The sequence below is a fragment of the Xanthomonas sp. WHRI 7945 genome, assembly GCF_035026585.1.
This window is the reverse complement of sequence record NZ_JAYIQP010000001.1, coordinates 345439-403109: the sequence shown is the minus strand read 5'-3', so window position 1 is coordinate 403109 and position 57671 is coordinate 345439. Positions and strand designations below refer to the sequence as shown.

Genomic DNA, 57671 nt, shown 5'->3' with positions numbered 1-57671 from the left:
CGCGCGGCAGTTTTCCGACCACGACTGGATCTCCGCCCCGGTGGTGGACGACAACAACATCCTGCTCGGCCGCATCACCATCGACGACGTGGTCGACATCATCCGCGACCAGGCCGAGCACCAGGCGATGAGCGCCGCCGGCCTGGACGAGGACGAGGACATGTTCAGCCCGGTGCGGCGCGCGTTCCGGCGCCGCCTGCTGTGGCTGACCATCAACCTCGGCACCGCGTTCATCGCCTCCAGCGTGGTCAGCCAGTTCGAAGGCACCATTTCCAAGCTGGTGGCGCTGGCCGCGCTGATGCCGATCGTCGCCGGCATGGGCGGCAACGCCGGCACCCAGGTGCTGGCGCTGATGGTGCGCGGCCTGGCGCTGGGCCAGATCGGTGCCTCCAACGTCACCGTGCTGCTGCGCAAGGAGCTGGCGGTGGCACTGATCAACGGCGTGGCGCTGGGCATCGGCCTGGGCCTGATCGTGTGGGCCTGGTTCGGCCAGCCGCTGCTGTCGCTGGTGATCGGCTCGGCGCTGACCATCAACCTGCTCACCGCCGCGCTCGGCGGCGTGCTGGTGCCGCTGACGCTCAAGCGCCTGGGCTTCGATCCGGCGCTGGCCGGCGGGGTGATCCTGACCACGCTGACCGACGTGATGGGCTTCCTCAGCTTCCTCGGCCTGGCGACGCTGGTGCTGCTGTAGGCCAAGCGCGGCCTCTGCCTCTGCATGGCCGAGAAGTCCGCTGCATCCGCCGCTCGCACACGGGTGCCGATGCGTTCGCTTGCGCTTGCCGAGTGCGCGAAGACGGCGTTGGCGCGCTCGCGAAAGAGAAGGACCACGCGGCCCGCGCCTGACTGGCGCATGTCCGAACCCGGCGCTGGCGGCACGGCGCTCTGTCGCGCAAGGGCCGGGACGCCGATACTGGGGGTTCCCACCGCCGAGGGCCGCCCATGTCCATGCGTTCGTTGCTGATCCTGCTGTGCCTGTCGATGGTCGGTTGCAGCAGCCTGCCCAGCGACCCGGCCAGCGGCCACTTCGTATCCCGCCAGCTGACCGTGGACGGGCGCCTGTACCGCTACCAGGTGTTCGTGCCGGCGCCGCCGCATCGGCAGGGCCCGGTACCGGTGGTGCTGTTCCTGCACGGGTCCGGCGAGCGCGGCAGCGATGGCAAGCAGCAGGCCGATGCGGGCGTGGGCCCGTACCTGCGCCGCCACCTGGGCGACTTCCCCGCGCTGGTGGTGATGCCGCAGGTACCGGACGACCAGGAGTGGAATGGGGTCAACGCGACCATGGCGCTGCAGGCGCTGGACGCGGCCAGCGCCGAATTCGGCGCCGATCCGCAACGCACCTACCTGACCGGCATGTCGATGGGCGGCTACGGCACCTGGGAAATCGCGCTGCAGCAGCCGCAGCGCTTCGCCGCACTGGTGCCGATCTGCGGCGCGATCCTGTCCCCGCACGAGGACCGCGAATATCTGGTGGTCACCCCGGTGGCGGAGCTGCCGGATCCCTACACCGCGCTGGCCGAACGCCTGCAGCGAATCCCGGTGTGGATCTTCCACGGCGCGCAGGACGACGTGGTGCTGCCGCACGACGACCGCAAGATCTATCGCGCGTTCAAGAACCTGGAGGCCGACGTGCGCTACACCGAATATCCGGACGGCAACCACAACGCCTGGGACGCCACCTACCGCGACCCGAAGATGTGGCAATGGCTGTTCGCGCAGAAGCGCGGCGCCGACACCGCCGACGCGGCGCCGGAAACCGCGATCGGCGGCAGCTGAGCCCGCGCCGCGAACCGGCACGGCTTCCGGTCCTTTACTCCTGTAGGAGCGGCTTCAGCCGCGACAGAAACCCACAGCACAGAGACAGCGTCCGGACAGGAATGAACCTGCCGCTGTCGGAACCGAGCCACGCGAAGGCGGGACAGCAGCGGCAGCCAGTTGCTGTGCGCCTTCGGCGGTGCGGCAGCCACCCGCACGGCAAAACCGCGTACAGTCCGCGCTCGTTTTCTTCCCGGGCCGCCCATGGCAACCGACACCGCTTTCGCGCAGGCCGACTTCCTTCAGCGGCTGCAGCGTCTGGACCCGAGCGTCGCCGAGCTTGCCGGTGCCGCGATTCCGCCGTTGCTGATCGCCACCTCCGACCCCGCCGCACCCTGGCAGCTCAGCGAGACCGGGCAATGGCTGCTGCAGGTGCTCAAGGCCAGGCAGGCGCTGGCGCAGGCCGCGCACGCCACCACGCTGTCCGCCGACGCATTGCGCCGCGACCAGAAGTTCGCGCCGCCCGGGCGGCCATCGCTGCACATCGTGCAGTTGCGCCAGCAGCAGGCGGCAGCGCAGCAGGCGACGCGGCGCGCAAAACAGGACTTCGCACAGGCCGCAGCCGGCTTCGCGCGCAGTGCGGCGCTGTCGGTGCCGGCCAAGCCGAGCCTGAGCGATGTCCTGCAGCGTTGGATCGACAGGTATGTGTCTTAGTGGCGGGGATTGCGGATTGGGGATTGGGGATTGGGGATTGGGGATTGGCAGAAGCGTGGCCGGGTCGATCGTTGCATGCACCGCGCACTCGCAGCCTAACCACAGCGCTGGTACTCACTTTTCCGGGGTAGGCGGGGTACGCCAGGCGATGGCGCGCGCAACATGCACTCGCAGCGCGTGCACAACAGTGGCACCGGCTTTTCCTGGAGTCGGCAGGAGCGGTTGCGGGAGATTGCCGCATGCAACGTATGCCGACGCACCCGCAGCCCTGACGTACGCTTTTCCGACTCCCCGGTCGCCGCTTCGCTGCTGCCTCGCTGCTGAACGCCGCCGCGCGCAAACGCCGCGCAATGCGCCGGACGCCAAGCCGGCGGCGACCGGCTTGCTATCCTTGCCGGCCCGTTCTCCCCGCGGTTGCACGCGTCGAATCGCCCCCATGTCCGTCCTTTCCCACGCGTACACCGCGGACCGCAATCCTGCCCGCGTCAGATGCCAACGGCGCAGCGTGCGTGCACTCTGCCCCGCTGCCACGGCCGCACGCGCATGCTGAGCGGGCACGCGGCGAACCTCGCCACCTGGAGTATCTGCGCGCTGGCCACGGCCGGGGTGATCGCGCGGCCGTTCAAGCTGCCCGAGGCGCTGTGGGCGGTGGGCGGGGCGTTGCTGCTGATGGTGCTCGGCCTGATGCCCGGCGCCGAAGCCTGGCATGCGGTCCTGAAGGGCTACGACGTCTACCTGTTCCTGATCGGGATGATGCTGCTGTCGGAAACCGCGCGCGCCGAAGGCCTGTTCGACTGGGTGGCGACGCATGCGGTGAACCTGGCCAAGGGCTCGCCGCGGCGCCTGTTCGCGCTGGTGTTCGGGGTCGGCATCGTGGTCACCGCGTTCCTGTCCAACGACGCCACCGCGGTGGTGCTGACCCCGGCGGTGTACGCCGCCGCGCGCAAGGCCGGGGCCAAGCCGCTGCCGCTGCTGTTCGCCTGCGCGCTGATCGCCAACGCCGCCAGCTTCGTGCTGCCGATCTCCAACCCCGCCAACCTGGTGCTGTACGGCGGCACCATGCCGACGCTGGGCGCATGGATGGCCGCCTTCGCGCTGCCGTCGCTGCTGGCGATCGGGGTCACCTTCGGCATGCTGTACTGGGCCGAGCGCAAGGACCTGCGCGGGCGCTGCGCCGAACGCGTGGACACCGCGCCGCTCAGCCGTGGCGGCGCCTTCGCGCTGGCCGGCATCCTCGCCACCGCGGCGTTGCTGGTCGGCGTCTCCGCGCTGGGCCTGGAGCTGGGCCTGCCCACTTGCCTGGCCGGCCTGGCCACGCTGGCCGCGGTGTGCCTGGGCGGCCGGCAATCGCCGCTGCCGCTGGCCAAGGCGGTGTCGTGGGCGGTGCTGCCGCTGGTGGCCGGGCTGTTCGTGCTGGTCGAGGCGCTGCAACGTACCGGGGTCATCGGCGCGCTCGCGCAGGCCTTGGCCGGCGCGAGCGCGCAGTCGCCGCTGGCCACCGCCGGCGCGGCCGGCACGCTCTTGGCGTTCGCCTCCAACCTGATGAACAACCTGCCGGCCGGGCTGATCGCCAGCACCACCATCGCCCAGGCGCATCCGCCGCAACTGGTCGTCGACGCGCTGCTGATCGGCGTGGACCTGGGCCCGAACCTGTCGATCACCGGCTCGCTGGCCACCATCCTGTGGCTGACCGCGATCCGCCGCGAGGGCGAGGACGTGGGCTTCTGGCGCTTCCTGAAGGTCGGCGCGCTGGTGATGCCGCCTGCCCTGCTGTGCGCGCTGGGCGCACGCCTGCTGCTGGGCTGAAAGCCCGCGGCTGTTCTGTAGGAGCGGCTTCAGCCGCGACGAACGCAAGCACGACGCTTTTGCGTTCCTCCAAAAATGCAGCGCTCTCTTCTGCCTACATCGCAATGTCCGGCTCAGGTCGCGGCTGAAGCCGCTCCTACAGGGAGCGCAGCGCCCTGCCCTACCCGCGCAGCCGCCGCGCCACGCCGCTGACCAGCGCGATCGCGGCGGTCAGCGCGGCCATCGACAGGAACTGCGCGCGGGTGTCGGCCGAGGCCACCAGCAGGCCGAAGATCAGCGCCAGGATCGCCAGCGCCAGCACGGTCAGCACCGGATAGCCGCGCATGCGGAACGGCAGGCGGGTGCCGGCACGGTCCGCGCGCGCGCGCAGGATCAGCTGCGACAGCAGCGAGATCGTCCACACCAGCAGGCAGGTCGCGCCGACGATGTTCAACAGCACCGGCAGCACCCGGTTCGGATACAGCAGCTCCAGCACCGCGGCGACGAAGCCGAACAGCACGCTCGCCAGCACCGCCAGCAGCGGTACCTGGTGGCGGCTGGTGAACGCCAGCGCGCGCGGCGCCTCGCCACGCTGCGCCAGCGAGAAGATCATCCGCGAGGCGCCGTACAGATTGGCATTGAGCGCCGACAGCAGCGCGATCACCGCGATCAGGGTGATGCCGGTGGCCGCGCCGGGGATCCTGGCCGCCTGCAGCACCGCGGCGAACGGCGAACTCAGCGCCTCGCTCTGCCACGGCACCACCGCGATGATCACGCTCAGCGAGCCGATGTAGAACACCAGGATGCGCCAGGCCACGGTGCGGATCGCGCGCGCGATGCTGCGCTCCGGGTCGGCGGTCTCGGCCGCCGCCACCGCCACGATTTCGGTGCCGCCGAAGGCGAACACCACCACCAGCAGCGCCGCGCCGATGCCGGCGGCGCCCTTGGGCGCGAAGCCGCCGTTGCCGGTGACGTTGGACCAGCCCGGCGAGGCCACGTTCGGCAACCAGCCGGCCAGCAGCGCCACGCCGATCAGGATGAAGGCGATGATCGCCACCACCTTGAGGATCGCGAACCAGAATTCGAATTCGCCGAAATTGCGCACGCCCAGCAGGTTGATCGCGGTGAACGCGGCCATGAACACCACCGCGACCAGCGGCACCGGCAATGCCGGCCAGACCGTGGCCAGCAGGCCGGCCGCACCCACCGCCTCGGCGGCGATCACGATCACCAGTTGCAGCCACCACAGCCAGCCCACCGTCGCCCCGGCGGTGGCGCCCATCGCATCGGCGGCATACACCGAGAACGCGCCGCTGGCCGGCTTGGCCGCGGCCATCTCGCCCAACGCGTTCATCACGATGATCACCAGCGCGCCGGCGACCAGGTAGGAAATCAGCACCGCCGGCCCGGCCGCGTGCACGCCCACGCCCGAGCCCAGGAACAGCCCGGCGCCGATCGCGCTGCCCAGGCCCATCATGATCAGTTGCCGCGGTTTCAGCGCATGGCTCAGCGCGGGCGTGGCGGACGTGGCAGCGGGACCGGGAGGCATGGACGGATGCGGCATCGGGTTGGTCGATCGGCAGGAATCCCGACACGATACCGCGTCGCGATGGCGGCGTGCTCGCTTGCGTCTGTCGAGGTGATCGGGATGGGCCATTGCCCTGGCGGTTAGGCATCGGCGGCGAGCATGTGGCGAGCGCCCGTCCGGCAACTGGTGATCGGCCACGGCCGACCGCGAGGCCGCTTGTCGCGCGAAGAGCGCACGTTGCCACCCGGACGTGGACGCGTGTCCGCTTGATCGCTCTTCCCTGCCCTGCCCCTCCCTGTCCTACCCCCTTCCCTGCGCGGCCTATGCACGAGCAAGCGCGCGCTCGGGGCAGGGGTGACACGCCAAGTTCGGAAATACAAAACCAGCGAATTTCCTCGCACATCGCGCATGTCATTGATTTTCGGTATTGACAGCGATACTAACGTCAGAAATACTGAACATGCGTCGGGTTGGGAGCCCGCCTCGACGACCGGAGTCCGCGCCGCGGATGGCGCTGCACCGGTCGCACCGCGAGGCTCCGCCCGCACGCGTGATGGCAGGCCGGGAGACGGCCTGCACCGAGCGGCCTGGCCGGAAAGGACCACGGCTGCCGCCCGGCCTCTGGCGCACCGGTCCGCTGCATCAAGACAAGGAGAGACACCCATGTTCAAACCCCTGTTGACCCTGGCCGTCCTGGCCGCCGCGTTCGCGGCGGCGCAGACCCACGCCGCCGGGCAGAAGCTCGAAGCCAACGACGTCGTCCAGGGCCTGGGCGACCGCGTCCCGGCCGGCAAGAAGAACGTCAGCCTGTCGCCGCTGTTCAAGGTCTACACGTTCGAGAAGTCCGGGCTGAAGTTCGCGCAGATCAACTCGTCGAAGGACGACGTGATCACGGTGATCGCGGTCACCCCGGGCACCGAATCGCGCCTGCCGATCGGCTCGGCCGCCGAAGAGCAGCTGATCGCCGTCAACGACGAGAAGGATCGCCCGCTCGGCATGGTCACCGCCGCCGCGAGCTGCCCGTGCAGCGCCACCGTGGTCTACCAGGACGCCAACAACACCATCGTCGTGGTCTACGGTTCCAACGGCGAATACATCACTTCGTACGTGATCCCGCGCACCAAGGCGCCGGCCGCACCGCAGTAACGCGCGCGTCCAGCATCCGCGCCGCGACCGGCAACGGCCGCGGCGTTTTCGTTGCAGGCCCAGGCGTCGGGATGCGAAAACACCGTGCGGCCGATCCATGGCCGCATGCATTCCGGACGTAAAAAAAGCGCACGCCAGCGCCACTGGCGCGGCGGACGCCATCCGCTTTGCATGCCTCCGCGTCGCGGCGCGGGCGGCGGCAACCGCTACTGGCTCAGTGCAGTTGGTTGCCCGACAAGACCTGTTGCACCACCAGCAGCGCCGGATCGCGAGCATCCACCTGCTGCAGGCGCTGCTCCAGTTCCTCGCTGCTCAATACGCCCTCGCGGTGCAGCCATTTGAAACGGTTGCGGCGCTGTTCGGGATGCTCTTCGGCGAGCATGACGTCGTACTCGCGCCGCAAGTAGCTGGCGCGGCGCTGTTCGAGCTGCGCGACGATCCGCTCGCCGTCGGCATTCTTGATGACCAGCAGGTTGCCCTTCTCGGTCGGAATGATCAGGTAGTGGGTCACGATCAAGTGATAGGCGGCATAGCAGATCATGCCGACCCACAGCCAGAACGAGGGCGTGAACGCATGCGATTTCAGCGAAGCCATCACGGTCAGCACCAGCCCCAGCACACCCCACAGCATGCCGGCATTGCGCAGCCACTGATTGCGCTCGGTCAGGGTCTGGCGGTCGCGGCCGATGTCGCCGTAGCCCACCGAGAAGCTGCGGCTGCCGGAGCTGTCCTGTACCGAATAGTGCACTTCGTCGTCGCCGAAGACATAGCCGATACGGTTCGAAAAACGGCGTTGCTGGATGTCCACGATCGTCCCTTGATCTGCGACACCGGCCCCCTGCCGGCGTCCCCGCGGCAAATATAGCCAAAATCGCCGCGCTCCGGTGCCGCGCGCGACATTCGCCTCACGCTGGCGCGGCAGCAGCGCTCAGTGTCCCCAAGCGATGTCCGCTTGCGCATCGAGGCGCTCCGCCAGGCGCACCCGCCCTGGCGAAAGGCAATGCGGCTTACACCAGGCGCAGGGGCGCGGCAAACCGCTGCACGATCGGTCGCATCGGCCATGCGCCATGCCCGCACGTCGGCGCATGGCGCCGACGCATCGCGCTACGGTCCGCTCGGCGCCGCGTACTGCGGCGGCTGGGCCTGCGGCTGCGTGCGGTGCTGCTCGTCGTACGCGCGCACCAGGTTGTGCTGGTCGGTCTGGTAGACGGTCTCGCGCATGTCCGGCGCCGGCGCGTTGGCGTCGATCTGGGCACGGAAACCGGGAGTCTTGCCGCTGACGAAGATCTGGTCGTTGTGCAGCGTCGCCGCGCCGAGTTGGTCGACCCGCTCGATGCCTTCGGACTTGGCCGCCAGCATCGCCTGCGCGACCTTGGTGTCGGACACCTCGGCCGGCAGTTGCGCGCGCAACGCGTCGAAATAGGCGCGATCCTGATGGCCGGGCGGGAATCGGTCCTGGGCCTGATCCTGCAGCCGCGAGACGTCGCGATTGATGCGGTCCACGTCGCCGGCGGTGACCAGGTCGCGCTGCGGGTCGCCCTGCGCCAGTTGCAGGCGCGGATCGTCCGGATACAGCTGGCGCAGGCGCGGATCGGACAGGCCGGTGGCCAGTTCGCCGTTGCGCAGCGCCGCGTAGGTGCGCTGGGCCAGGTCGGGCGCGTCGGCGGCGGCATCGCCCAGGCGGCGGCCGGCCTCGTTGTTCCACAGGTCCATGCGGTGTTCGTACGGATCGTTGGGATGCGCCGCGCCGATCTCCGCGTCGTTGCCGAAATGGCGTGCGACCCACTGCATGCCGCCGGCGACCTGGGTGACGCGGCCGCTGGTATAGGCATGGCGGAACGCATCGAGCTCGTCGTTGTGGCCTTGCGCGGCGAAGCTGCCGTCGGGCCGCCTGGCCAGCGGCGTGCCGCTCAACTGCTCGTAGTACCGATAAGCCTCCTGCTCGATCTCCCGCTTGGCGCCTTTCGGGTCGGTGATGTCGACCATGACTAGCCTCCCTGACGACTCTTCTGGAATTCCACCGGGCCGGTGTATCCGGGATATTTCTTCCTGACCACGATCCTGTCGCCCGGGCCGAGGCAGGCATCCTCCAGCGAATCCTGCACGTGGCCCTCGTCGACGAAGAACTCCTCGTAGGGCAGCGACAGCACGCGCTCGTCGCCGTCCACGGTGAACTTCAGCAGCAGCGCGTCGTCGCGCTCGAAGCACAGGCGCTGCCACGCGAATGTGGTGAGCGCCGAAGCCGGCACCTCCACGGCATCCCGGCCACCCAACAACGTGGTGACCTGCTGCGCGAATTGCTCTTTGGAAAGCGAAGGATCGGCCATGGTGCATCCTGCGGTCGAGACGAGAGAAAGGATCAGCAACGCGGCGCGGCGCAATCGGCGCATCGGCATTCGCAAGCCTGCAGGGCTTACGGCGCGGGAGCGCGCGCGCCGCGCAAGGGAACTGGCGTCGGACATGGGACGTGGCTCCTTCCGCCGTCGATGGCGCATTCTGGGATATCCGCGCACCCGACTCAAGCGCGGAGGCCGCGGCCCGGGAGGCGCATCCCGAATGGCGGCGGGCAGGCCCGCGCCGCGGACGCAGGCGCCCCGGTTGTCCGGGGCGCCAGGGAGGTTCGCGTTACTCGGCCAGGTTGGTGCCGGCGCCGGCCGTGGCGATGACTTTGGCCTTGACCTGCGCGGCCGGAATCGCGGTGTACAGGTAGCCCAACGGCTCGGGGAACACCTTCGACGAGATCCAGGTGGTGGCGTTGGCGTAGGGCTTGCTGGTGCTCTCGGGCACGGTCCAGGTGATGCCGCCGCCGACATGGTTGTTGACCAGGTCCCAGTAGCCGATCGCGGTGCTGTCGCGCGAGGTGACCGGGTTCTTGGCGTTCTCGAAGTAATTGGCCTCGATCAGCGCCACCCCGCCCATGCGCACGTTGATGCCGGAGGTAAGCACGTTGTTGAAGTAGTTGTTGTAGATGTGGCTCAGGCCGCGGCGTTGCAGCGGCAGCCGCGATTCGACGTTCTCGAAGCGGTTGTGGTGGTAGGTGGTGCGCGCCGCGGCGTTCTTGGTGTCGTTGTCGCTGTAGCCGTTGAGCGCGACCTTCTGGTAGTCGTGCACGTAGTTGTACGACACGGTGACGTGGTGGACGCCCTTCTTCATGTCGATGCCGCCGTCGAAGGAGGCGTCGCCGGCGCCGGCGCACTTGGTCAGCGAGGCGAACAAGGTGTTGTGGTCGACCCAGATGTTGGACGGCTCGCCAGTGGAATTGCCTTCCAGCGAGATCGAGTCGGCGTCCTCGCCGCCGCGCAGCAGGCCGATGGTCATGTTGCGGATGATGATGTTGTGCGCATTGCCCACCACCCACAGGCCGAAGTTCGCCGACGAGCCGTTGGCGCCGCGGATGGTGATGTTGCTCTTGTTCTTGATCTGCACGGTCCTGGCCGGCAGCTGCCACTGCGCGCAGACGTTGCCGATGCTGGCGAAGTCGAACTGGCCGGTGTAGTTCAGCACCAGGCCGCCGCTGCCGGAATAGTTGTTAATCGCGGCCTGCATCGCCTCCATCGTGGCGACGTTGATCGGGATCGCGTTGCCGCCGCCGGTGGTGGCGGCGCCGTAGCCGATCGGGCCGGCGATAGCGGGCGATACGCACAACAGCGAGGCAAGCGCGAGCATGCCTGTGAGGGACTGGGTGTTCATCGGACTCTCCCATCTTGCAGCGAAAAGCGCCTGGCGCCCTGCGCGGAACGCGATGGGCGATGGCACGGGGCGTGGGGGCCGGGCGCAGTCTTGGCGCGAGCCGGCGCAGGCGCAATCCCCTCAAATCGGGAAGCTAGATCCGCTCCTACGATCGGCGAGCGAGACAGGCGAAGCGGACACGAACGGACAGACGGGGACAGACAACGACAGCCGCAGACAGGCGTGCGCGGCGCGATCGCGCGCGACACTGCACATGTGCCAAACACGACGAAGAACCGCGGCGCAGCGTCGTCCGCACGCCGCTCGGCGCCACCTGCCGAGCGCGTTCGTTGCGCGGTGGAGACAATCGCGCGTCATTGCCACGCCTACCGCACATGCAGCCGATGTTGCGCGTGCAGCATGGACAGGCGCACGCGATGTCGGCCGGCCTTCGTCGCCAACGACCGCCCGAACGCTACGGGTCCGCCGGCGCCGGCGCGATCCTGCCGTGCTCGCGCACCGCCCACGCCGCGCGCTTCTGCGCGGACCCGAGCAGCGTGGTGGCGCGGCTGTTGTGCGGGCGTGCGGTGTAGAGAATCCACTTGGGCAATCCGGGCAGATCTGCATCTGCGTACGCGGCACGCCCGAGTTCGAAACGCAACAGGCGATAGACCCAGAACAGGTGCGGCTTGCGGTCGCGGGTCAGCGACGCATCGGCCCAGACCGGCACCAATTGCAGCAGTCCGCAACCGGCACGGTGCGGCAGCAGCCGGTAATCGTCGGCAGTGGGTTCGTGGGTCTCCACGTCGATCGACCGATAGCCCTTGCCGTCGGACAGCAGCACCCGGCGCCAGGCGTTGCCGCCGGCCAGGCCGACCCCGCCGCTGCCGAGAGTGACGACGAAATCCGGTCGCCGGTCGCGGTTGAGGTCCATCGTTTCCACGCCATGGAACCCCATCTGCCCGCCGCTCAAGGCGACCGGCGCGACCAGGGCGCGATCGTGCGCATCGAACAGCTGCAGCATCGGCATATCGGTGAAATCGAGCTGCAGGCGGATGCCCGCATGGCGGTAGGTCGACATCCCACCCCAGCGCACCTCGCCGCCATCGGCCGGCTCCAGCGCCTGCACCTTGCATGCCGCGCGCGGCGGCGTGCCGGCCCAGGGCGGGTACTGCGGATGCCAGGCGCCGGCCAGCGGCGCGGCGGCCAGCAGGCACGAGGCCACGGCGATGCGCCAGGCGCGCGCGGGCCATCGCGCCACCCGTGCGCGTGGCGGCGCGACCGTGCCGGATGCAACGGTCGCGGCGGCGATCCCGACACTGACTGGCAAGATCCTTCTCCCTGGGCGAACGCACGCGGGCGCGTGCGGCGCGGCACTATCGCCGCGCCGGCGGCACGGCGCAAGCGGTGCGCAGACGCCAGGCGCCGCCGATCCCGCGCGGCTCAGCTCAGCGCATCGATCTGGTTGTCGCGACGATCGGCGTCGGGCAATTTGTGCTCGGGATCCAGGGTCACGTGCAGCACCTTCTGCGTGCTCGGCACGCGGATCTGCGGCTGGGTCTGCTGGATCCAGGTTTCCACCGGCACGCGCTGGTCGAGGTGGCTGCCGTCGGCGAAGTCGATGCGCAGCGTCGCCGGCATCACCAGCTTCTGCCTGCTCTGCAAGGTCACCAGCAGGCCCTTGGCCGGGTCGTGCCCGACATAGCTGGCCGCGCGCACGCCCATGTCCAGTTGCCAGTTGTTGAGATACCAGCCGCGCCACCACCACGACAGGTCTTCGCCGGATTCGCTTTCCATCAGCCGGAAGAAATCCGACGGGGTCGGATGCTTGTACGCCCAGGTGGCGATGTACTTGCGGAACGCCGGGTCGAAGCGCGCCGGGCCGAGGATCTGTTCGCGCAGCAGCACCAGGCCCAGCGCCCCCTTGAAGTAGGTCAGCGAGTGCCGGTAGGTCTCGCTGGTGGCGTCGGCGCGGTCGAGCAGGGTCGGCGCCTGCGCGTCGGCCAGCAGCGGCAGGATCTCGTCGACCGGATTGCCGCCCTTGGGCGCGTACTCGCTGTCGCGCTTGGGCGCGAATTCGCCATGGTTGATCGCATCGGAGGCGTAGACGTCGATGAAGGTGTTGAAGCCTTCGTCCATGAACGCGTCGCGGCGCTCGTTGGAGCCGACGATCATCGGAAACCAGCCGTGGCCCAGTTCGTGCGCGGTGATCCAGAACAGGTCCTTGCCGCCGTCGTGCATGTCGTCGAAGACGATGCCCGGATACTCCATGCCGGCGCCGTGGCCGCCGAGGTTCACCGCCACCGGCCACGGATACGGATACCACTGCGAGAAGTGCTCGATCGAGGCCTTGACGAACTCGGTGGAGCGGTCCCATTTGTCGGCGCCGACGCCTTCGCGCGGATACACCGACATCGCCAGCGCGTGCTTGCCTTCGGGCAGGTCGATGCGCGCGGCGTCCCAGACGAACGCCGGCGAGGCGGCGAAGGCCACGTCGCGGGTATGCGCCATGTGGAAGCGCCAGGTCTGGGTGCCGCTGGCGGTGGGCCGGCTGGCCGCATCGCCGATCTCGGCGGCGCTGCGGATCGCCACGGTGCGGTCGCTGGCCGCGGCCTGCGCCAGGCGCTGGCGCTGCGTGGCGGTCAGCACCTGCGCCGGGTTCGTCAGTTCGCCGGAACCGGCGACCAGATAGTTCCATGGCACCGTCACCGCGTAGTCGAAGTCGCCGTATTCCAGGTAGAACTCCGCGCCCAGGTAGGGCTGGGTGTCCCAGCCGCGCTGGTCGTCGTACACCGCCATGCGCGGATACCACTGCGCGATCTCGTAGATGTCGCCATCCCCGGTCGGAGTGATCGCGGTGCGTCCGCCCCAGGCGCCGGGCACCGTGTAGGCGTAGTCGATATGCAGCTTCAGCGCCGCGCCGGCGCCGGCCAGCGGCTGTGGCAGGTCCACGCGCATGCGCGTGTCGTCGATCAAGAAGTTGGCCGGCACGCGCTTGCCGCCCTGCTCCACCTCCACCCTGGCGATGCGGTAGCCGTCGGTGGCCGGCGACGGCGCACGCTCCTCGCGCGCCGGGCGCACGTTGCGGGCGCGCGCGTCGGCGCGGTAGAGGTTCTGGTCCAGCTGCAGCCACAGCACGTCCAGCGTGTCCGGGCTGCGGTTGCGGTAGGTGATGGTTTCCTGGCCGCTGAGCGTGCGCGTGGCCGGATCGATGCTGGCGCGCAGGTCGTAGTCGGCGCGGTTCTGCCAGTACAGCGGCCCGGGCACGCCGCCGCCGCTGCGATAGGCGCTGGCCGGCTGCGGCAGCTGCAGCGGCGCGAACAGGGCGAGCGGGTCGTAGCCGCTGGCGGCAGCGGGCGCGACGGCGACCGGCGCGGCGGCGTTGGCATGGACGAGGACGAGAAGCGAGGCGCAAGCCGCGGCGAAACCGGCGCGGCGCAGGGCATGGATCATGGGGGCGTCCGTGGGAGGATCGCCCCCGATGGTAGGCCGAATCGGGGTGGCGCGGATGTGCCGGTCGCCACCCGCAGCGCCGGGGTTCCCACAAGATTCGTCGCGATCACACGCCGGCGCTCACCCCAGCAACGTCTCCAGCACCGCCATGCGCACCGCCACGCCGTTGGCGACCTGGCGCAGCACGCACGACTGCGGACCGTCGGCCACCTCGTCGGTGATCTCCACGCCGCGGTTGATCGGCCCCGGGTGCAGCACCACCGCGCCCGGCGCGGCGCGGCGCAGGCGTTCGGCGGTGAGGCCGTACTGCGCGTGATAGCCCTCCAGCGAGGACACCAGGCCTTCCTCCATGCGCTCGCGCTGCAGGCGCAGCATCATCACCGCGTCCACGCCGTCGAGCATGGCGTCGAAGTCGTCGCCGACCACGCAGCCGTCCAGGGTGCCGTCGTCGGGCAGCAGCGCCTGCGGGCCACATACGCGCACCTCGCCGGCGCCGAGCGTGCGCAGCGCGTGCAGGTCCGAGCGGGCCACGCGCGAGTGCTTGACGTCGCCGACGATGACCAGCTTGAGCTTGGAAAAATCGCCGCCCTTGGCATGGCGCAGGGTCAGCATGTCGAGCAGGCCCTGGGTGGGATGCGCGCTGCGGCCGTCGCCGGCATTGATCAGCGCGGTGCCCTCGCCTGCGGCCTCGGCCAGGCGCTCGACCGCACCATCCTCGGGGTGGCGCACGACGAAGCCGCGCACGCCCATCGCTTCCAGGTTCTTCAGCGTGTCGCGTGCGGTCTCGCCCTTGCGCGTGGACGAGGTCGAGGCGTCGAAGTTCAGCACGTCCGCGCCGAGCCGTTGCGCGGCCAGCTGGAACGAGCTGCGGGTGCGCGTGGACGGTTCGAAGAACAGCGTGCACACCGCGGTGCCGGCCAGCACGTTGCGCTTGCCGACCCGGCCGACCGCCGCGTCGCGGATCTGCCCGGCGCGGTCCAGCAGTTGCAGCAGGGTCGCGCGCGGCAGGCCTTCCAGGGTCAACAGGTGGCGCAGGCGCCCGTTGGAATCGAGTTGCGGGTCAGTCATGGCGGGTCCGGGCAGAGAATCAGGAAATGGGCGTGGCGTCGTCGGGCGCGGCCAGCCAGCGCTCGATGATCACCGCGGCGGCGACCGCGTCCAGCGCGGCGGCGTCGCGGCGGCGCTTGCGGCCTTCGGCGCGGTCCACGGCGAAGCGCTTGGCGGCCTCCACCGAGCTGGACCGCTCGTCGACCAGCACCACCGGCAACTTGTAGCGGGCGCCGAGTTCGCGGGCGAAAGCGTGCGCGCGCTTGCGGTTGGGTTGGTCGGCGCCCTCGAGGGTCAGCGGGTCGCCGACCACCAGGCCATGCGGGCGCCATTCGGCATGCAGGCGATCCAGCGCCGGCCAGTCCGGCCCCTGCGCATGCACGTCGACCACGGCCAGGGCGCGCGCGCCGCTGCCGAAACTGCTGCCGACGGCCACGCCGATGCGGCGGTTGCCGACGTCGAAGCCGAGCACGGTGCCGTCGCGGCGGATCGTGCCGGCGGCGGCGCTGTCCGCGGCGGGCGCGCCGGGCTCAGGCATGCCCGCTGTAGTCGGTGAGGCGGAACAGATCCACGCCGATGCGGCCGGCGGCGGTCTGCCAGCGCCGCTCCAGCGGCAGCTCGAACAGCAGTTCGGCATCGGCCGGCGCGGTCAGCCAGCTGTTCTCGCCCAGTTCGTATTCGAGCTGGCCGGCGCCCCAGCCGGCGCAGCCCAGCGCGACCACCGCGTTGCGCGGGCCGTCGCCGCGGGCCATCGCCTCGAGCACGTCGCGCGAGGTGGTCAGGAACAGGCCGTCGCCGAAGGCCAGGCTCGAATCCCAGGCGCGCTCGCCGTCGTGGATCACGAAGCCGCGCTCCGGATGCACCGGCCCGCCGCTGAGCACCACCTGCTCGCGCAGGCGCTCGTCGATGGTATCGATGCCCATCTGCGACAGCACTTCGCCAAGCGTGTATTCGGAGGCGCGGTTGACCAGCACGCCCATCGCGCCATTCTCGTCGTGCTGGCAGATCAGCGCCACGCCGCGTGCGAAATTGGGATCGGACAGCGCCGGCAGCGCGATCAGCAGCTGGTTGGCCAGGGGGGTAGGCAAAGCGGACATGGCCCCATTCTATCGTCCCTCCCGGGCGCGCGCTGCGCCGGGCCGGATCGGGCTGCCATAATCGCCCGATCGCGCGTCACTGCGCCGCCAAGGATGCTGAATCGTATGGACACTTCGCCCGACCTGCCGCGCCAGACCCGCGCTTTCATCGTCCTGGTGGCGCTGCTGCAGGGCGCGCTGATGTACCTGGCGCAACGCGGCGCGGAGACCGGCCTGTGGCCGTTCGAGACGCTGGGCGGCCGGGTGTGCTGGTACACCCTGGTGCTGACCGTGCCGTCGATGACCCTGCTGTCGGTGCGGCACCTGAACGAGCTGCGCCTGTGGCAGCACGTGATCGCGGTGGCGCTGCTGGTGGCGGCGCTGTCCGGCTGGGCGGCCTGGAGCGCCACCGGCGCGCCCGGGCTGCGCAGCACGCAGGTACTGGGCCCGTTCGGCGTGACGATCGCGCTGGCCATGTTCGTGCTGCTGCCGTGGCTGCAGTGCCGGCTGCAGCATGGCCAATGGCAGGCGCCGTACCGCGAGCTGTTCGAACACGCCTGGCAGAACGCGCTGACCCTGGCGCTGGCCGGGCTGTTCGTCGGCATCTGCTGGCTGGTGCTGAGCCTGTGGGGCGCGCTGTTCGCGCTGGTGAAACTGAACTTCTTCCGCGATCTGTTCCGCGAAACCGCCTTCATCTACCTCGCCACCGGCACCATGTTCGGCCTCGGCCTGCTGATCGGCCGCACCCAGCAGCGCGCGGTGCAGGTGATGCGGCAGATCCTGTTCGCGATCTGCACCGGGCTGTTGCCGCTGCTGGCGTTCGTGGCGGTGCTGTTCGCGCTGAGCCTGCCGTTCACCGGGCTGCAGCCGCTGTGGGAAACCCGCGCCGCGGCGACCATCCTGATCGCACTGGTGGCGGCGCTGGTGGTGTTCGTCAACGCGGTGTACCAGGACGGGGCGGCCACCCAGCCCTATCCGCAATGGCTGCGGCGCCTGATCGACGCCGGCCTGCTGAGCCTGCCGCTGTACGCGGTGCTGGCCCTGTACGCGCTGTGGCTGCGCATCGATCAGTACGGCTGGAGCGCGGAGCGGTTCAGTGGCGCGCTGGTGGCGGTGGTCACCTGCGGCTATGCGTTCGGCTACGCGTGGGCGGTGCTGCGTCCGGGCGGACACTGGCTGCGGCCGCTGGCGCCGGTCAACCGGATCATGTCCTGGGTGGTGATCGGCCTGGCGCTGGCCAGCGCGTCGCCGTTGCTGGATCCGTACCGCATCGTCGTCGGCAACCAACTGCAGCGCCTGGCCGACGGCCGCACCACGGCCGCGGAGATGGACCTGTCCTACCTGCGCTTCGACAGCGGTCGCCGCGGCTACCGCGCCATGCAATCGCTGCGCGACGTGCCGGCCTTCGCCAACGACCCGGTACAAAGCGAGCGCCTGCAGCGCACCCTGCAACGCACGCAACGCTGGGGCGACGAACGCAGCGACGCGCGCGAGCAGGCGCGCATCGCCGACCCCGTCCAGCTGCGCCAGCACATTCCGCTCGCCGCCGGCAGCGCCGATCCCGGCGCCGACTGGTGGCAGGCGCTGCTCGCCGGCCAGTTGCACGACGGCGACTGCCGGCAGCGCGACAGCCGCTGCGTGCTGGTGCTGCGCGACCTGGACAGCGACGGCAGCGACGACACGCTGCTGTGCAACGAGAACGAGACCTACGGCATGGAGTGCCGCCTCCACGCGCGCAGCCGGGACCGCTGGCAGGACGCGGGGCGGGTGCATTTCTTCGCGCGTGACGCCAAGCGCCAGGATGCGCTGCTGGAGACGCTGCGCGCCGGCAAGCTGGAACTGGCGCCGCGGCGCTGGCCGGACCTGAAACTGCCGGATACGCAGCGCGCCGAGGTTTCTCCCGAGAACCAAGACCAGGACGATTGACGGAGCCGGCACAGCATGACCACCTATTGCGACATCGCCCCGGGCCACGCCTTGCACGGCCCCTACCACGACGACGAATACGGCGTGCCGCAGCGCGCCGAACCCGAGCTGTTCGAGCGCCTGATCCTGGAGATCAACCAGGCCGGGCTGAGCTGGGAGCTGATGCTGAAGAAGCGCGCCGGGTTCCGCGCCGCCTACGCCGGGTTCGACGTGGACACGGTCGCCGCCTATGGCGAGGCCGACGTGTTGCGCCTGCTCGCCGATCCCGGCATCGTCCGCAACCGGCTCAAGGTGCAGGCCGCGATCCACAACGCGCAGGTGATCCAGGGCCTGCGCGCATCGCACGGCGGTTTCGCCGCATGGTTGGACGCGCACCATCCGCGCGACAAGGCCGATTGGATCAAGCTGTTCAAGCGCACCTTCCGCTTCACCGGCGGCGAGATCACCGGCGAATTCCTGATGAGCCTGGGCTACCTGCGCGGCGCGCACCGCGAGGACTGCCCGGCGTTCGCGCGCATCGCGCGGCTCGATCCGGCGTGGATGCGCAAGGCATGAGCCAGCGCACGGCGCGGATGCGGATGCATACCATCGACACCGCGTCGCTGCGGATGCGCCAGCCATGGCGGGTGGCGACGGTCGCGCTGTTCGTCTTGGCCGCCTGCACCGCAGCGCAGGCGCACGCGCACGCCGCCGGCGCCGCGACGACGTTGCCGCAGGTCCTGGAGCGACTGCGCCTGGAGATCGAGGCCGTGCCGGCCACCGATCCCACCCCGATCGACACGGTGCTGCAGCGCCATGCCGACCGCACCGCCCTGAGCTTCGATATCGTCACGACCGGCGACGACGGCGAACCGGCGCCAGCGCCCGCGCAACCGCCCGGCGTCGCCGATGCCGAGTGGCAGGCCTTGCGCAGGTACTGGGGACCGACGGGCAACGTGCAGAACGACGATTCCGAGAACGGCTACCACCGCTACACGCTGGTCGACCTGGACGAGGACGGCCAGCGCGATCTGCTGGACACGGCCTACGTCGGCGGCACCGGCCTGTTCACCGAGATCGCAGTGCTGCGGCGCGACGCCGCGCACGGCTTCGCCGCCATCCCCGGCAACGCATCCGACGCCGGCCCGGCGGCCGGCGTGTTCAGCATCAACGGCCGCGGCGGCGACCAGGCGCTGTACTGGCTGCGCATCGACGGCCGCAGCTATGCGGCCTATCGCGACGGCGACTACCTGCAGGACACGCTGAGCCTGTCGCGCCCGTTGTCGGCGCTGCCGGGCGAACGCGCCAGCGCGCGCGTGCTGCAGGTGCGCTACCGCTACCGGCATACGCTGGCGCCGCCGCCGCAGGACCCGGCGCAGGCCACGCCCGAGAACCAGGACAGCGCCCGCTGGCTGGCGCAGCACCCGCAGTTGCGCGCGGTCGCGGACCGGCAGCTGCAGCAGCTCGGCTTCGATGCGCAGGGCCGGCAGCGCAGCCCGGATCCGAACGCACGCTGCCCGGTTCCGGCCGAGGTCGACGATCCCGAAGAACGCGCGCAGTGGCCGTGGCACGACGCCGGCCACTACACCTTCGATTACGTCGCCGACCTGCGCCTGCGCGACGGTGCGGCATGCTACAGCGCCAGCATCGTCGCGTTCCGCAGCAGCTACCTGACCTCCTACGACGACTGCTGCGCACTGTGGCTGTACTCCGCGCCGGGCCGCCAGGCGGCAACCCTGCCGCTGCTGTCCAGGCGCGAGCGCGCCAGCGTCGCGGTGATCGCGGCCGCGCCGGCCGCGCAGTGACCGCCACCGGCTGACCACGCCGCTGCGCGCGGCCAGCGCGCTCGACACCGCCTTGCCGCGACCTGCACGGCGCTTGCACGCCGGCGCCGGCATGGTCGGTGCATGAGCCTGCGTATCGGCATTTCCGGATGGCGCTATCCACGCTGGCGCGGCGTGTTCTATCCGTCCGACCTGGTGCAGCGTCGCGAGCTGGAGTACGCCGCGCGCTGTTTCCGCTCGGTCGAACTCAACGGCTCGTTCTACTCGCTGCAGACGCCGAAGAGCTACACCGCCTGGCACGACGCGACGCCGCGCGACTTCGTGTTCGCGGTCAAGGGCCCGCGCTTCGTCACCCACCTTAAACGGCTGCGCGACTGCGAGCAGCCGCTGGCCAACTTCTTCGCCTCCGGCCTGCTCGGCCTGGGACCGAAGCTGGGGCCGTTGCTGTGGCAGCTGCCGCCGTCGCTGGCCTTCGACCACGCGCTGCTCGACGATTTCCTGTCGCTGCTGCCGCGCACCAGCGAGGCCGCGCTGGCGCTGGCCGGGAAGCGCGACGCCAAGCGCATGCGCGAACGCAGCCTGCTGACCATCGACCGCAACCGGCGCCTGCGCCACGCGCTTGAAGTGCGCCATCCCAGCTTCGCCACGCCCGAGGCGATGGCGCTGCTGCGCAAGCACCGCGTGGCCGTGGTGCAGGCCGACACCGCCGGCAAGTGGCCGTACCTGGAAGACGTGACCGCCGATTTCCTGTACCTGCGTCTGCACGGCGACGCGCAGCTATACGCCAGCGGCTACAGCGACAAGGCGCTGGACGCCTGGGCCGCACGCATCGACGCCTGGCACCGCGGCGGCGAGCCGGCCGATGCGCAACGCGTCGGGCCGGCCGCCGCGCGGCGCACGCGCCGCGACGTGTACTGCTATTTCGACAACGATATGAAGGTGCACGCGCCGTTCGACGCGCGGCGCCTGGCGCAGCGGCTGGGTGTGCCAACGCCGTGCCCGGATCGCGCACAACCGCTGGACGCGGCCGAAGAGGATTGAGCGATTCGCTACGCGGTCGCGCCGGGCATTGGCCGCGCTTCGGCCGGGCATTCAAGGAAAAGGCGCACCGTCACCGCGACCAGCGCACCTGCCAGAACGGCGCCTGTGGCCAGCGCCGTTCGCGCGCATACAGCGCGTGGCGCAGACGCAGGTGCTCGGTGAACCGGGCGAACACGCGGTCCTGGTAGCTAGCCAACGCCACCGGCCCCGCGCCGTGCAGATGCTGCGCAAGCGCGTGCCCCGCCGCCTCGCCGTCCTGCAAGGCCTTGACGATGCCCTGCGCGGCGAGCGGATCGTAGGCGCTGGCGGCATCGCCCACCGCCAGCCAGCGTTCGCCGACCACGCGGCTCAGGATTGCCGCCGGCGCCAAGGCCGCCAGCAGGCCGCCGTTGTCCGGCAAGGTCGCCTCGCCCTGCTGCAGCCAGCGCGCAACGTGCTGCGTGTCCTTGGCCGCGGCCAGCCACACCGCGGCATCGCGGTAATGGCGTTGCCGCACGGGATCCACCGCCAGCGCCACGACCATCCGCTCTCCCGGCAGCTTGGCCGCATACCACCAGCCGTCCTGGCAGGCTTCCAGCAAGGCCTGCGACGGGATCGCGTCGGGACGCTGCAGCGCGAACACGGCGGCGACGAACGCCAGGCAATCGACCTCGTTGCGGGCCACGCCCAGCCGCCGCACCGCGGCCGCGGCGATGCCGCTGGCATCGACCAGGAATCCGGCCTGCAGTTGCCGATGGCGCCCATCGCCATCGCGCAATTCCAGCAGGTAGCCGCCCTGCTCGGTGCGACTTACCCCGCAAAGACGCAGACCACGCAGCACGCTGCCGCCACACGCCGGCACCGCCGCGGCGAGCATCGCGTCGAAGGCGCTGCGGTCCACATGCCAGCCCTTGCCTTGGCCGGCGACGATGAAATCGTTGTAGCCAAGCTCGGGCTTGCCCCAGCTGGCGCAACTGCCGGCCGAGGGCAACGGCGCCTGTGCCAGGAAGGTGTCCCACACGCCCAGGCGCTGCAGCACGGCGGCGCCATTGGGCGCAATCGCCTCGCCCAGCCGCCAGCCAGGCGCCCGCCCCAGATCGACCACTACCGTGTCCTCGACCCCGTGCGCGGCCAGCGCGAGCGCGGTGGCGCAGCCGGCGGCGCCGCCGCCGACGATCGCCACCGCGTGGCGGCCGCTGCTCGCCGTGCCGCTGGCCAGCGTACGCGCCGCCATGCCCAGGATCAGCGCTTGGGCGGCGTGTACTTGGGAATGTCCGCCATCGGCCATGGCGCCACGTAGTCGCTGCCGACATCGAAGCGGCTCTGCACTTCCAGGAAGATCTCCGCGGGATAGGCCGGCTTGCCGTCAGCGGCCGGAATATGCGCGCCGCTGATCACGAAGCCGACCTTGGCCCAGTTGTCGACGAAATCCTGGTACTGCTGGAAGCGCCCCACTTGCGCCGGATAGTCGCTGTCGGTGCCGTTGCCGCGGACCGAATACACCTGCTGACCCACGCTCCAGGTCAGGTCCCCCGGATCGAAGGTGCACAGCGAGACCGGATACACCGCGAATGGCCGCTCGGCCGGCCACGACCAGAACAAGGTGTTGTTCGCGCCCGGATTGGGATCGGGCAGATGCGTGGCGCAGGAGTTGTAGTCGGTATGCCAGGGCACCGACATGAACTTGGACACGTCGCCCGGCTCCACCGGCTGGGTCTGCAGCGGCACGTAGCCGAAGCTCAGGAACGGCGCGCCAGGCGTCGCCTTGCTGTAGTCCAGCGGTGCCTGGCGCACGCGGAACGGTCCGCAATCCTGTGCCTGCCAGTCCTGCACGTAGAGGTTGACGTCGCGGATCGGGAACGACACCTCGATGCCCGGGCTGTAGCGGCCGCCCAGGCAGTTCTCCAGGGTGATGCGATCCAGCGTCTCGCCCGGTCCCAGCGCCGGCCCGGCGCCTTGCGCGTAGGTCTTGTTGTGCCACTGGCCGAGCAGGAAGTACTGGGTCGGGCTGACAGTCAGAAAACTCTTGGCCGCATCGCCGAGCGACAGCGGCATCATCGGCGAGCCGGTATTGATGTCGGCCGCGGAGGCCGGATCGCGGATCAGCGTCTTCAGGTTGGGAATCTTGACCGTGGGATCGTCGCTGGGGGTGATCGCACCGATCATGTCGTGGCCGCGGATCGCGGCGGACGGCAGGTTGGTGTTCCAGCGCTGCAACATCGCCGCATGGAAGATCGGCTGGATGTCGTCGCCGAAGGACGGCTGGTAGTTCGCGACGAACCCGCCGCCCGCGTACAGCGACGGCACCAGCGCCAGCTCGCGCACCCACACGTCGTAGACGTCGTCCCAGGTCGAGACCACGTTGCGGGTCTGCGGCGCGTAGCCCGGATCGCCGGTGACATACCACGCGCCCTGCACGCTGGCGGTGGAGCCGTCGTCGAAGAGCAGCACCGCGTTGACCGGGCCGTCGGCCGCATCATCGAACCACAGGCCGTTTTCGGTCGCGTCGTTCAATGGCGGCCAATTGCCGTTCTGGTCGATCACCGCCACCGTCCTGGCGAAGCCGCCGGCGACGACCAGCGCGCCGTCCTGCTCCACGCGCAGGTCGCCCAGCGACTCGATCGGACCGAGCGGTTCGTGCAGCTGATGGAAATCGGCGGGAAAGCTCTTCGGGTAGTCCACCGCGGTGATGGTCCCGGACGCATCGGCGTAGGCGGCCTGGGTCCGGGCGTCGAAGTCGATGACGCTGCCGGTTCCGCTGGCGGCGCTGATCGCGCGCGGGCCGGGATCGATGACCAACTGGCGCAGGCGGGTCGGATCGTGGGGATCGCTGGTGCCCGTATAATCCGGATTGCGCAGCTGCAGCGGGCTCTGCGGCGAAGGCGGATACGCCTCGATGCCGATGAACAGATTGCCTTTGCTGACGGTCGAATAGTTGTTGAGCTTCTTGTTGGCCAGATGCACGGTCCAGACGATGTCCTTGACCGTCCTGCCGTCGATCGCGCTGCCCACGTCCACGCGCGTGCCGCCGCCGTTGGGGTACGTGCCGGAACTGCCGCTGGGATAGGCGTAGATGTGGAAACGTGCGGCCTGGCGCTTGACGTTGCCGTCGGCATCGCGGAACTGGTCGGCGGTGATCGGCGTGGACGCGGTACCGGGCTGCACCGGCAACCCGCCCATCAGGCCGTCGGCGCCGCGCGCGCCGGCCGCGGTGACCGGCGCCAGATAGAATTCCTGGCTATCGCCGACGCGGCCGATGCCGATCGTCGGATGCACTCGAAACACGTTGCTGGACATGGTGATCTGCTCCTGATCCGGATGAAATGGCGCGCATCAGCGCTGCGAGGCCGGCCGCGGCGCCGGCGGCGCCGTTTGCGGCAACTGCGCCTGAAAGTAGTCGTTGATCACCACGTGGCTGAGATTGACGTTCAGCCCCGGCAACGACTGCGCGCGCGGATCGGGCGAAATCACCTGGGTGGTGTTGTGGCAGGCGAAACAGTTATCCTGCGTGCTCTGCACCTGGGTAAAGGTCTCGATGGTGGAATTGGACAGCCGCATCGAGCCGGTGAGCAGCGGCGATGTGCCTCCCGTCGGCACGCACTCCAGGGACGAGCCGGGCTGGAAGGTGCAATTGGGCTGCAGCGCGTCCAGCTGGTTGAACCAGATCGCACCGACCTCGAAGTAGTTCTTCCACACATCGTTCAACTGGCTCTGCGCCGAGGCGTTCATCGACATGATGTTGGGGATATTGCAGTCCGTCGCCCCGGGCGGACACGGCTTCTGCCCGCCGTACGGCACCATGCGGCACACCTGGGTGACCGGGCTCAGCGTCTGCGTCTGCGCATTCAAGGTCAGCGCACCGGAACCGGCTGCGTTGAGATTGCACTGCTTGAACGGCGTGTCGGCCTGATAGAACGTCCAGTCCTTGCCGGAGACGATGTCGTTCGGCTGCATCTTCTCCATCGGCTGCGGCAGGTCCGGCGCATTGGCCTGGTGTTCGAAGGTCGCCCAGATCATTTCCGGATGGCCGTTGACCGTGCCGCCGATATGGAAGCCGACCAGCGCCACGGTCTGGGTTTCGCTGTCGGTGGTGGCGACGATCTTGCCTTTGCGCATGGCCAGCTTCGCGATCTGCGCTTGGCGCGTATAGAACGTCGACACGTCCTCGCCCGGCTGCACCACCTTCCACGCCGCCTTCAGCGTCATGCTGTCCACCGGGAAGGCCTTTTGCGGATCGAATCCACGCAGCGCCTTTGGATCTTCCAGGTTGTTGCTGGCGATGAACTGGCCGAAGACGTCGTTGGAGTGGATCGAGTAATAGATCGCGCGTCCCTTGCGATCCACCAGCACACCGTCCGGCCCCGCCTGATCGATCAGCTCCACGGTGCGCGCCTGCTGCGAGCGGCCGATCAGCGGATCCAGCACGCCGTCGGCGACACCGCCGATGCCGTCGGTGGGCATGGTCAGGAAACGCGGTTGCCCTTGCACGTCCTGGGTCAGCCACAGGAACGCGTTCCACGACCACTGATGGAACTCGCAGTTGCTGCTGGACGCGAATCCGGCCGAATCCGGTGGCGGCGTGTTCGCGTGCGGAAACCAGTCGGCTTGCGGCAGGCATGCGGCCGGCATGGGTCGGGTCGCCGTCGCCGTCGCCGATGGACGCGCCACAGGCGCAGGCCCCTGGTCTGGACCGGTGGGAGAATGGTTCACGGCCGAACACGCCATGACCAGGATGCAGGCAACCGCCGCGAACCCTATCGCACGCTTCATCGCATTCTCCTTCGGTGCTCGAAAGACAGCTGAAAACGCCACTTCCATGACGGCGCGCGGCCATGCGGCAGCTCGCGATGCCGAACCGGCAAGCGCTGAAATATCTAGATCGGTTCCCCCATCGCAGGCACGATGACTCCCGTGAATCGCGTCATGTCATCGCGCGTATTTCCCTCGCCTGCGCAGCCAGCATGCGCCGCCGTCGCGCGTGCCCACAAGGCCATTTCGTAGACACACCGGATATCCCGTAGACAGTTGCATCCGGGGCCGAGCACTTCGCGCGGGGCACGGCTGCGCAGTGGCGGTAGCCGAATCGATCGTGTGGCCGCGCGGAATGGAATGCGCGTCAATGCAATGCGTCCGATGCGCGCTTTCGCGAACACGGCTTCGGCGTGCGGGCAAGCGGCACGACATCGTTGCGCCGCTTCGCCGCGGCATCGGCATCCGCCTTCGCGTTCGACGCGGCGCGATATGCAGCGCGCGCGCGCCGCGCAGCAAGCGCAGCGCCGTCACGCTCACACGCCCATGTAGCGCCCGGAACGGTGGTTGAACATCAGCACCAGGCTCAGCACCACCGCGCCGATCGCCGAGTACAGCACCTGCTGCGGCGCCAGCACGAAGAACGCGATGAGCATCAGCGCAGCGTCGAAACTCATCTGCACCTTGCCCGCGCTCCAGCCGCGACTGCGCTGCAGGTAGACCGCCAGGATGCCCACGCCGCCGAGACTGGCGCGATGGCGGATGAAGAACAGGATCGCCAGCCCGACCAGCGCGCCGCCCACCAGCGCCGAGTACAGCGGCGTCATCGCCGAATACTGCGCCCAGCGCGGCAGCAGATCGGTCAGCACCCCGCACGCGGCGACCGCGACGAAGGTCTTCAGGGTGAACTCCCAGCCCATGCGCCGCACCGACAGCCAATAGAACGGCAGGTTCACCAGCACGAACATCAGGCCGAAGTTCCAGCCCAGCGCGTAGTGCAGCAGGAACGCCACCCCGGCCATGCCGCCGATCATCAGCCCGCCCTGGGCGAACACCGCCAGGCCCAGCGAGGCCACCAGCGTCGCCAGCAGCATGCCCTGGACGTCTTCGGCCACGCTGTGGCGCAGCGCCTGCGCATCGAGCGCAGTGCCGGCCGAATCCGCCGGCGGCGTCAGCGGCCCGGAGGTGACGACGGTGCCGTCGTCGGGCAAAGGGTCCAGGTCCGGACGCAGATCGGAATCGGGGAGGCTCACGGGAATGGGCACGACGGGGGGTGCGGTATTAGACACCAAGCGGCGTGGTGGCTGCAGGTGAAACCGCTACGGGAACTGTGCCGGCCCGATCAGGCAGATGCACGCTTGCGCTTGTCAGCGCAGCATCTGGAGCACCCGCCATTGGCGCACCAAGTCCATCAGCGTGGTGACCATGACACTGGAGGTCACCAGCAAGACCGGCGGCCCGGCGATCGCCAGCCACGCCCAGGTCCACCGCGTGAAACGTTCTTGCGGGCGCGCAGCCAGGCCGCGCGCCCGCTTGAAACGGACCAGTCGCCGGTTGACCACCAGCAGCGGCAGCCACGCGTACAAGGCCAGCAGCGCCAGCAGGGACGGCGACACCCATAGCAGGCTCAATCCGACATAGGCCAGAGCCGGCCAACCCCAGCCCAGCGCACCATGGCGATGCGGGCCGGCGACTCGATCCAGCGCACGGAAACAGGCGAAGATCCAGATCAGCGAGAACACCGAACGCCACACCGGCGAGATGCGCCGGCGCCCGGAAATCAGGCGGATCGCCTGCCAGTTGCGGTAGAACCAGTACAGCGCATACCAGCCGAAGGTGGTGGCGCACAGTAGCGCCAGCTTGGCCGCCGACGGCGCGAACAGCGTGGACAGGGAAGCAGTGGCAGGGGCCATCGCGGGCGCGGCATCAGGCAGCGCGGCGGCGGGAACGGCGTAGGGGTTGTCTATTTGCATGCGTGGCACTCGGCCGATGCGTTTGTCGAATCGCGCCGCGTCGACCGCGGTCAGCGAGCGAAGGCGCGGCGCTGCCGCTTGTCCGCGTACATCTCCGCATCGGCGCGTTCGAGAAGTTCCTCCAGCGCTTCCGCGTCCAGATCCCGCCGGTTGCACAGGGCCAGGCCGAAGCTGGCCGACAGCGCGGTCGCGAACCCGTCGTCCTCGCCGGGCTTGGCAAGCGCCCCGCGCAGCGCATCGGTGAGCCCGCGCGCCTTCTCCGGCGTGGTCAGCGGCAGATACAGCGCGAACTCGTCGCCCCCGCGGCGCCCAAGCAACTGGCCCGGCCGCAGACAGCTCCGGCACCGCTTGACGAAAGCACGCAAGGCCGCATCGCCGGCGGCGTGTCCGAACTGGTCGTTGATGGCTTTGAGGTTGTCCATGTCGGCGACAATCACCGCCAACGGACGTGGCTCCTGCGCGGCCAGCTGCAGATCGTTGAGCACCTGCTCCAGGAATCCCGTCCGCGACAGCGCCCCGGTCACGGGATCGCGCACCAGCGCATGGCGCAGCCGCGTGTTGTCGGCGTAGAGCCCGGGGACGGCCAAACCGAAGTAGCTGTTCGCCGCCAGGCTGATCATGGCGAACTGCAGCGCGAGCGCCTGCGCCTCGAGCCGCAACAGCGGCGTGGCCAGTGCGATCAGCAGGCTGAAGGCGGCGATCGCCACCAGCGCCTGCAGCATTCCGTGGGTATGCACGATCCACAACTGGATCACCACCACCACGAACAACGCGAAGACCACCGCCGGCTGCCGCGGCAACGCGGCCGCGAGCCACATCACCGCCAGGGTGACGCCGAGCAGGAGCCCCAGCTTGACCAGATAGCCCGAGGCGCTTCCGCTCGGCGCGATCATCCCCGACAAGCGCGGGATGCCAGGCCGCGGCGCGATCTGCAGGGACTCGGCCAGACGCAGTAGCGCGAGGATCGCCAGCGGGCCGAGCGCCAGCAGACCGGCGTAGTCGCCGATCGCCCACGGGATCGACTGGGCGAACATGGTCGGCAGATCGATGGCGCCAGTGACGACCAGACCCGCACCGCCCAGGCAGGCAGACAGCAGCGAGGCCACTCCGCCGCCCAGGATGAAGTAGGTGACCGCGCGCGGCAGGCTGGTCGAGGACATCCCCTGGCCGACCCGGCGCAGCAGCCAGGCCAGGCCGCCCCAGATGCAGAACTGTTGCGCGGTGAACAGCAGCGCGTACTGCAGGACTGCCCGATCGGGGACCACCGTGTGGCCGGTCGTGCGATAGAAGCTGAGCAGCGTGGCCAGCACGCACGCGATGGCGATCGCCGGCGCACCGCGCCAGCCAAGCACCATGAAGGCGGCCAACGTCACCGCCACCGGCGGGAACCACAGGCTGGCATGCGCCTGATATCCCAGGACCCGCGCCAACTCGAAGCCCGCCAGCCACGCCGCCACCAGCGCCGCCGACAGCACCAGCAGCGCGCCAGGGCGGCGCGGCGCCGCGGCGCGCGTGCGGATCGGCGCCTCGGCGTCCCAGCCTGTCACCCATCCGCCTCCGGCCGGTCCCGGGCGGGAGCCGCGCCAGGGCCGACGAACGCCGTGACCGTGCTGTCGTCGCTGCCGCCCACCACCACCGACGCATCGGCGCACAGACGGATCGGCCAGCTCATGTTGCCCGCGGCCCAGTTCCATTGCTCGGTGCCGTCACTCGCATCCCAGAGGGTGAACCCGCCGGGCGTGCCGTCGGGGTGGCCATCGGCCAGCCCCAACCAGCGCCCGCCGGGGTCGAACGCCAGGCAGTTGGGCGAGTGCTGGCTGGGCGACGTCCACTGCAGCTGTGCCGCGCTACCGGCATCGGCGAACACTGCGACGACGCCGCCCTGCGCGAGATTGCCGGCGATCGCGACCTTGTCTCCGACGCGATCGCAGGCCAGCCCGTAGATGGTCTTGGCGCCACCGGGCATCGGCACGCTCCAGACCGGCGCGGGCATACCCTGGAACGCGGCCACGTCGAAGGCGTACAGCGTGCCGTCGCTGGCGCCGGCATAGGCCCTGCGCCCATCGCCGGACAGCACCGCGCCATGCGTGTAGGCGCCGTTGGGCAACTGCCAGCGTGCCAGCGCCGCCGGGTGTCCGGACGCGATCGAGAACAGAATGATCTCGCCGTGATAGCTGGCCACCAGCCCGGTGGCGCCGTCGGCGGCGATGCCGGTGGCGACCACGGTGTCGCCCGCGGCGCTCAGCACAATGCACGCAGGCGCGGCGAAGGCCGCGTCGCCATCGCGGCAGAACAGATAGCCCTGCTCGGCACCGGCCAGCAAGGTCCGCCCGCAGCCATCCAGCGAGACCATGTTGCCGCGGCCTGGAAGCGGAAACGACAGCAGCTCCTCGCCGCCAGGGACCGTCCAGGCCCCGATGAAGCCCGCATACGGATCCTGGCTCTTCCAGCCGCAGCTCGCCACGGTGCCCCCGTCCGCCGCGACATCGACCCAGTACACGCCCTGCCAGCCGTCGAATTCTTTCGCCAGCAACGGCTTGCCGGCACGATCCCAGACGTAGGTGCCGAAGCACCCGTCCTGGTTGTCGCGCACGTCGCTGCGCGTGGCAGCAGGCGCCAAGCGTTCTAAGATCTTGCGCTGGTCGACGGGCACGGCGTCCAGCCCGGCACTCTGCGACCCGCCGCCATAGTCGTGGAAGAAGGTGCCGGCGGCGATGACATCGCCATCGTCGGACACCGCCACCGAATTGATGTAATAGCCGGCATGCGGCTGCGTGGACCAGAGCACTTCAGGCGCGTCGTTCACGCAGACTTTCTCCCTTCGCTTGAAGAGTCCTGGATGGACCCTGCCAGCATGTGGCTGAAAACACGACACCGGTTGACGAACTGGATATAACCAGGATCACGTCGATTCCGTGTCATCGTGCCCTGCGCCTGCCCCGGCGATCGACGGCCAGGCCGGCTCAGCGCACCTCGGCGATCTCCACTCCGTCCATGCCCTGCGCCAGGGTCTTGGCGTCGCCGCCCTGGGCCAGCTTGATGCGCAGGCGCACTTCGTTCTGCGAGTCGGCGTGGCGCAGCGCATCCTCGTAGCTGATCTCGCCGGCCTGGTACAGCTCGAACAGGCTCTGGTCGAAGGTCTTCATGCCCAGGTTGGTGGATTCCTTCATCACGTCCTTGAGCTTGTGGATCTCGCCCTCGCGGATGTAGTCCTGCACCAGCGGCGTGCCGAGCATGATCTCCATCGCCACGCGGCGGCCCTTGCCGTCCGGGGTCGGGATCAGCTGCTGGGCGACCACGCCGCGCAGGTTCAGCGACAGGTCCATCAGCAACTGGCCGCGGCGGTCCTCGGGGAAGAAGTTGATGATGCGGTCCATCGCCTGGTTGGCGTTGTTGGCGTGCAGGGTGCACAGCACCAGGTGGCCGGTTTCGGCGAAGGAGATCGCGTGGTCCATGCCTTCGCGGGTGCGCACCTCGCCGATCATGATCACGTCCGGCGCCTGGCGCAGGGTGTTCTTCAGCGCGTTCTCCCAGCTGTCGGTATCGATGCCGACCTCGCGCTGGGTGATGATGCAGCCCTCGTGCTTGTGCACGAACTCGATCGGGTCTTCGATGGTGATGATGTGGCCGGTGGAATTCTGGTTGCGGTAGCCGATCATCGCCGCCAGCGAGGTCGACTTGCCGGTGCCGGTGGCGCCGACGAAGATGATGATGCCGCGCTTGGTCATCGCCAGGGTCTTAATCACCGGCGGCAGGTTCAGCTCGTCGACGGTGGGGATGCGCGTCTCGATCCGGCGCAGCACCATGCCGACCTGGTTGCGCTGGTAGAAGCAGCTGACGCGGAAGCGCCCCACCCCGGCCACGCCGATGGCGAAGTTGCACTCGTGGGTCTTCTCGAATTCCTCGCGCTGCGCCGGGGTCATCACGTTCAGCACCAGGTCGCGGCTCTGCTGCGAGGTCAGCGGCGTCTGCGTGATCGGGGTGATCTTGCCGTGCACCTTGATCGCCGGCGGCATGCCCGAGGTGATGAACAGATCCGACGCCTTCTGGTGCGCCATCAGTTTCAGGAACGAGGTGAAGTCGATGGTGCTCATGGTTTGAGGCTCCGGGACCGGGGACCGGGGACCGGGGACCGGGAACAGCCGCGGCTGCCCCCTTCCCGCCACCCGAGTCTTCCACGATCCACTCAGTGGAAAATCACGTCGCGTCGCTGTTGCTTCCGGGTCCCCGGTCCCTGGTCCCCGGTCCCGGCTTCACTCGAAGACCCGCTTGTCCTTGGCGTACTCGCGGGCCTGGTTGCGGGTGATCAGGCTGCGCTTGACCAGGTCCTGCAGGTGCTGGTCCAGGGTCTGCATGCCGGTCTGCTGGCCGGTCTGGATCGCCGAATACATCTGCGCCACCTTGTCCTCGCGGATCAGGTTGCGGATCGCCGGGGTGCCGACCATGATCTCCCACGCCGCGGTGCGGCCGCCGCCGACCTTCTTCAGCAGCGCCTGCGAGATCACCGCGCGCAGCGATTCGGACAGCATCGAGCGCACCATGGGCTTTTCGCCGGCCGGGAACACGTCGATGATGCGGTCGATGGTCTTGGCCGCCGAACTGGTGTGCAGGGTGCCGAACACCAGGTGGCCGGTTTCCGCGGCGGTCAGCGCCAGGCGGATGGTTTCCAGGTCGCGCAACTCGCCGACCAGGATGATGTCCGGGTCCTCGCGCAGCGCCGAGCGCAGCGCTTCGTTGAAGCCGTGCGTGTCGCGGTGCACTTCGCGCTGGTTGATCAGGCACTTCTGCGAGGTGTGCACGAATTCGATCGGATCCTCGACGGTGAGGATGTGGCCGTATTCGTTCTTGTTGATGTAGTCGATCATGCCGGCGAGCGTGGTCGACTTGCCCGAGCCGGTCGGTCCGGTGACCAGGATCAGGCCCTGCGGCTGGTCGATCAGCTGGCGGAAGATCGGCGGGCAGCCCAGGTCTTCCAGGGTCAGCACTTCCGAGGGAATGGTGCGGAACACCGCGCCGGCGCCACGGTTCTGGTTGAACGCGTTGACGCGGAAGCGCGCCAGGCTGGGAATCTCGAACGAGAAGTCGACTTCCAGGAACTCTTCGTAGTCGCGGCGCTGCTTGTCCGACATGATGTCGTACACCAGCGCGTGCACCTGCTTGTGGTCCAGCGCCGGGATGTTGATGCGGCGCACGTCGCCATCGACCCGGATCATCGGCGGCAGGCCGGCGGACAGGTGCAGGTCGGACGCTTTGTTCTTGACCGAGAACGCCAATAGTTCAGCGATATCCATACGCTGCTTTTCCCCTTGGGCTGCGACTGGAAGGATGATTCCCCGGGCGGCAGTATAGCGCCCTTCCCCGTTGCCAGAAGCGCCGCCCGTGCCCCTCTCTTCCCTGCAGCAGATCCGCCTGGACATGGACCGCGCCGCGGCGTCCGCGCAGCGTCCCCACGCCCGCCTGCTGGCGGTGTCCAAGACCCAGCCGGCCGCGGCGATCGCGGCCCTGGCCGCGCAGGGACAACGCGCCTTCGGCGAGAACTACGTGCAGGAGGCGGCGGGCAAGATCGCCGAGCTCAAGCCGCTGGCGCTGGAATGGCACCTGATCGGCCACCTGCAGTCGAACAAGGCCGAGCAGGCGGCCACGCTGTTCGACTGGGTGCAGACGGTGGACCGGCGCAAGCTGGTGGACGCGTTGGCCCGGCATCGCCCGGCGCAGCGGCCGCCGCTGAACGTGCTGATCCAGGTCAACGTCGACGACGAGACCAGCAAACACGGCTGCGCGCCCGGCGAGGTGGACGCGCTGGCGGAGGCCATCGCCGCGCAGCCGACGCTGCGCCTGCGCGGGCTGATGGCGATCCCGGCCCCATTCCCCGAAGAGGCGTTGCGGCGCACCGCGTTCCAGCGCATGCGCGCCCTGCTCGACGGCCTGAATACGCGGTACCCGGATGCCGACACGCTGTCGATGGGCATGAGCGGCGACTTCGCACTGGCCATCGCCGAGGGCGCGACGATGGTGCGGGTGGGGACGGCATTGTTCGGGGCGCGAGGCGTCGGGACTGGGGACTCGGGACGCGGGACGCGATAAAAGCGGGCGTCGGGCATCCACAGCTCGTGCAGTTGCTATCTTTCGCTTCCCATCCCCCGTAACCGCCAGCCGCCATGACCCCACCGAGCCCCGAGTCCCGAGTCCCGAGTCCCGGCCCCATAGCCTTCATCGGCGGCGGCAACATGGCGCGCAGCCTGATCGCCGGGCTGGTCGGCCAGGGCCTCGCGCCGGACGCGATCCGTGTCGCCGAGCCGGTCGCGGCGCTGCGCGAGGCGCTGATCGCCGATTACGGGGTGCACGCCGTCGCCGCCGCGGCGGAAGCGGCCGACGGCGCGACGGTGTGGGTGTTCGCGGTCAAGCCGCAGGTGCTGCGCAGCGTGTGCGACGACCTGGCCGCGCTGGCGCAGCAGCAGCGGCCGCTGCTGCTGTCCATCGCCGCCGGCATCACCGCCGGCCAGCTGGACCGCTGGCTCGGCGGCGGGCACGCGCTGGTGCGGGCGATGCCGAACACGCCGGCGCTGCTCGGCGCCGGAGTCACCGGCCTGTTCGCCAACGCGCAGACCGGCACCGCGCAGCGGCACCAGGTCGAACAGCTGCTGGCCGCCGCCGGGGTCACGGTGTGGGTCGAGGACGAGGCGCTGATCGATGCGGTCACCGCGGTCTCCGGCAGCGGCCCGGCCTACGTGTTCCTGCTCGCCGAAGCGATGGAAGCGGCCGGCATCGCCCAGGGCCTGCCGGCCGAGGCGGCGCGCACGCTGGTGCTGCAGACCGTGCTCGGCGCGGCGCGCATGCTCACCGAATCCGGTGAGGCGCCGAGCGAATTGCGGCGGCGGGTGACCTCGCCCAACGGCACCACCCAGGCCGCGATCGAGACGTTCCAGGCCGGCGGCTTCGAAGCCCTGACCGCCGCCGCCATCGCCGCCGCGGCCGCGCGCGGCCGCGCACTGTCCGCCGCCAACGACTGATCTTGGAGCCACCGATGCGCTGCCTACCTGCCGCCCTGCTGCTCTGCCTCGCCCTGGCCGCCTGCTCGGCGCAGGAAACGCCACGTCCGGCCGCACCGATGGCGCCCGCGCCGGCACAGGCCGACTTCGGCGCGCTGCGCGTGCACTACAACGCGCTGCCGACACTGGCGATGAGCGAGACGGTGGCGCGGCGCTACGGCATCGAACGCGACGCCGACACCGCGCTGGTGATGATCGCGCTGCGCCGCGTGCAGGGCGGCGAAGAACTGCCGGCCAGTGGCCAGGTCAGCGCCGTCGCGACCGACCTCAGCGGACGTCGGCAACCCATCGCCTTGCGCGAAGCGGTCACCGACGCCTATACCGACTATGTCGGCACGGTGCGCATCAGCGAGCACGACCAGCTGAATTTCCAGGTGGATGTGCGCGGCGCCGACGGCGCGGGCACAGTGCGCTTCGCCCGCACGTTCTAGCGCGTCGCTCTTTCCTGGTTGCCGCCGCCCCTGTAGGAGCGGCTTCAGCCGCGACCGGCATTGCCGGTAACGCCTGTCGCGGCTGAAGCCGCTCCTACAATGTCCTGCGCTTTTTCCTGATGCTCAGGGCGCTGTCCAGCGCTGCGCGCCTTCGCCTTGCACGCCCAGCGCGTCGGCGGGATTGCTCAGGCGGCAGCGGCGCAGCGACAGGCAGCCGCAGCCGATGCAGTCGGTGAGCTGGTGGCGCAACTGGGTCAGCTGCAGGATGCGCGCGTCCAGTTCCTGCCGCCATGCCGCCGACATCCGCGCCCATTCCGCACGCGTGGGCGTACGCGCGTCGGGCAGCTGTGCGAACGCGGCCTTGATGCTCTCCAGCGGCACGCCCACGCGCTGCGCGACGCGGATCACCGCCAGCCGGCGCAGCACGTCGCGCGCATAGCGGCGTTGGTTGCCGGCGGTGCGCAGGCTGTGGATCAGGCCCTTCTTCTCGTAGAAATGCAGCGCGGACACCGCCACCCCGCTGCGTTCGGCGACCTGGCCCACGCTCAGTTCCTGGTGCATCGGTTGACCTCGAGTTAGGTTGAGGTTGCATGCTGCGCGCCCATCGCCTGCCGCGCAACACTGCGCCGGCAGGCGAGCATTCCGTCTTGAGGTCGCACCGATGAACCAGCACGCTTCACCCGCAGGCGACCGCCGCGACGGCACACTGCCGGCGATGGCATCCGTCCGTACCGCTCCCGCCACGTCCGATTCGGTCCTTTCGCCGCGCTACCGCGCCACCACGCTGGGCATGGTCGCGCTGGTGTCGCTGATCGCCTTCGAGGCGCTGGCGGTGGCGACCGCGATGCCGACCGTGGCGCGCGAACTGGACGGGCTGCGGCTGTACGCGCTGGCGTTCGGCGGCACCCTGGCCACCAGCGTGATCGGCATGACCCTGGCCGGGCGCTGGAGCGACCTGCGCGGTCCGGCGACGCCGTTGTGGACGGGCCTGCTGTGCTTCGTCTGCGGGCTGCTGCTGGCGGGCTTCGCCGCGTCGATGCCGATGCTGCTGGCCGGGCGGCTGGTGCAGGGCCTGGGCGCCGGCGCGATCTCGGTGGCGCTGTACGTGCTGGTCGCACGCATGTATCCGCAGGCGATCCGGCCGCGCATCTTCGCCGCGTTCTCCGCCGGCTGGGTGGTGCCGTCGCTGATCGGGCCGAGCATCAGCGGCCTGATCGTCGAGCATGTCGGCTGGCGCTGGGTATTCCTGGCGGTGCCGCTGCTGGCGCTGCCGTCGGCGGCGCTGTTGCTGCCGGCGCTGCGCCGTCTGTCGCCGCCGCCGACGACGGCGCACTCCGGTTCGGCGCCGCTGCTGTGGTCGATCGGCGCCGCAGCCGGCGTCTGCCTGCTGTACCTGGGCGGCCAGCAACAGGGCGTTGCGGCGGCGGCCACGGTGCTGCCGGCGTTGGCGCTGCTGCTGACCTGCGCGTGGCGGCTGCTGCCGCGCGGCACCTTGCGCGCCGCGCGCGGGCTGCCCAGCGTGATCGCGCTGCGCGGTATCGCCGCCTCGGCCTTCTTCGGCTGCGAAGCGTTCCTGCCGCTGCTGCTGTCGCGCGAGCGCGGCCTGTCGCCGACCTGGGCCGGCGTGGCGCTGAGCGTGGGCGCGCTGGGCTGGTTCGCCGGCTCCTGGTACCAGGGCCACTACGGCCGCGACGGCACGCGGCTGCGCCGGCTGCGCGTGGGGAGCGCACTGATGACGCTGGGCGTGGCGGTCACCGCGCTGGCGCTGCTGCCGGCGGTGCCCGCCGCCGTGGCGATCGGCGGCTGGACCGCCACCGGCCTGGGCATGGGCCTGATCTACCCGACCCTGTCGGTGCTGACCCTGACCCTGTCGCCGCCGGCGCAGCAGGGCGCCAACAGTTCGGCGCTGCAATTGAGCGAGGCGATCGCGGTGGCGACCACGCTGGCGATCGGCGGCTCGCTGTTCGCCGCGCTGCTGGCGCACTCGGTGACGGCGGCCTACCTGTCCACCTTCGCGGTGGCCGCGCTGCTGGCGCTGCTCGGGCTGGGCATCGCCGGCCGCACCCAGGCGGCGGCGCCGCGCTAGCGCCGGCGTTACTGGCGCTGCGCCCAGGCCTGCACGATGGCCGCGATCGCGCGCACGCCGTCGGTCAATGCCGCCGGGCCGGGCTGCAGGATCAGCGGCGACTTGATCTCGAACAGCTGGCCGTCGCGCACCGCTGGGATCGTCGCCCAGCCCGGCCGCGCGGCCACGCGCTCGGGACGGAAGCGCTTGCCGCACCACGAGCCGAGGATGATGTCCGGCGCGCGCCGTACCACCTCGTCGCCGTTGGCCAGGATCCGCGCCTTGGCCAGCGGCTCGACCGACAGTTCCGGAAACACGTCGTCGCCGCCGGCGATGCGCACCAGTTCGGCGACCCAGCGGATGCCGGTGATGATCGGCTCGTCCCATTCCTCGAAGTACACCTTCGGCCGCCGCGGCAGCGCGTCGGCCTGCGCGGCGATCGCGGCCAGCCCGCGCTCAAGGTCGTCGGCGTAGGCCTGCGCACGCGCGCCGGCACCGACCAGCGCGCCGAGCCGGCGGATGTAGTCGAGGATGCCGTCGACGCTGCGGTGGTTGGCGATCCACACCTCCACCCCGTTGCGGATCAGCTCGGCGGCGATCTCGGCCTGGATGTCGGAAAAGCCGATCGCCAGGTCCGGCTGCAGCTTCAGGATCTCGCCGATCTTGGCGCTGGTGAAGGCGCTGACCTTGGGCTTGTCGCGCCGCGCCTGCGGCGGACGCACGGTGAAGCCGCTGATGCCGACGATGCGGTCCTGCTCGCCGAGCGCGTACAGCGTCTCGGTGGGTTCCTCGGTCAGGCAGACGATGCGCCGCGGGCCCATCTCAGTCCACCACCGGCATGCGGAAATACACCACGCGCTCGGTTTCCTCGAAACCGCAGGCGCGGTGCGCGGCCTGCGCCGCGGCGTCGTCGATCAGCGCATCGGAGGCCAGTTCGCTGCAGCCCTGCGCGCGGGTCCAGTCCAGCACTTCGCGCAACAGCGCGCGGCCGACGCCGCGGCCGCGCCATTGCGGCGCCACGTACCAGCCTTCCAGAAAGCCCACCGGCGAACTGTCGGTGCCGTTGACGTAGTCCTGGCGCAGGGTGGCGTCGGCGAAGCCGATCGCCTGACCGTCGCCGTCGAAGGCCAGGAAGTTGGCCGCATCCTCGCGCTGCAAGGCTTCGGCCACGCCGCCGAACGCGTCGCTCTCGTCCGGCCACAACGCCATCCGCAGCGCCGCCCACACGCGCAGGTCGGCGGCGCCGGCGGCGCGGACCGAAAAGGCATCGCTCACGGGAACAGCATCCGCTTGGACCAGTAGCCGGCGGCGTCGGCATCGTAGCGCCAGCGCTCGTGCAGGCGGAACTTGCCGCCGTACCAGAACTCGAAACTGCGCGGCACCACGCGGAAGCCGCTCCAGCCTTCCGGGCGCGGCACCTCGCGGCCCTCGAAGCTGGCTTCGGCCTTGGCTACGCGCTCCTCGAATTCCTCGCGCGACTGCAGGGTCCGCGACTGCGCCGAGGCCCACGCGCCGATCTGGCTCATGCGCGGGCGCGAAGCGAAGTACGCATCGGCCTCGGCGGCGGCGACCAGTTGCACCTCGCCGTCGATGCGCACCTGCACGCCGTCCTCGCGCATGCGCCGCCACAGGAACAACAGCGAAGCCTGCGGATTGGCCTGCAACTCGCGGCCCTTCTGGCTGTCCAGGTGGGTGTAGAACACGAAGCCGCGCGCGTCGTAGGACTTCAGCAGCACCACCCGCGAGGACGGCCGCGCCTCCAGCGTGGCCGAGGCGACGACCATCGCGTTGTATTCGGCCTCGTCGCTGCCGCGCGCCTCGGCGAACAGGTCGGCGAACGTGGACAGGGCTTCGGCGTAGAGATCGGGCATGGCGACAAGGCACTCGGCGGACGATGCGCCATTGTCGCGCCATGCACGGCGCGACGCACGTGCCGCCGCGGCCGGCCTGCGCCGATGGCGTCTCTGCTAGCATCGGCGGATGAATCCCGCCCCCAATCTCGTGCTGGTCGGCCCGATGGGAGCCGGCAAGAGCGTCATCGGCCGCCGCCTGGCCGAGCGCTTCAGCCTCGTCTTCGTCGACAGCGACCAGGCCATCGTCGAACGCACCGGCGCCAGCATCGCCTCGCTGTTCGAGCATGCCGGCGAAGCCGGCTTCCGCGAACACGAGCGCGCGGTGCTGGAAAGCGTGCTGAGCACGCCCGGCCATCTCATCTCCACCGGCGGCGGCGCGGTGCTCGACGCCGACAGCCGCCGCGAGATGCGCGAACACGGGTTCGTGGTGTACCTGCGGGTCAGCGTGGCCTCGCAGCTGCAGCGCCTGCAGCGCGACCGCAGCCGACCGCTGCTGCAGCGCGGCGACCGCGAACGGGTGCTGCACGAGCTGCACGCGGTGCGCGAGCCGCTGTACCGCGAAGTCGCCGACCTGATCCTGGACACCGACCACCTCAATCCCGCCGAAGCCACCGCGCAGCTGGTCGTGCGCCTGGCCGCGTCGTGGAAGCTTCCGGAACCCACTGCATGACTGTTTCCCTGCGCACTGTCCAGGTCAATGGCGACCCGGCCTACACCATCCACATCGGCCCCGGCCTGCTCGACGACGGCAGCCGCCTGGCCGCACACGTGCGCGGCCGCCACGTACTGCTGCTCAGCGACAGCAACGTCGCCCCGCTGTATGCCGCGCAGGTGCGCGGCGCGCTGCTGGCCGCGCGCCCGGAGCTGAAGATCGGCGCGCTGGTGATCCCGGCCGGCGAGGCCTCCAAGACCCTGGACAGTTTCGGCGCGGCGATCGCCGCGCTGGCCGAGCTCGGCGCCACCCGCGACGCCTGCGTGCTGGCGTTGGGCGGCGGCGTGGTCGGCGACCTGGCCGGCTTCGCCGCGGCCTGCTGGATGCGCGGGGTGGACTGCGTGCAGCTGCCGACCACGCTGCTGGCGATGGTCGATTCCTCGGTCGGTGGCAAGACCGCGGTGGACATCGCGCAGGGCAAGAACTTGGTCGGCGCGTTCCACCCGCCGCGCGCGGTGCTGGCCGATACCGCCGCGCTGCGCAGCCTGCCGCCGCGCGAACTGCGCGCCGGCCTGGCCGAGGTGATCAAGTACGGCGCGATCCGCGACCCGCTGTTCTTCGAATGGCTGCACGCCGAGCGCCGCGCGCTGCTGGACGCCGAGCCGGCCGCGCTGGCGCAGGCGATCGCGCGCAGCTGCGAGCACAAGGCCGAGATCGTGGCCCGCGACCCGTTGGAGAAGGGCGAGCGCGCCCTGCTCAACCTCGGCCACACCTTCGGCCACGCGATCGAGACCGAACAGGGCTACGGCGCGCCCGGCAACGACAACCTCAACCACGGCGAAGCGGTGGCGGTCGGCATGGTGCTGGCGGCAGAACTGTCGGCGCAGCTGGGCATGGCCACGGCGCAGGACAGCGCGCGGCTGCGCGCGCTGCTGACCGACTTCGAACTGCCCACCGCGCTGCCGGCCGGATTGGCGCCGCAGGCACTGCTGGAACGGATGCGGCTGGACAAGAAGAACATCGCCGGGCGCCTGCGGCTGGTGCTGTGGCGCGGCATCGGCCATGCCGAGGTGGTCCCGGACGTGGACGAGGCGGCGGTGCTGGCGGTGCTGGACGCTGCAGTGCAGGCCGCGGCGTAGCGCAGCCTGCCGCGCCAAGGCATCCGTCGGCCCTCGCGGCCGGCTCGCCGCACGTCCATGTGGGAGCGACTTCAGTCGCGACCAGCTAAGCGTGGGCCTCACGCCGTCGGCCAGCGTCGGGACTGAAGTCCCTCCCACAGAGCATCCAGCCAGATCGCCATGCGTGCGTGCCCTGCAAGGCGCCCGGGGCGCAGGCCTGCGCCAAGACGCGCTCGCCGCGGGACGTCGCGCGTCGTCCATGGTTCAGCGCGCCGACACATGCACGCGTCGCGTCAGCCGCCTGCTGCCGCGGCCGCCCGACGATCGCGGCACAGACGTCCTCCCCGCTTCCCTACCCGTCCCCCAACGCGCGACCGGCGCCGACGCCGCGGCGACCGGCTATCGGTACAATCGGCGGCATGCGCGTCTTCCTACAGCAACGCCCCGGCGGCAACGAGCCGCCCCGCTACATCCAGCTGACCCTGCAACCGGACCTGTTCGGCAGCTGGGAGCTGTTGCGCGAGAGCGGCCAGATCGGCGGCCGCGCGCAGCTCAAGCGCGAGCAGTACCTGCTGCAGGACGAGGCCCACGCCGCCTTCGAGAAAGCCCGCGACGCACAAATCAAGCGCGGCTTCCAGGTCATGTTCATTCGCGGCGCCGACGCCCCGCGCTAAGGAAACCCCCATGCTCAAGAACGACCGTCTGCTGCGCGCGCTGCGCCGCGAGCCCGTGGACCAGACCCCCGTGTGGCTGATGCGCCAGGCCGGACGCTACCTGCCCGAGTACCGCGCCACCCGCGCCCGCGCCGGCAGCTTCCTGGCCATGGCCAAGACTCCGGACCTGGCCTGCGAGGTGACCCTGCAGCCGCTGGCACGGTTCCCGCTGGACGCCGCGATCCTGTTCTCCGACATCCTCACCATCCCCGATGCGATGGGCCTGGAGCTGTATTTCGTCGAAGGCGAAGGCCCCAAGTTCAAGCACCCGGTGCGCGATGCGGCGGCGATCGCCCGGCTCGGCGTGCCGGACATGGAGACCGAACTGCGCTACGTGATGGACGCGGTGCGGGTGATCCGCCGCGAACTGGACGGCAGCGTGCCGCTGATCGGTTTCTCCGGCAGCCCGTGGACGCTGGCCTGCTACATGGTCGAGGGCGGCGGCAGCGACAACTACGCGCGGATCAAGGCCATGGCCCTGAACGAGCCGGCGGCGCTGCACCAGTTGCTGTCGGTCAACACCGATGCGGTGATCGCCTACCTGGCCGCGCAGCGCGCGGCCGGCGCGCAGGCGCTGCAGGTGTTCGACACCTGGGGCGGCGTGCTCAGCCCGGCGATGTACCGCGAGTTCTCGCTGCCCTACCTGCAGCGCATCGCCCGCGAACTGCCGCGCGGCGACGGCGCGCAGCGCACCCCGCTGATCCTGTTCGGCAAGGGCAACGCGCCGTACCTGGAAGAGTTGGCCGCCTCCGGCGCCGAAGGCCTGGGCGTGGACTGGACCGTCGACCTGGCCGAGGTCGCGCGCCGCACCGGCGGCCGCGTGGCGCTGCAGGGCAATCTCGACCCGGCGACGCTGTACGGCTCTCCGGCGGCGATCGAACGCGAGGTGCAGCGCGTGCTGCACAGCTACGCCGACGGCAACGGCTCCGCGGACGGCCACGTGTTCAACCTTGGCCACGGCCTGTCGCCGGACATGCAGCCCGAGCACGTCGGCGCGCTGGTCGCCGCGGTGCAGCGGCACAGCCGCCGCGCGCAGGCGTAGCGTCGCGCACCAAGCCGCCGTAACCGATGGGCGCCTTGCGCCCATCGGATCGCGGCGTGAGGCAACGCGCGCGTCCGCCATCCTGCAGTCGGGACTGAAGTCCCTCCCACAGTGCACCCGGCCGGCTTGCTGCGTGTGCCCTGCAGGAGCGGCTTCAGCCGCGACGAACGAAGCGGTGGACCCGACAACTGCAGGCATCGGTCGGGGCTGAAGCCCTCTACAGTTCACCCAGCCGGCTTGGCGCAAGCTCCCTGTAGGAGCGGCTTCAGCCGCGACGAACGAAGCTGCGGACCCGACCGCTGCGGCCATCGGTCGGGGCTGAAGCACCTCCTACAATGCACCCTGCCAATCACCGCAAGCTCCCTGTGGGAGCGACTTCAGTCGCGACGAACGAAGCGGTGGACCCAACGACTGCAGGCATCGGTCGGGGCTGAAGCCCCTCCTACAGTGCACCCAGCCGGCTTGCCGCAAGCTCCCTTTAGGAGCGGCTTCAGCCGCGACGAACGAAGCGGCGGACCCGACGGCTTCGGACAACTTCGGCACCGAAGCCCCGTACAGACCGAAGACAGCACACCTCGCGACGCGCCTCGACCCGCCATCGCAGCGGCGCCGCGCTGTTCGTCACGCGCCACAACCGCCCGCTGCTGCACGACGCCGCCACGCGATCTGCGCGATCCTATGCACCCCCCGCGTTGCCGTGCGTACCGATGTCCGCGCCCTCCCCCGATCCGATCTCCGTTCCGAACTACCGCAGCTTCCGTCCGCTGCTGTGGCTGGTGTCGCTGGCCATCTTCATGCAGATGCTGGACGCGACCATCGTCAACACCGCGCTGCCGGCGATGGCGCGCAGCCTGGGCGAGAGCCCGCTGCAGATGCAATCGGTGGTGTTCAGCTACGCGCTGGCGGTGGCGATGTTCATCCCCGCGTCGGGCTGGATCGCCGACCGCTACGGCACGCGCCGCACGTTCCTGGCCGCGATCGTGCTGTTCACCCTCGGCTCGCTGCTGTGCGCCGCCGCGCCGCGCCTGCCCTATCTGGTCGCGGCGCGCGTGCTGCAGGGCATCGGCGGGGCGATGCTGCTGCCGGTCGGGCGCCTGGCGGTGATGCGCTCGGTGTCGCGCGAGCAGTTCCTGAGCGCGATGAGCTTCATCGCGATCCCGGCGCTGATCGGGCCGTTGATCGGGCCGACGCTCGGCGGCTGGCTGGTGCAGGTGGCGTCGTGGCACTGGGTGTTCCTGATCAACCTGCCGATCGGCGCGATCGGCTTCGTCGCGGCGCTGAAGGTGATGCCGGACTTCCACGGCGAGCAGCGCACCCGCTTCGACCTGGTCGGCTACGCGATGCTGGCCTTCGGCATGGTCGCGCTGTCGCTGGCGCTGGACGGCATCTCCGAGCTGGGCCTGCGCCATGCGTTCGTGATGCTGCTGGCGATCGCCGGCCTGGCCGCGCTGATCGGCTACTGGCTGCACGCGGCCAGCGCCACCGCGCCGCTGTTCCCGCTGCACCTGTTCAAGGTGGTGAGCTTCCGCATCGGCATCCTCGGCAACCTGTTCGCGCGCGTGGGCAGCGGCAGCATGCCGTTCCTGATCCCGTTGCTGCTGCAGGTGGGCCTGGGCATGAGCCCGATGCGCGCGGGGCTGATGATGGTGCCGGTGGCGCTGGCCGGCATGGCCGCCAAGCGCGCGGCGGTGAAGCTGGTGGAGCGCTACGGCTACCGGCGGGTGCTGATGACCAACACCGTGCTGGTCGGCGTGGCGATGGCCAGCTTCGTGCTGTTCGACGCCGGCCAGGCGCTGGGCTGGCGGCTGCTGCAGCTGGCGCTGTTCGGCGCGGTCAACTCGCTGCAGTTCACCGTCATGAACACGGTGACGCTGCGCGACCTGGACAGCGACCAGGCCAGTGCCGGCAACGGCCTGCTGTCGATGGTGATGATGCTGGCCACCGGCTTCGGCGCCGCGGCCGCGGGCAGCCTGCTGGCGGCCTTCAACACCCACCTCGGCGACACCCACGGCGCCACCGCGGCGCTGCACGCGACCTTCGTCTGCGTCGGCGCGATCACCCTGACCTCGACGCTGATCTTCTGGCAACTGCCCGATACCCGGCCGCATCCCAAGCAGGTGGAAGAGGTGGCTGAGTAGTCGGGACTCGGGACCGGGGACCCGGGACTCGTGGCAGCACCGCGGCGGCTGGGCTACGAAGTCTGCGGAACGATCCTCTGCGACATCACGCCTTTTCGAGTCCCGGGTCCCGAGTCCCGAGTCCCGGCCTCAGCACCGCCTCGATCGCCTCGGCCAGCATGTCGCCGGTGACCGGCTTGCGCAGGAAGCCGTCGAAGCTGGCCGCGCGCGCCTGCGGTTCGGCGTCGGCGTCGGCACGGGCGGTGACCGCGATCAGTGGCATCTCGTAGCCGAACACGCGCAGTTGCCGCGCCAGCGCCAGGCCGTCCAGGCCGGGCAGGTCCAGGTCCAGCAAGGCCACGTCGAAGCTGCCGCCGGCCGCTTCGGTCAATGCCGCCAGCGCGTGCGCGGCGTGGGTGATGTGGTGGCCGCGCGCGCTCAGCAGGCCGCTGACGACCTCGGCGACGGTGGGGTCGTCCTCGACCAGCAGGATGCGCAACGGCCGGGTCGCGGCCTGGGTCTCGCGCCCGCCGCGGGTGCCGGCCTGCAGCGGTTCCGGGATCCACGGCAGCGGCAGGTCGACGATGAAGCGGGTGCCGACGCCGAGCTTGCTGTGCAGTTCGACGCGCCCGCCCATCGCCACCGCCAGTTCCTGGCAGATCGCCAGGCCCAGGCCGCTGCCGCCGTAGCGCGCGGCGGTGCGCGGGCCGTCGGCCTGCTCGAAGCGCTGGAACAGCCGCGCCTGCTGCTCGGCATTGATGCCCGGGCCGGTGTCGGCGACCTCGAAGCGCACGCTCTGGTTGTCGTGCAGCGGCGCCACGCGCAAGGTCACGCTGCCGTGGTCGGTGAACTTGATCGCGTTGTTGAGCAGGTTCAGCAGGATCTGCCGCACCCGGGTCGCATCGCCGCTGGCGGTGACCTCGGCCGGCATCGCGTTGTCCAGCGCGAACGCCAGGCCGCGGCTGTGCGCCATCGGCGCCATCATCGCCTCCAGTTCGGCGATCAGCCGTCCCAGGTCGAACGGTTGCTGGTCCAGTTCCAGGCGCCCGGCCTCGATCCGCGCCAGGTCCAGCGCGTCGTTGACCAGGCGCAGCAGGTGCGCGCCGGCGCCGCGGATCGATTCGGTGTAGCCGCGCTGCTTGGGATCCAGCGGCGTGGCCAGCAGCAGTTCGCTCATGCCCAGCACGCCGGTCATCGGCGTGCGCACCTCGTGCCCGAGCGTGGCCAGGAAGCGGGTCTTGGCCAGCGACGCCTGCTCGGCCAGCTCCTGCTTGTGCAGCGCCAGTTGCCAGGCGTTGCGCCGGCGCAGGCGTCGCCGGTACAGATAGGACACCAGCCACAGCGCCAGCAGCGCCAGCACCGCCAGCCCGGCCATGCCCCAGGGGCTGCGCCACCACGGTGGCAGCACGCGGAAGCGCAGCGTGGTGACCTTCGACCACACCTTGTCGGCGGTGCGCGCCTGCATCTCCAGGGTGTAGTGGCCGGACGGCAGGCGCGAGAACAGGCGCTCGCCGCTGGCGCCGACATCGACCCAGTCCGGGTCGTAGCCGCTGAGCCGGAACCGGTAGGTGTTGGCGTCGGTGTCGGAGAACGACAGCAGGCGGGCGACGACGTGCAGGTCGCGGTCGCCTTCCTGCAGCGCGATGCTGCCGGCATGCAGCAGGTCCAGCGCGCGCTCGCCGCGGCGCACGCCGATGCGCTCGATCACCAGCGGCGGCTGCCGCCGCGACGGCACCACCTGGGTCGGCTCGAACAGCACCACCCCATCCGGGGTGCCGCCGAGGATCTGCCCGCTGCGCGCCTGGGTCAGGGTCTGCGGGCGGAATTCCTGGTTGGGCAGGCCGTCGTGCACGCTGTAGGAGCGGATCGCCTTGCTCGCCGGATCGACCCGGATCAGCCCGCGCACGCTGCTCAACCAGGCCACGCCGCTAGCATCGACCACCACACCGTTCGGCGCCAGCGACGGGAACTCCTGTTCGGCGTCGATGCGGTCGAGCAGGCTCAGCCGCGCGCCGTCCCACAGATAGCGTTCCAGGCGTCCGAGGCTGGCCAGCCAGACCACATTGCCGTCGGTGATGGTGAAGGCGCTCAGCGCCCGCGCCGGCGCGCCCGGCACCGGCGCGAAACGCTCGCTGGTCGCATCCCAGGCCAGCACGCCGTGCTGGCCGAGCAGCCAGGGCTGGCCCAGCGGGCCCGGCCGGGCATCGTCCACGGTCAGCTCCGCCGGCAGCCCGTCGGCGCCCGGGGCGATGTTGCGCAGCACGTGTCCGTCCAGGTCGCGGACCTGGGCGCCACCGATCTCGCCGAACAACCACACGCGGCCGTCGCCGCTGAGCATCATCCGGTCGACCTCGCCGGGCATCGGCGCGTCGGCGCCGTCCTGCTTGCCCCAGCGCCGCACCTCGCCGCTGGCCGGATCGTAGCGCAACACCCCCGTCGACGCCGCCGCCCAGACCCGGCCCTGGCCGTCCTCGACCAGTGCCCGCGACCAGTCGCGCCCGAACAGCGCGGTGATGTGGTGGCGCACCGTCCCCGTGGCAGGATCCAGCTTGTCCAGCATGCCGCGCGTGCCCGCCAGCCACACCCCGCCATCGCGCGAGGCGGCGGTCGCGATGACGTAGGGATTGCCCATCGAGTCCGGATCGTCCACCCGATGCGACAGCACCGAGAACTGCCGCCAGTTGGCCGGCAGGTACCACAGGCCGGCGTTGAAGCTGGCGAACCACAGATCGCCTTCGCGGTCCTCGAAGGCCAGCGACCAGTTGGGCTTGACCAGGCCGTGCGCGGAGTTGCTGTACAGCGGCACGTTGTGGATCTGCCCGGCGTCGCTCTCGCGGCCCAGGCCGTCGAGGGTGTCGAACCAGCGATTGCCGTGGCGGTCGTGGACCAGCATGCCCAGCACGCTCTCGCTGGGCATGTTGCTCCAGTACGGCGCCACCACGCTGCCGTCGGTGCGCAGCAGGCGCGCACCGCCCTGGCTGGCCACCCACAGCGTGCCGTCGCGCTCGGGGGTCAGGCCCAGCACCTCGGGCCGCGGCAGCGCCGAGGCCGGCAGCCGTTCGAAGTCGTGCCCGGTCCAGCGCGCCACGCCGCCGCGGGTGCCCACCCACAGCGTGCCGTCGGGCGTGGTCGCCAGGGAGATCACCGCCGGCGACGGCAGGCTGCGCTCGTCGCCCGGCATCGGCATGTAGCGGCTCAGCGTGCCGTCCGCGCGCAGCCGGTCCAGCCCGCCGTTGGCGGTGCCGAACCAGATGCTGCCGTCGGGCGTGGAGGCGATCGCCCAGACCGTGCCGCCGCCGATCTGCGGATAGTTGCTGCGGTCGTAGTAGCGGAACGTGCGCCGGTCCGCCGAGAGCATGCCCATGCCGGCATTCTGGGTGCCGAACCAGACCCGGTTCTGCGCGTCGACGTGCACGGTCCAGATCTTGTTGTCGCGCAGCCCGTCCTCGACCCGCCAGATGCGGTAGCCGCGGCCGTCGAACCGCGCCAGGCCGTCGCTGCTGGCCAGCCACAGGTAGCCGAGCCTGTCTTCGGCGAAGCCGTTGATGCTGTTGGACGGCAAGCCGTCGGCCACGGTCAGCTGGCGCGGCTGCGGCGTCGGCGGCACCGCCGCGGCGGCCGCCGCCGACCACAGCAACAGCAGCCACCCCAAGATCCTTCTCGACCGCATCGTCGTCTCCCTGTGCGTGGGCTGCGTTGTCGCCCATGCCCTTCGCCATCGTCGGCGATAAACGCCGCCGCTGGCAACAGATGTAGCGGGACTCGGGACTCGGGACTCGGAAAGCGTCGCATGCACTGTTCGCCAATGCGTTGCGCCATCCGGTGCTGGCCTACATCGTCCGGGTCCCGGGTCCCGAGCCCCGAGTCCCGGCTTCAACCTCCATCGCTGCCCTGATCGCCTCGGCCAGCATGTCGCCGGTGACCGGTTTACGCACGAAGCAGGCGAAACCGGCCGCCTTGGCCGCGGCCTCGGCCTCGCCGTCGGACCGCGCGGTGACCGCGATCAACGGGAATTCGTAGCCGAACGCGCGCAGCTGCCGCGCCAGCGCCAGGCCATCGAGCGCCGGCAGGTCCAGGTCCAGCAGGCCCAGATCGAAGCTGGCCTGGGTCAGTTCGGTCAGCGCCTCCAGGCCGTGCGCGGCGCACACCACGTGGTGGCCGCGGCCTTGCAGCAGTTCGGCCATCACCTGGGCCACGGTGGGTTCGTCCTCGACCAGCAGGATGCGCAACGGCGCCTGCGCCTGCGCCACCACCGGCAACGGCAGCGGCACCGCGGCCTCGGCCGGCTGCGGCCGCCAGCGCAACGGCAGCGTCACCCGGAAGCGCGCGCCATGCCCGAGCCGGCTGTCGACCTGGATGCGCCCGCCCATCGCCGTCGCCAGTTCCTGGCTGATCGCCAGGCCCAGCCCGCTGCCGCCGTAGCGCGCGGCGGTACGCGGGCCTTCGCCCTGCTCGAAGCGCTGGAACAGCCGCGCCTGCTGCTCGGCGCTGATGCCCGGGCCGGTGTCGGCGACCTCCACGCACAGCCCGTGCCCGCTGCGCAGCGGCGACACGTGCAGCGTCACCGAGCCGCTGGCGGTGAACTTGATCGCGTTGCCGACCAGGTTGAGCAGGATCTGCCGCACCCGCACCGCATCGCCGTTGACGGTCACCGCGCCCGGCAGCGTGTCGTGGCATTCGAAGCGCAACCCGCGCGCCTGCGCCAGCGGCGCCATCAGGTTGACCACGTCGGCGATCAGCGCCTGCAGCGCGAACGGCTGCAGGTCCAGCTGCAGGCGCCCGGCCTCGATCCGCGCCAGGTCCAGCGCGTCGTTGACCAGGTGCAGCAGATGCGTGCCGGCGCGGCGGATTGATTCGGTGTAGCCACGCTGCTTGGGGTCCAGCGGCGTGGCCAGCAGCAGTTCGCTCATGCCCAGCACGCCGGTCATCGGCGTGCGCACCTCGTGCCCGAGCGTAGCCAGGAAGCGGGTCTTGGCCAGCGACGCCTGCTCGGCCACTTCCTGCTTGTGCAAGGCCAGTTGCCAGGCATGCTGGCGGCGCAGGCGGCGGCGGTAGGCGCGCAGCGAGACCAGCAGCAGCAGCGCGCCGGCGGCGAGCAGCCCAGCGATGCCCCAGACGCTGCGCCACCACGGCGGATAGACCCGGAACGGCAGCCGCAACGTCGGCGACCAGGCGCCGTTGCGGGTGCGCGCCTGCACCTCGAGCACGTGTTCGCCGGCCGGCAGCTGCGGCAGCGTGCGCTCGCCGCTGGCGCCGACCGCGACCCAGGTGCGGTCGTAGCCGGGCAGGCGGAAGCGGTAACCGATCCCCTCCGGATCGACGAACGACAGCAGCCGCGCCACCACCCGCAGGTCGCGGTCGTCCGGCTGCAGGGCGAAACCGCCCACCACCGGCAGCGCCAACAGCCGCTCGCCGCGGCGCACCTGCACGCTCTCCAGGCTCAGCGCCAGCGGCACCGCCGGCGGATCCGGCAGGCGCGTGTCCAGCAGCGCCACGCTGCCGTCGGCGGTAGCCGCCACCAGCACCCCATCGGCGGCCATCGTCAGCCCGCGCGCGACCACTTCCTGGCTGCTCAATCCATCGCGCGCGCCGAACGCGCGGACCGCGGGCACATGCCGCGGGTCGACCCGGAACAGGCCGCGGCGCATGCCCAGCCAGGCGCGGCCCTGTTGATCGACGACCAGGCCCTGCGACTCGGTCGCCGGCACGCCCTCGGCCGCCGCGTAGCGGTGCGCCTGCCGCCAGTGCCCGCCCTCGCGCCGCCACAGTTCCAATCCGGACAGCCGGTGCACCCACAGGGTCTGCGCATCGGCGAAGGCGAACGCCTGCACCCGTTCGCCGGCGAACTCCGGCGGCGCGCGGAACTGCCCGGTCGCGGCATCCCAGTAGTGCAGACGCTCGGCGGCCAGCCACGGCGTGCCGTTCGGGGCCAGATCGAACGCGGCGATATCGGCCGCCGCGGCCAGGCCACGCTGCGGACCGGCGATGTTGTCCAGCACGCGGCCGTCGGCGAGCGCGCGCACCTGCACGCCGAAGCCGGGGGCGGCCACCCACAGGCTGCCGTCGGCACGCTGGCGCATCCAGGTGTTGATGCCGATCTCGGGGGTGGCGTCGGCCGCCGAACTGCGGCCCCAGCCGGTCAGCGCGCCACCGCCGGCCGACCCGCGCAGCAGCATGGCGCTGCTGCCGAGCCACAGCTCGCCGCTGCCGTCCTCCAGGATCGACAGCAGGCGCAGGCTGGGCAGGCGGGTCGTCCACACCGGCGCGCTGAGCACGCCGCTGGACGGCTGCAGCTTGTAGACGTTGCCGCCGTTGCCGGCCAGCCATACGCCGCCATCGCGGGATGGCGCCAGTCCGGAATACAGATCCGGCGCCAGTCCGTGCGCCTGCCCCAATACCGCCAGCCGCCGCCAATCCGGGCGCAGGTAGCCCAGGCCGCGGGTCGGCAACGACACCCACAGTCCGCCTTCCTTGTCGCGCAACATGCCCACCACCACGTTGCTGCTGGACACCGCCGCTTCGCCCGCGCCGATGTGGCGCAACGGCCCATCTGCCGGCTTGTGCCACAGGCCCTGGCCGTTGCCGAGCCAGTAGCCGCCGCTGCCGTCCTCGGCCATGGACAGCACCCCGCGCTGCAACGCGCCGGTCCAGTCCGCGCGCTGCCAGCGCCCGTCGGCGCCGAGCCGGTACAGATTGCCGTTGGCGCTGACCCACAGGCCGTCGGACAATGCGATCACCGCCGCCACCTTCTGCCGCGCGTCGGTGGCGTCGGGGAGCCGATAGGCGCTGGCGCGCGTGCCGTCGTAGCGCACCAGGCCCTTGATGGTGCCGACCCACAGCACCCCGCTCGCATCGAACGCCAGACCCACCACCGCGCTGTCGAGCATCGCGTCGATCTCGCTGTCGCCGGCCTGGATGCGCTGCACGCGCCCGTCCGCGGGCAGCCGATACAGGCCGCCGGCATAGGTGCCGAACACCACCTCGTCGCCGCGGCTGGCGATCGCGAACACGTCGTCGCTGCGCAGCGCCGGTTGCGTGGCCATGTTGAAATGGCGGAAGCCGCGGCGCCCGGCATCGAGCACGCTCAGGCCGCCGCCTTCGCAGGCGACCCAGACCCGGTTGCGCGCATCGACATGCAGTTCCTGCACGTAGTTGCAGCGCAGGGACTGCGGATCGGCCGGGTCGTGGCGCCAGACGCGGAACTCGCGGCCGTCGTAGCGGGCCAGGCCGTCGCCGCTGGCGACCCACAGGTAGCCGTCGCGATCCAGGCCCAGCCGCGAGATCTCGCTGGACGGCAGCCCATGTTCGGCGCCCAGCACGCGGAACCGCGGCAGCTCCGGCACGGCCGCCAGCGCGCTGGCGCAGCAGCAGGCCAGCACCAGCAGCCAGGCGAGCGTCCAGGCGCGCCGCTGGCGTCGAGGACGGGGGATTTGCATCGACATCGGCTCCAGCGGCAGTGAACGATCGGCGGCGGATGAACACCGGCGCACTGCCGGGGCCGGCCGCGCACAGCGCAGCCGCTCCGTGCCGCCCTTGCGCGGCAGCGTTCTTATACCCCGCGGCACCCGAAAAATCACACCCGGCGCGCCCTGCAACGAACCATTGCGCGCAGCACAGGCGCAGGCGGTGCGGACTGCGCCTAGAATCCGGCCTACTCCCTCGCCTGGCCCGCCCATGCTCCAGCGCTGCCTCACCGCCCTGCTGCTGATCTGCCCGACCGCCGCGCTGGCGGCCCCGGCGCAGTACGCCCTGGACCCGGTGCACACCCGCGTGCTGTTCGCGATCGAGCACGCCGGATTCTCCAAGGCGCTGGGCACCGTGTCCGGCAGCACCGGCACCCTGCTGTTCGATCCGGACGACTGGCGCAGCGCGCGGCTGGATGCGCGGGTGCCGCTGCAACGGCTCGACCTGGGCGACGAAAAATGGAACCGCGCCGCGCTGGCGCGCAACCTGGTCGACGGCGAGCGCTATCCCGAGGCGCACTTCGTCTCCACCCGGATCGAGCCGATCGACGCCACCCATGCCAAGGTGTTCGGCACGCTGACCCTGCACGGCGTCAGCCGCGAGATCGCGCTGGAGGTGACCCTCAACGCGCTCAAGCGGCATCCGCTGCCGCCGTTCCGCCGCACCGTGGGGTTTTCCGCCACCGCCACGCTGCAGCGCGCCGACTTCGGCATCGACGCCTGGCCGTCGGTGATCGGCGCCGCGGTCGAACTGCGCATCGAGGCCGAGGCCACCCGCAACGGCGGAGCCGACGCCGAGCCAGCGCCAGCGACCACGCCCACCACCGATCCCGACACCCCGCCCAGCGCCAACCAGGACGCCACGCCATGACCGCCAAGAACACCGCCGAGCGTTGGGGCGGCGTCAGCCAGACCCTGCATTGGTTGATCGCCGCCCTGATCCTGCTGCTCGGCGTGGTCGGCCTGACCATGGGCGAATTGCCGAAGACGCCCAAGTACTTCTGGGTCTACACCGCGCACAAGTCGCTGGGGCTGACCGTGCTGGCGCTGGTGATCGCGCGGCTGAGCTGGCGCCTGTACGCCGGCGCGCCCAAGCCGGTGCCGGGCACGCCGAGCTGGCAGGAACGCATCGCCAGCGCCACCCACGCGCTGCTGTACGTGCTGATCTTCGGCATGCCGCTGTCCGGCTGGCTGTACGACTCGACCAGCGGCCTGCGCCCGTTCCGCTGGTTCGGCCTGGTCGCCGTGCCCAAGCTCAGCGCCCCCGACGAGCGCCTGCGCGACCTGTCGCACGCGGTGCACGAATGGGGCTTCTGGATCCTGATCGCGGTGGTGCTGGCGCATGCCGGCGCCGCCTTCTACCACCACCTGTTCCAACGCGATGCCACCCTGGCGCGGATGTTGCCGCGCGGTTGGCTGAGCCCCAAATCCTGAGGAGTTCCAGCATGTCGTCCCGTTTCGCCTCCCCCGCCGCCGTCGCCGCCAGCCTGGTGGCGATGCTCGCCGCCCCCGCATTCGCCGCCGACTACGTGCAGGCGCCGGGCTCGAGCCTGGTGTTCGCCAGCAAGTACGACGGCGAAGTGTTCACCGGCCAGTTCCCCGGCTTCGACACCAAGCTCAGCTTCGACCCGGCCAACCTGGCCGCCAGTAAGCTCGACGTGGCGATCCCGCTGGCCGGCGCCAAGAGCGGCAATGCCGACCGCGACTCGACCTTGCAGGGCGCCGACTTCTTCAATGTCGCCAAGTTCGCCACCGCGCACTACCGCGCCGACAAGTTCCGCGCGCTGGGCAACAACCAGTACGCCGCCGACGGCACCCTTGAGCTGCGCGGCGTGACCAAGCCGGTGACCCTGACCTTCACCTGGACCCCGGGCGCGCAGCCGGTGCTGGCCGGCAAGGCCACCGTCAAGCGCCTGGATTTCGGCGTCGGCGGCGGCGACTGGGCCGACACCAAGACCATCCCCAACGAAACCGCGATCAGCACCAAGGTCGTGTTCAAGGCGAAGTGAGTCGCCACCGGCCGCAGCGGCACGCGGCCACTGGGCGGCGGATTCCCTCGTCGGGTCCGCCGCTTTTTTTGTGCCCGCACCGGCGCGGCGAGGGGCATTGCCGACCGTCTTGCCAGCGATGCCAGGCCGCGTGCGCTGCGCGCCCGCATGCCGAGGCCGGCCGATAGCGCGCATCGACGCCCATGCCACACTTGCGGCATGGAAAAGGAGATCTTCAAGACCGCGCGGCTGACCGGCAGACACCTGCGCCTGTCCGACGTCGATGCCTTGGTCGCGGTCTACGGCGACGCCGAGGCCATGCGTTGGGTCGGCGACGGCGAACCGCTGGATCGCGCGCAATGCGTGGAATGGGTGACCGTGTCCGAGCGCAACTACCGCACGCGCGGCTACGGCATGTCCGCGCTGGTGGAGCGGGCCAGCGGCCAGACCGTCGGCTTCTGCGGGCTGGTGCATCCCGCCGGCCAGGCCGAGGCCGAACTGAAATACGCGTTCAGACGCGAGCATTGGGGGCGCGGGCTGGCGACCGAAGCGGCGCGTGCGATGCTGGCCTATGCGCGCGAGGAACTCGGCCTGCGGCACGCGATCGCCACCGCGTATCCGCAGAACCTGGCCTCGCTGCGCGTGCTGCGCAAGGCCGGCATGCAGCCCGCGCCGACCCGCACGGACGCGGACGGCACGCGCATCTGCTGTTTCGTGTGGCAGGCGGCCACGCCGCTAGCAAGCGAGCAATCGCACGGCACCGCGCTTCCAGCCGGCCTGGCATCGGAATAGACGTGGCGCGTTTGCTGTGGCGACAGCGGACAGCGGGCCGACCGCGTCAGCCGACCGCGATCGCCGCTTTCCGCGCGCCGCCTCAGTAGTCGAAACGCTCGCCCGCAAGCGGCGGCGTCGCCGCCGGCTGGCGCAGCGCATGCGTGCGTTGCTCGAAGGCGAAACCGTATCCCAGCAGCCGCTGCTCGCTGAACTCCGGGCCCAGGAACGACACCCCCACCGGCAGGCCGTCGGCGGTGAACCCCGCCGGCACGGTCAGCTCGGGCCAGCCGGCCACGCTCGCCAGGCCCGGACCGAAGTTGCCGAACAAGCCGCGCGCATTGCGCTGCGCGGGTTCTCCGATGCGGTTGATGCGCATGGTCTGGGTCGGATAGACGATCGCGTCGAGGCGGTCGCGGGTCAGCAGCGCCTGCATCGACGCCTTGACGAACTGGCGGCCCTGCTCGCGGGCGGCCAGATAGGACGCGTCGGTCGGCGGCAGCGCCGCGGCTTCCTCGCGGTAGCCGTCGCGGCGCCCCGGATTCGGGAAGGCGCCGGCCGGGGTCGACGCGTTGAGCGCCTCGCTCAACGCCAGGATATCCGCATGGCGTTGCGGATACCGCGGCGGGAACGACGCCGGCAGATACGCATCCAGGCTGGGTGCGGCTTCGGTGCGCACGATGATCGCCTGCAGCTCGCCGCTCAGGCGCAGCAGCCACGGCGGCAGTTCGATCTCCACCACCGACGCACCGCTGGCCCGCAACGCATCGAGCGCGGCCTGCATCGCCGCGTCCACCTGTGGGTCGTCGCCGGAAAAGTCGCGCCGCGGAAAGCCGATGCGCGCACCGCGCAGGGCATCGGCGCGCAACCCGAACATGGCATCGGCGGGATCGCGACCGCTCGCATCGCGCGCCACCGCCGGCCGCCGATCCGCCTCCTGCAGCACGCTCAGGACCAGCGCGGCATCGGCGACGGAGCGCGCGATGGGACCGACCGCGTCGAGCGTGGGCGCATTCGGCTGGATGCCCGCATAGCCGATCGCGCCGGTGGTCGGGCGCAGGCCGACCACGCCGTTGGTCGCGGCAGGCCAGCGCGCCGAGCCGGTGGTGTCGGTCGCGATCCCCACCGGCGCGTAGCCGGCCGCGACGCCGACGGCGGTGCCGCTGGACGAGCCGGCCGGGCTGTAGGCGAGGTTGTGCGGATTGCGCGTCTGCCCGCCCAGCGAACTCAGCGCCGGCCCCGAGGCCAGCTCGCTCAGGTTGACCTTCGCCAGGATGATGGCGCCCGCCTCGCGCAGCCGCGCGACCACCGCCGCGTCCGCATACGGCACCGCGCCGCGCAGGCCGTAGAAGCCGAGCGTGGTGGGGAGATCGCCGGTGTTGATGTTGTCCTTGAGCAGTACCGGAATGCCGTGCAGTGGCGAGCGGCGTCCGCTGGCGCGGCGCTCGGCATCCAGCGCGCGGGCCTGCTCCAGCGCGTGCGGGTTGAGGCTGATGACCGCATGCAGTTGCGGATCGTAGGCCTGGATCCGCGCCAGCGACAGCGCAACCAGTCGCTCCGAACTCAACGCGCCGCTGTCGATCGCGCGGTTGATCTCGGCGATGCTCGCGGTCTGCAGGTCGAACCGGCGCGGCGCATGGTCGTGCGCCGCGGCGACGCTCCACAGCAGCGCGAGCGCCGCCAGGCCGGCACGGTAGGAAAGCCTCATTTCGCCGCCTCTGCGTTTGTCGCCATGCTCGGAATGACCTGTTGTGCGATGCCGCGCCAGGCGTCGCGACCTGCCGCTATTGTTGCCCGGCCGCCAGCCAGGCCGTGAGCTGCGCGAGATCGAACGGCCACTGCAGTTCGCGCCCCGCCGCATCGCGCAGCACCGGCACCCGCTCGCCGTAGCGCGCTTCCAGCGCCGCGTCGCCGTCGATGAACACGCTTTCCAGGTCGCCGGCGCGCGCCTGCGCCAGGACCGTCAGTGCCAGGTCGCACAGGTGGCAATCGTCGCGCTGGTACAGGGTCAGGGACAGCGCGGCGGCTCCGATGCTGCGCTGCGGGCGTCCGCAGCAGGCCAGGGGCATAGAATAGACGGTCTTTGGCCTACCACCTCTCCGGCACGCATGGCTGTCAGCACCTTCGACCTGTTCAAGATCGGCATCGGGCCGAGCTCTTCGCACACCGTGGGGCCGATGCGCGCGGCCGAGCGCTTCGTGCACCGTTGGCTGCTGGATCCGGGCCGGCTGCACGAGGTGGTGCGGATCCGTGCCGAGGTGTTCGGCTCGCTGGCGCTGACCGGGCGCGGCCACGGCACCGACAAGGCGGTGCTGCTCGGGCTGGAAGGGCAGCGCCCGAACCTGATCGACCCGGACATCATCCCGAGCACGCTCGAACGCATCCGCAGCAGCAAGCGCATCAACCTGATGGGCCAGCACAGCATCGCTTTCGACGAGAAGCGCGACCTGGCGCTGAACAAGCGCCAGAAGCTGCCGTACCACACCAACGGCATGCGCTTCACCGCCTACGCCGCCGACGAGCAGGTGATCGCCACGCGCGACTATTACTCGGTCGGCGGCGGCTTCGTGGTCAACCAGGACGACGCTGCCGACGACCGCATCGTCGCCGACGAAACCCCGCTGCCCTACCCGTTCAAGAGCGGCGACGAACTGCTGGCGCAGGCCGCGCGCAGCGGCCTGAGCATCGCCGCGCTGATGTTCGAGAACGAGAAATGCTGGCGCAGCGAGGACGAGATCCGCGCCGGCCTGCGCGAGCTGTGGAACGCGATGCAGGCCTGCGTGGCGCGCGGCATCCGCGAGGAAGGCA

The 57671-nt window shown here is 70.4% G+C and carries 50 protein-coding genes (2 of these 50 only partly in view); 23 read left to right on the top strand and 27 right to left on the bottom strand.

The features are described 5' to 3' along the window. From mgtE to VDQ83_RS01535, 4 genes are all read left to right on the top strand, one after another. Window positions 1-691, top strand: the 3' portion of a protein-coding gene (gene mgtE, locus VDQ83_RS01550; protein WP_263395246.1) for a magnesium transporter. Its footprint begins 668 nt before the window's first position; the window shows 691 of its 1359 coding nt (coding positions 669-1359); its start codon lies beyond the left edge, outside the window; the stop codon is at window positions 689-691. A 248-nt stretch (window positions 692-939) separates the two neighbouring features. After that, a complete protein-coding gene (locus tag VDQ83_RS01545; RefSeq protein WP_455433608.1) occupies window positions 940-1773 on the top strand; it encodes a carboxylesterase family protein in 834 nt (277 codons plus the stop codon). 243 nt (window positions 1774-2016) lie between these two features. Next, window positions 2017-2466, top strand: a complete 450-nt coding sequence (locus tag VDQ83_RS01540; protein ID WP_455433607.1) for a hypothetical protein — start codon at window positions 2017-2019, stop codon at window positions 2464-2466. Window positions 2467-3009: 543 nt separating this feature from the next. After that, on the top strand, window positions 3010-4272 hold the full coding sequence (locus VDQ83_RS01535) for an arsenic transporter (protein ID WP_309918083.1): 1263 nt from the start codon (window positions 3010-3012) through the stop codon (window positions 4270-4272). Window positions 4273-4432: 160 nt separating this feature from the next. On the opposite strand, the gene VDQ83_RS01530 is transcribed toward VDQ83_RS01535, so the two are convergent. Further along, on the bottom strand, window positions 4433-5815 hold the full coding sequence (locus VDQ83_RS01530) for an amino acid permease (protein WP_309918080.1): 1383 nt from the start codon (window positions 5813-5815) through the stop codon (window positions 4433-4435). A 627-nt stretch (window positions 5816-6442) separates the two neighbouring features. Between VDQ83_RS01530 and VDQ83_RS01525 the strand changes: the two genes are divergently transcribed. Next, window positions 6443-6925, top strand: a complete 483-nt coding sequence (locus VDQ83_RS01525) for a hypothetical protein (protein WP_263395251.1) — start codon at window positions 6443-6445, stop codon at window positions 6923-6925. Between the two features lie 214 nt (window positions 6926-7139). Here VDQ83_RS01525 and VDQ83_RS01520 read toward each other — a convergent pair whose 3' ends face one another. From VDQ83_RS01520 to VDQ83_RS01480, 9 genes are all read right to left on the bottom strand, one after another. Next, complete coding sequence (locus tag VDQ83_RS01520) at window positions 7140-7733, bottom strand: hypothetical protein (protein WP_309918075.1); 594 nt, start codon at window positions 7731-7733, stop codon at window positions 7140-7142. A 296-nt stretch (window positions 7734-8029) separates the two neighbouring features. After that, window positions 8030-8911: a DUF6973 domain-containing protein gene (locus VDQ83_RS01515; protein ID WP_455433606.1), complete on the bottom strand. Its 882-nt coding sequence runs from the start codon at window positions 8909-8911 to the stop codon at window positions 8030-8032. Window positions 8912-8913: 2 nt separating this feature from the next. Next, window positions 8914-9387 carry a hypothetical protein gene (locus VDQ83_RS01510; RefSeq protein WP_455433605.1) on the bottom strand — a complete coding sequence of 158 codons (474 nt, stop codon included), beginning with the start codon at window positions 9385-9387 and terminating at the stop codon, window positions 8914-8916. A gap of 163 nt (window positions 9388-9550) precedes the next feature. Next, window positions 9551-10615 carry a pectate lyase family protein gene (locus VDQ83_RS01505; RefSeq protein ID WP_455433604.1) on the bottom strand — a complete coding sequence of 355 codons (1065 nt, stop codon included), beginning with the start codon at window positions 10613-10615 and terminating at the stop codon, window positions 9551-9553. 454 nt (window positions 10616-11069) lie between these two features. Then, complete coding sequence (locus VDQ83_RS01500) at window positions 11070-11855, bottom strand: hypothetical protein (RefSeq protein WP_455433603.1); 786 nt, start codon at window positions 11853-11855, stop codon at window positions 11070-11072. A gap of 182 nt (window positions 11856-12037) precedes the next feature. Further along, window positions 12038-14047, bottom strand: a complete 2010-nt coding sequence (locus VDQ83_RS01495) for a M1 family metallopeptidase (RefSeq protein ID WP_455433602.1) — start codon at window positions 14045-14047, stop codon at window positions 12038-12040. A gap of 120 nt (window positions 14048-14167) precedes the next feature. Further along, entirely contained in the window at window positions 14168-15115 is a 948-nt protein-coding gene (locus VDQ83_RS01490; protein ID WP_185815715.1) for an aspartate carbamoyltransferase catalytic subunit, read from the bottom strand. Window positions 15116-15134: 19 nt separating this feature from the next. After that, entirely contained in the window at window positions 15135-15632 is a 498-nt protein-coding gene (gene ruvX / locus VDQ83_RS01485) for a Holliday junction resolvase RuvX (protein ID WP_263395258.1), read from the bottom strand. Beyond that, on the bottom strand, window positions 15625-16191 hold the full coding sequence (locus VDQ83_RS01480; RefSeq protein ID WP_263395259.1) for a YqgE/AlgH family protein: 567 nt from the start codon (window positions 16189-16191) through the stop codon (window positions 15625-15627). Before VDQ83_RS01480 ends, ruvX begins: the two co-directional genes overlap by 8 nt. A 105-nt stretch (window positions 16192-16296) precedes the next feature. Here VDQ83_RS01480 and VDQ83_RS01475 point away from each other — a divergent pair, with 105 nt between their 5' ends. From VDQ83_RS01475 to VDQ83_RS01460, 4 genes are all read left to right on the top strand, one after another. Further along, the gene (locus VDQ83_RS01475; protein WP_455433601.1) at window positions 16297-18096 is read left to right on the top strand and encodes a DUF4153 domain-containing protein; all 1800 of its coding nucleotides are present in this window, start codon (window positions 16297-16299) and stop codon (window positions 18094-18096) included. Window positions 18097-18111: 15 nt separating this feature from the next. After that, on the top strand, window positions 18112-18651 hold the full coding sequence (locus VDQ83_RS01470; protein WP_455433600.1) for a DNA-3-methyladenine glycosylase I: 540 nt from the start codon (window positions 18112-18114) through the stop codon (window positions 18649-18651). Then, entirely contained in the window at window positions 18648-19880 is a 1233-nt protein-coding gene (locus tag VDQ83_RS01465) for a hypothetical protein (protein WP_455433599.1), read from the top strand. Before VDQ83_RS01470 ends, VDQ83_RS01465 begins: the two co-directional genes overlap by 4 nt. Before the next feature lie 102 nt (window positions 19881-19982). Further along, on the top strand, window positions 19983-20900 hold the full coding sequence (locus tag VDQ83_RS01460; protein WP_455433598.1) for a DUF72 domain-containing protein: 918 nt from the start codon (window positions 19983-19985) through the stop codon (window positions 20898-20900). Window positions 20901-20970: 70 nt separating this feature from the next. On the opposite strand, the gene VDQ83_RS01455 is transcribed toward VDQ83_RS01460, so the two are convergent. The 9 genes from VDQ83_RS01455 to VDQ83_RS01415 all read right to left on the bottom strand — a co-directional run bounded on the left by VDQ83_RS01455 (window position 20971) and on the right by VDQ83_RS01415 (window position 32892). Further along, a complete protein-coding gene (locus VDQ83_RS01455) occupies window positions 20971-22113 on the bottom strand; it encodes an FAD-dependent monooxygenase (protein WP_455433597.1) in 1143 nt (380 codons plus the stop codon). Between the two features lie 8 nt (window positions 22114-22121). Further along, window positions 22122-24176, bottom strand: coding sequence for a LodA/GoxA family CTQ-dependent oxidase (locus tag VDQ83_RS01450; protein WP_455433596.1), 2055 nt, complete (start codon window positions 24174-24176; stop codon window positions 22122-22124). A gap of 36 nt (window positions 24177-24212) precedes the next feature. Beyond that, window positions 24213-25508, bottom strand: coding sequence for a hypothetical protein (locus VDQ83_RS01445; RefSeq protein WP_455433595.1), 1296 nt, complete (start codon window positions 25506-25508; stop codon window positions 24213-24215). Between the two features lie 656 nt (window positions 25509-26164). Further along, the gene (locus VDQ83_RS01440; RefSeq protein ID WP_455433673.1) at window positions 26165-26839 is read right to left on the bottom strand and encodes a YitT family protein; all 675 of its coding nucleotides are present in this window, start codon (window positions 26837-26839) and stop codon (window positions 26165-26167) included. Window positions 26840-26995: 156 nt separating this feature from the next. Continuing rightward, complete coding sequence (locus VDQ83_RS01435; protein ID WP_455433594.1) at window positions 26996-27601, bottom strand: MFS transporter permease; 606 nt, start codon at window positions 27599-27601, stop codon at window positions 26996-26998. A 50-nt stretch (window positions 27602-27651) separates the two neighbouring features. Continuing rightward, a complete protein-coding gene (locus VDQ83_RS01430) occupies window positions 27652-29076 on the bottom strand; it encodes a diguanylate cyclase domain-containing protein (protein WP_455433672.1) in 1425 nt (474 codons plus the stop codon). A 68-nt stretch (window positions 29077-29144) separates the two neighbouring features. Beyond that, the gene (locus tag VDQ83_RS01425) at window positions 29145-30407 is read right to left on the bottom strand and encodes a WD40 repeat domain-containing protein (protein WP_455433593.1); all 1263 of its coding nucleotides are present in this window, start codon (window positions 30405-30407) and stop codon (window positions 29145-29147) included. 157 nt (window positions 30408-30564) lie between these two features. Then, complete coding sequence (locus tag VDQ83_RS01420) at window positions 30565-31695, bottom strand: PilT/PilU family type 4a pilus ATPase (RefSeq protein WP_263112813.1); 1131 nt, start codon at window positions 31693-31695, stop codon at window positions 30565-30567. A gap of 159 nt (window positions 31696-31854) precedes the next feature. Continuing rightward, the gene (locus tag VDQ83_RS01415; RefSeq protein WP_185815705.1) at window positions 31855-32892 is read right to left on the bottom strand and encodes a type IV pilus twitching motility protein PilT; all 1038 of its coding nucleotides are present in this window, start codon (window positions 32890-32892) and stop codon (window positions 31855-31857) included. Window positions 32893-32980: 88 nt separating this feature from the next. Between VDQ83_RS01415 and VDQ83_RS01410 the strand changes: the two genes are divergently transcribed. From VDQ83_RS01410 to VDQ83_RS01400, 3 genes are all read left to right on the top strand, one after another. Next, window positions 32981-33685: a YggS family pyridoxal phosphate-dependent enzyme gene (locus VDQ83_RS01410; protein ID WP_455433592.1), complete on the top strand. Its 705-nt coding sequence runs from the start codon at window positions 32981-32983 to the stop codon at window positions 33683-33685. A gap of 74 nt (window positions 33686-33759) precedes the next feature. Next, window positions 33760-34611 carry a pyrroline-5-carboxylate reductase gene (gene proC, locus VDQ83_RS01405; protein ID WP_455433591.1) on the top strand — a complete coding sequence of 284 codons (852 nt, stop codon included), beginning with the start codon at window positions 33760-33762 and terminating at the stop codon, window positions 34609-34611. Window positions 34612-34625: 14 nt separating this feature from the next. Next, window positions 34626-35081, top strand: coding sequence for a DUF4426 domain-containing protein (locus tag VDQ83_RS01400; protein ID WP_455433590.1), 456 nt, complete (start codon window positions 34626-34628; stop codon window positions 35079-35081). 123 nt (window positions 35082-35204) lie between these two features. Here VDQ83_RS01400 and soxR read toward each other — a convergent pair whose 3' ends face one another. After that, window positions 35205-35642 carry a redox-sensitive transcriptional activator SoxR gene (gene soxR, locus VDQ83_RS01395; protein ID WP_455433589.1) on the bottom strand — a complete coding sequence of 146 codons (438 nt, stop codon included), beginning with the start codon at window positions 35640-35642 and terminating at the stop codon, window positions 35205-35207. A gap of 100 nt (window positions 35643-35742) precedes the next feature. Here soxR and VDQ83_RS01390 point away from each other — a divergent pair, with 100 nt between their 5' ends. Further along, window positions 35743-37167 (top strand): MFS transporter, encoded by a 1425-nt coding sequence (locus VDQ83_RS01390; RefSeq protein ID WP_455433588.1) that lies wholly within the window; start codon window positions 35743-35745, stop codon window positions 37165-37167. Window positions 37168-37175: 8 nt separating this feature from the next. Here VDQ83_RS01390 and VDQ83_RS01385 read toward each other — a convergent pair whose 3' ends face one another. The 3 genes from VDQ83_RS01385 to pdxH are packed head-to-tail and all read right to left on the bottom strand — an operon-like array spanning window position 37176 to window position 39017. Further along, the gene (locus tag VDQ83_RS01385; RefSeq protein WP_455433587.1) at window positions 37176-37967 is read right to left on the bottom strand and encodes a cobalamin-binding protein; all 792 of its coding nucleotides are present in this window, start codon (window positions 37965-37967) and stop codon (window positions 37176-37178) included. A gap of 1 nt (window position 37968) precedes the next feature. Further along, window positions 37969-38421 carry an aminoglycoside 6'-N-acetyltransferase gene (gene aac(6') / locus VDQ83_RS01380; protein ID WP_309918013.1) on the bottom strand — a complete coding sequence of 151 codons (453 nt, stop codon included), beginning with the start codon at window positions 38419-38421 and terminating at the stop codon, window positions 37969-37971. Further along, entirely contained in the window at window positions 38418-39017 is a 600-nt protein-coding gene (pdxH, locus tag VDQ83_RS01375) for a pyridoxamine 5'-phosphate oxidase (protein WP_455433586.1), read from the bottom strand. The genes aac(6') and pdxH overlap by 4 nt, the downstream gene beginning before the upstream one ends. A gap of 109 nt (window positions 39018-39126) precedes the next feature. Between pdxH and VDQ83_RS01370 the strand changes: the two genes are divergently transcribed. The 5 genes from VDQ83_RS01370 to mdtD all read left to right on the top strand — a co-directional run bounded on the left by VDQ83_RS01370 (window position 39127) and on the right by mdtD (window position 44662). Then, a complete protein-coding gene (locus VDQ83_RS01370) occupies window positions 39127-39669 on the top strand; it encodes a shikimate kinase (RefSeq protein ID WP_263395278.1) in 543 nt (180 codons plus the stop codon). Further along, window positions 39666-40790 carry a 3-dehydroquinate synthase gene (gene aroB, locus VDQ83_RS01365; RefSeq protein WP_455433585.1) on the top strand — a complete coding sequence of 375 codons (1125 nt, stop codon included), beginning with the start codon at window positions 39666-39668 and terminating at the stop codon, window positions 40788-40790. The genes VDQ83_RS01370 and aroB overlap by 4 nt, the downstream gene beginning before the upstream one ends. A 398-nt stretch (window positions 40791-41188) precedes the next feature. Continuing rightward, on the top strand, window positions 41189-41443 hold the full coding sequence (locus VDQ83_RS01360) for a WGR domain-containing protein (RefSeq protein WP_185815696.1): 255 nt from the start codon (window positions 41189-41191) through the stop codon (window positions 41441-41443). A 10-nt stretch (window positions 41444-41453) separates the two neighbouring features. Then, on the top strand, window positions 41454-42524 hold the full coding sequence (hemE, locus tag VDQ83_RS01355) for a uroporphyrinogen decarboxylase (protein ID WP_455433584.1): 1071 nt from the start codon (window positions 41454-41456) through the stop codon (window positions 42522-42524). Between the two features lie 707 nt (window positions 42525-43231). Next, the gene (gene mdtD, locus VDQ83_RS01350) at window positions 43232-44662 is read left to right on the top strand and encodes a multidrug transporter subunit MdtD (RefSeq protein WP_455433583.1); all 1431 of its coding nucleotides are present in this window, start codon (window positions 43232-43234) and stop codon (window positions 44660-44662) included. 85 nt (window positions 44663-44747) lie between these two features. On the opposite strand, the gene VDQ83_RS01345 is transcribed toward mdtD, so the two are convergent. Further along, a complete protein-coding gene (locus tag VDQ83_RS01345; RefSeq protein ID WP_455433582.1) occupies window positions 44748-48293 on the bottom strand; it encodes an ATP-binding protein in 3546 nt (1181 codons plus the stop codon). Between the two features lie 178 nt (window positions 48294-48471). Continuing rightward, a complete protein-coding gene (locus tag VDQ83_RS01340; RefSeq protein WP_455433581.1) occupies window positions 48472-52077 on the bottom strand; it encodes an ATP-binding protein in 3606 nt (1201 codons plus the stop codon). A 238-nt stretch (window positions 52078-52315) separates the two neighbouring features. Between VDQ83_RS01340 and VDQ83_RS01335 the strand changes: the two genes are divergently transcribed. The 4 genes from VDQ83_RS01335 to VDQ83_RS01320 all read left to right on the top strand — a co-directional run bounded on the left by VDQ83_RS01335 (window position 52316) and on the right by VDQ83_RS01320 (window position 54884). Beyond that, window positions 52316-52975 carry a YceI family protein gene (locus tag VDQ83_RS01335; protein ID WP_455433580.1) on the top strand — a complete coding sequence of 220 codons (660 nt, stop codon included), beginning with the start codon at window positions 52316-52318 and terminating at the stop codon, window positions 52973-52975. Next, window positions 52972-53538, top strand: coding sequence for a cytochrome b (locus tag VDQ83_RS01330; RefSeq protein ID WP_455433579.1), 567 nt, complete (start codon window positions 52972-52974; stop codon window positions 53536-53538). Before VDQ83_RS01335 ends, VDQ83_RS01330 begins: the two co-directional genes overlap by 4 nt. Before the next feature lie 11 nt (window positions 53539-53549). Then, window positions 53550-54113, top strand: coding sequence for a YceI family protein (locus VDQ83_RS01325; protein WP_309917991.1), 564 nt, complete (start codon window positions 53550-53552; stop codon window positions 54111-54113). Between the two features lie 198 nt (window positions 54114-54311). After that, entirely contained in the window at window positions 54312-54884 is a 573-nt protein-coding gene (locus VDQ83_RS01320) for a GNAT family N-acetyltransferase (protein WP_455433578.1), read from the top strand. An 82-nt stretch (window positions 54885-54966) separates the two neighbouring features. Here VDQ83_RS01320 and VDQ83_RS01315 read toward each other — a convergent pair whose 3' ends face one another. Next, on the bottom strand, window positions 54967-56571 hold the full coding sequence (locus VDQ83_RS01315; protein WP_455433577.1) for an amidase: 1605 nt from the start codon (window positions 56569-56571) through the stop codon (window positions 54967-54969). A 76-nt stretch (window positions 56572-56647) separates the two neighbouring features. Further along, window positions 56648-56881, bottom strand: coding sequence for a glutaredoxin family protein (locus VDQ83_RS01310; protein ID WP_263398496.1), 234 nt, complete (start codon window positions 56879-56881; stop codon window positions 56648-56650). A gap of 90 nt (window positions 56882-56971) precedes the next feature. On the opposite strand from VDQ83_RS01310, the gene VDQ83_RS01305 reads away from it, so the two are divergent. Further along, a protein-coding gene (locus VDQ83_RS01305) for an L-serine ammonia-lyase (RefSeq protein WP_263395289.1) crosses the window boundary here: on the top strand, window positions 56972-57671 show its 5' portion. It continues 683 nt past the right edge of the window; 700 of the gene's 1383 nt are visible here — the first part of the coding sequence; the start codon lies at window positions 56972-56974; its stop codon lies beyond the right edge, outside the window.

Bases quoted from the DNA above. Each gene is read 5' to 3' on its own strand.
- VDQ83_RS01480 (WP_263395259.1), bottom strand. From the start codon at position 16,191: ATGTCCGCTTTGCCTACCCCCCTGGCCAACCAGCTGCTGATCGCGCTG.
- VDQ83_RS01535 (WP_309918083.1), top strand. From the start codon at position 3,010: ATGCTGAGCGGGCACGCGGCGAACCTCGCCACCTGGAGTATCTGCGCG.
- VDQ83_RS01335 (WP_455433580.1), top strand. From the start codon at position 52,316: ATGCTCCAGCGCTGCCTCACCGCCCTGCTGCTGATCTGCCCGACCGCC.
- VDQ83_RS01495 (WP_455433602.1), bottom strand. From the start codon at position 14,047: ATGATCCATGCCCTGCGCCGCGCCGGTTTCGCCGCGGCTTGCGCCTCG.
- VDQ83_RS01370 (WP_263395278.1), top strand. From the start codon at position 39,127: ATGAATCCCGCCCCCAATCTCGTGCTGGTCGGCCCGATGGGAGCCGGC.
- VDQ83_RS01510 (WP_455433605.1), bottom strand. From the start codon at position 9,387: ATGTCCGACGCCAGTTCCCTTGCGCGGCGCGCGCGCTCCCGCGCCGTA.
- hemE (WP_455433584.1), top strand. From the start codon at position 41,454: ATGCTCAAGAACGACCGTCTGCTGCGCGCGCTGCGCCGCGAGCCCGTG.
- VDQ83_RS01545 (WP_455433608.1), top strand. From the start codon at position 940: ATGTCCATGCGTTCGTTGCTGATCCTGCTGTGCCTGTCGATGGTCGGT.
- VDQ83_RS01455 (WP_455433597.1), bottom strand. From the start codon at position 22,113: ATGGCGGCGCGTACGCTGGCCAGCGGCACGGCGAGCAGCGGCCGCCAC.
- VDQ83_RS01505 (WP_455433604.1), bottom strand. From the start codon at position 10,615: ATGAACACCCAGTCCCTCACAGGCATGCTCGCGCTTGCCTCGCTGTTG.
- VDQ83_RS01390 (WP_455433588.1), top strand. From the start codon at position 35,743: ATGAACCAGCACGCTTCACCCGCAGGCGACCGCCGCGACGGCACACTG.
- VDQ83_RS01525 (WP_263395251.1), top strand. From the start codon at position 6,443: ATGTTCAAACCCCTGTTGACCCTGGCCGTCCTGGCCGCCGCGTTCGCG.
- VDQ83_RS01315 (WP_455433577.1), bottom strand. From the start codon at position 56,571: ATGAGGCTTTCCTACCGTGCCGGCCTGGCGGCGCTCGCGCTGCTGTGG.
- VDQ83_RS01515 (WP_455433606.1), bottom strand. From the start codon at position 8,911: ATGGTCGACATCACCGACCCGAAAGGCGCCAAGCGGGAGATCGAGCAG.
- VDQ83_RS01340 (WP_455433581.1), bottom strand. From the start codon at position 52,077: ATGCAAATCCCCCGTCCTCGACGCCAGCGGCGCGCCTGGACGCTCGCC.
- VDQ83_RS01360 (WP_185815696.1), top strand. From the start codon at position 41,189: ATGCGCGTCTTCCTACAGCAACGCCCCGGCGGCAACGAGCCGCCCCGC.
- VDQ83_RS01330 (WP_455433579.1), top strand. From the start codon at position 52,972: ATGACCGCCAAGAACACCGCCGAGCGTTGGGGCGGCGTCAGCCAGACC.
- VDQ83_RS01530 (WP_309918080.1), bottom strand. From the start codon at position 5,815: ATGCCGCATCCGTCCATGCCTCCCGGTCCCGCTGCCACGTCCGCCACG.
- VDQ83_RS01465 (WP_455433599.1), top strand. From the start codon at position 18,648: ATGAGCCAGCGCACGGCGCGGATGCGGATGCATACCATCGACACCGCG.
- VDQ83_RS01460 (WP_455433598.1), top strand. From the start codon at position 19,983: ATGAGCCTGCGTATCGGCATTTCCGGATGGCGCTATCCACGCTGGCGC.
- VDQ83_RS01400 (WP_455433590.1), top strand. From the start codon at position 34,626: ATGCGCTGCCTACCTGCCGCCCTGCTGCTCTGCCTCGCCCTGGCCGCC.
- VDQ83_RS01475 (WP_455433601.1), top strand. From the start codon at position 16,297: ATGGACACTTCGCCCGACCTGCCGCGCCAGACCCGCGCTTTCATCGTC.
- VDQ83_RS01490 (WP_185815715.1), bottom strand. From the start codon at position 15,115: ATGACTGACCCGCAACTCGATTCCAACGGGCGCCTGCGCCACCTGTTG.
- VDQ83_RS01420 (WP_263112813.1), bottom strand. From the start codon at position 31,695: ATGAGCACCATCGACTTCACCTCGTTCCTGAAACTGATGGCGCACCAG.
- VDQ83_RS01445 (WP_455433595.1), bottom strand. From the start codon at position 25,508: ATGCCGGCCGCATGCCTGCCGCAAGCCGACTGGTTTCCGCACGCGAAC.
- VDQ83_RS01450 (WP_455433596.1), bottom strand. From the start codon at position 24,176: ATGTCCAGCAACGTGTTTCGAGTGCATCCGACGATCGGCATCGGCCGC.
- VDQ83_RS01320 (WP_455433578.1), top strand. From the start codon at position 54,312: ATGGAAAAGGAGATCTTCAAGACCGCGCGGCTGACCGGCAGACACCTG.
- ruvX (WP_263395258.1), bottom strand. From the start codon at position 15,632: ATGCCTGAGCCCGGCGCGCCCGCCGCGGACAGCGCCGCCGCCGGCACG.
- VDQ83_RS01325 (WP_309917991.1), top strand. From the start codon at position 53,550: ATGTCGTCCCGTTTCGCCTCCCCCGCCGCCGTCGCCGCCAGCCTGGTG.
- proC (WP_455433591.1), top strand. From the start codon at position 33,760: ATGACCCCACCGAGCCCCGAGTCCCGAGTCCCGAGTCCCGGCCCCATA.
- pdxH (WP_455433586.1), bottom strand. From the start codon at position 39,017: ATGCCCGATCTCTACGCCGAAGCCCTGTCCACGTTCGCCGACCTGTTC.
- mdtD (WP_455433583.1), top strand. From the start codon at position 43,232: ATGTCCGCGCCCTCCCCCGATCCGATCTCCGTTCCGAACTACCGCAGC.
- aroB (WP_455433585.1), top strand. From the start codon at position 39,666: ATGACTGTTTCCCTGCGCACTGTCCAGGTCAATGGCGACCCGGCCTAC.
- VDQ83_RS01540 (WP_455433607.1), top strand. From the start codon at position 2,017: ATGGCAACCGACACCGCTTTCGCGCAGGCCGACTTCCTTCAGCGGCTG.
- soxR (WP_455433589.1), bottom strand. From the start codon at position 35,642: ATGCACCAGGAACTGAGCGTGGGCCAGGTCGCCGAACGCAGCGGGGTG.
- VDQ83_RS01415 (WP_185815705.1), bottom strand. From the start codon at position 32,892: ATGGATATCGCTGAACTATTGGCGTTCTCGGTCAAGAACAAAGCGTCC.
- VDQ83_RS01470 (WP_455433600.1), top strand. From the start codon at position 18,112: ATGACCACCTATTGCGACATCGCCCCGGGCCACGCCTTGCACGGCCCC.
- VDQ83_RS01385 (WP_455433587.1), bottom strand. From the start codon at position 37,967: ATGGGCCCGCGGCGCATCGTCTGCCTGACCGAGGAACCCACCGAGACG.
- VDQ83_RS01435 (WP_455433594.1), bottom strand. From the start codon at position 27,601: ATGCAAATAGACAACCCCTACGCCGTTCCCGCCGCCGCGCTGCCTGAT.